Here is a 57,076-nt window from a genome sequence, read left to right on the forward strand (position 1 = left end):
GCTATCAAGATATGCAAGGTACGATAGCCAAGTGTAGTGTCAAAACAATTCTTCCGGATGACAACGGTTGGCAGGTGGTAACCGACGATGAAATTTTTTATAGTGATCATTTAGTTGTTGCTGCCGGTCCTTGGTCTAGCCAACTGATAAAGCCCTTGGGATATAATCTACCCTTATTTCCAATGCGTGGTTATCACCAGCATTTTGAAACGACTGAAAAAAATTCTATCAATCACAGTTTGATAGATATAGACAAAGGATTTGTTATGGGGCCGATGCAGCAAGGTATTCGTATTACCACCGGCGCAGAAGTTAGCGTAATGGATGCGAAAAAAGATTTCGGACAACTACAGGCTGTATTGGATATTGCTAAAAATATTCTGCCATTGAAGGATAAAGTAGAGAGTGACCCATGGTGCGGATCTAGACCTTGTATGCCTGACATGAAGCCGGTTATCGGAGCTTCCGGGAAACACAACAATTTGTGGTTTGCGTTTGGGCATGGTTATCAAGGATTTACGTTAGGACCGATTACAGGGCGTATCATCGAGGAGTTAATAAATAATAAAAAATTAACGGTTAATGTTGAACCTTTTAACCCCCAACGATTTTCTAAGTCGTAATTAAAATTTTGAAAAAACTGAGAGAAATGAATATGTTGAAATTAAATAGTAATGAACGTATGAGCCAGATTGTTATTCATAATCAGACAATTTACTTATCGGGTCAAGTTGGGGCTGTCGATGAGGATGTATCTGCCCAAACCTTAACGTGCTTGAATAAAGCCAAAAATTTGCTGGAAGAAGTGGGCAGTGATAAATCAAAAATGTTATCAGCAACGGTATGGCTGAAAAGCATGAATGATTTCGCGGCGATGAATAAGGTATGGGATCAATGGTTTGAAGACACATTGCCCCCAGCTCGAGCGTGCGGAGAGTCCACCTTGGCGCACCCCGATTTATTGGTGGAAATCACCATAATTGCCGCTGAGTAGTCGCTAAAAAATATCGGAAAAAAGTCATAACTCGCACTTGGAGAAGGTAACAACAATGGATAATGCAATTCATGGTGGTCAAGCGATTGTTGATAGCCTTCAATTACATGGAGTTAGTCGCGCGTATGTGGTTCCAGGCGAGAGCTATTTATCGGTATTAGATGGTCTATACAATGCCGAGATTAAAACAGTGGTGTGTCGTCATGAAGCGGCGTGTACGTACATGGCGGATACACACGGTAAATTTACAGGTACTCCGGGTATTGCCATGGTTACGCGTGGGCCGGGCGCTGCGCAGGCCTATACAGGTGTCCATACCGCGTGGCAAGACGGGGTGCCGCTGATTTTGTTTGTGTGACCTGCGACAAACGCTTCTTGCTGCTTCTGATGTTTTCAGGTTTTGCAGTCGAACTTTTTTACTATGAGCGAGGGCGAGATTTCTTTGAGGATGGGCAGAACTACGCGTCTGTAGTGGTCAACTAATTCAAGACAGTATTTTAAGTTTTTCTTCCGTAACCAACGGAGGCAAGCCATCATTGAACGGAAGAGGGCGCTGCCTGTAGTAATAGTCCATCAGGTAATAGCCAATATCCTTTCGTGCATCAGGAATTGAGCGATAACCAAGTTTGGGTCGGTTTTAAACCGGCGTTGACAATCGCGGTCGGAGTCTCTCCACTAAGGGCGTTTAAGGACCCCGCAGCTATTCTCTACCGCGGAGCCCTGAGTGCGGCCGAGGAGTTAGCGCATACCGCCAAGGCAGAGGTATTTAAGTTCCATATACTCGTCCAGACCGTAGTGAGAGCCTTCGCGGCCCAAACCACTCTCTTTGACACCGCCGAATGGGGCCACTTCGGTGGAGATAATGCCTTCATTAATTCCTACCATACCGGACTCAAGTGCTTCCGCGACATGCCAGACCCGGTGAATGTTATTGCTGTAAAAATAAGCAGAAAGACCAAACGCTGAATCGTTGGCCATGGCAATGGCTTCCTCTTCGGTCTCAAACCGGAACAAAGGGGCAACCGGACCAAAGGTTTCTTCGCTAGCGATCAGCATGTCCTGAGTGGCGTCGATAAGAATGGTAGGCTCAAAAAAAGTGCCTCCCAGTGCATGCGGCTGTCCACCGAGAATAATTTTGGCGCCCTTGGAAGTGGCATCAGCAATGTGCCGCTTCACCTTATCCAGCGCTGCTTTGTTGATCAGCGGCCCTTGTTGTGTATCACCGTCCAGGCCGGCGCCCACCACCATTTTGCTAACAGCAACTTTCAGTTTTTCGGCAAAGGCATCGTAAACACCAGATTGGACATACACCCGGTTTGCACACACACAGGTTTGCCCGGTGTTGCGGTATTTGGATGCCATCAGCCCGATGACAGCTGCATCAAGGTCTGCATCGTCAAAAACAATGAACGGTGCGTTGCCCCCCAGTTCCAAGCTGACTTTCTTGACGGTATCGCTGGCCTGGCGCATCAATAACTTGCCAACGGGTGTGGAGCCGGTGAAGGATATTTTGCGGACAACGGGGTTGCCCGTTAATTCCCCACCGACTGCCGCCGCATTGGGTTTTGAACAGGTAACAATATTGATCAGACCGGCCGGCACGCCTGCTTGTTCCGCAAGTGCTGTGATAGCTAGTGCGGATAGCGGCGTATCTTCTGCAGGCTTGACCACAACCGGACAGCCCGCAGCGAGCGCTGGTGCGACCTTTCTGGTAATCATGGCTATCGGAAAGTTCCAGGGTGTAATCGCGGCAACTACTCCAACCGGCTGTTTGATCACGAGGATGCGCTTGTCCTTGCCGTGGCTGGGAATGACGTCTCCATAAGCGCGCTTGGCCTCCTCTGCGAACCATTCGATAAAACTGGCTCCGTAGCCGACTTCACCGCGGGATTCAGCCAGGGGTTTGCCCTGCTCTGCGGTCATCAGGCGGGCTAGATCTTCCTGATTTTCCATCAAGAGCTCGAACCACTTCCGCAGGATCTTGGCTCGTTCTTTGGCCGGTGTGGAACGCCAGGCTGGCCATGCCGCCTCAGCAGACTCAATGGCTATACGGGTGTCTGTTTCGTCCATGTCCGGAACAGTCGCTAGGTGCTCGCCGTTGGCCGGATTGGTAACCTCGAAGGTCTTGCCGGAACGTGCCGCTGTCCACTGGCCATTAATATAGGCGCGATTGCGCAGAAGTTCTGGATTCTTAAGCTCGATAGACATAATTAACCTCAATTAAAATAGGCGCTGCCGCAGTTTAGCAACGGTTAGACGCCCGAATATCGGGCGCCTGTTTTAGAATGCGGCTTTGTAGATAGCCAGTGCGTCGGCTTCCGAGACTTCTCTTGGATTGTTTACCAGTAGGCGGGATTGTTTCATGGCATCGACTGCCATGGCTGACAGATCGGACTGACCGATACCGACTTCACGCAAGGTCTGCTCAAGCCCCAGATCAGCACTCAGTGCTTCAAGACGATTGATGAACTCCTCGACCCGCAGCTCTCTCTGAACGGAGGCCAAGTCCGGAAAAACATCTGGCGCCAGGGTGGCATAGGCATCGGCGCACACGCTGGCGTTAAAACGCATAACATGGGGTAATACTAAGGCGTTGGAAAGCCCGTGCGGTACGTGAAAAATGCCACCAATGGGGTATGCCAAAGCGTGCACTGCTGCCACCGGCGAGTTTGCAAAGGCTTGTCCGGCTAACATGGCACCCAAGAGCATGCCTGAACGCGCCTGAACGTTACTGCCTTTTTTTACCGCTGTTTCTATATTAGCGCCGAGCAATCGAAGGGCTTCACGAGCTAAAGCACGCGACACGGGGTTGTTGTTCGCGGATGCGGAGGTATAGCTTTCAATGGCGTGAACCATGGCGTCGATACCCGTTGCTGCCGTTACAGGAGCTGGCAGCCCAAGAGTAAGCTCGGCATCCAGTAGGGCAATATCTGGCAGCAGTTGAGGCGCCACCACACCTTTTTTCTCCGTTTCACCGACGGTGATGATTGAAATAGGCGTCACCTCAGAGCCCGTGCCCGCAGTGGTGGGGATCTGGATCAGCGGGAGTCTCTGGCCTTTGGCCTGTCCAACGCCGTAGACGTCTTCCAGTTTTTCGCCACCTCCAATTAAGAGCGCAACCAGTTTGGCGACGTCCATTGAGGAGCCTCCGCCGAAACCAATAACGCCGTCGATGTTTGCCGCTCGGGCTTCCGCAAGGGCGGCCTCCACCACGGAAACGGGGGGGTCGGCGACAACACCATCAAATACGCGATAGCTTACGCCAGCCTGAGTCAGAGAGTCTGTTGCGGCGCCCAGTAAGCCCGCTTTGATCAGGCCCGCATCGGTCACCAACAGAACGCTCTTACCAATCTGTGCTCGCACAAGGGTGCCAAGACGTTTGATGGATCCTGGTTCACAGATGATGCTTTTGGTCGTGTTAAAGGTAAATGCTGTCATGATTCTTCCCTAGGTCAATGGCTTAACGCTGCCCCGTTCGATCAAAAACGCTTTGTCGATCAGATCTGCCGAATGCGACTGGTCCGATTCTGACAACAACACGGTCAGGCCTTCGTCTTTCAGTGTGCTTAATACACTGGCTAGTCGTCGCGACAGGGCTGGAGCCACGCCTTCAAAAGGTTCGTCCAGCAACAATAGTTGCGTGCCTGTCATCATGGCTCTAGCCAGGGCTACCAGCTTTTGCTGGCCACCGGATAATTGCAACGCGCGGCGATCGGAAAAGACTTCAACTTCAGGCATCATTTCGTAAATCCAGGCCAGTCGGGCACCGGCATTGGTAATTTTACAAGCCCATGCCGGTGCCATAATGTTTTCCTCTACCGTCAGATCTGGCACCAGGCGACGATCTTCCGGCATATAGCCGATCGACATGCCGGCGCGCTCGAACGAGCTTTGTTTGGTCATGTTGATGCCATCAATGATGACCTGTCCAGATTTCAGTTTAAGCAGACCCATAATCGAGCGAAGTGAGGTCGTCTTGCCGGCACCGTTGCGGCCGATTAGCCCGACCATGGAGCCTTTGCTAACTGAGAAGCTGACATCACGGAGAATGGTGGTGCCCGCTATTTCAGTGGTTACGTTTTTGAGTTCAAGCATGGTCGGAGTCCTTCTTGGTGGCGTATTTTACGTCACTCAAATCCAGGTGGTGGCCCACAACAAGCTCTTGTACCTTGGGATCTGACAGAACTTTGTGGGTTGGACCATCGGCCAGAACGCGGCCGTCATAGAACGCCAATACTCGGTCGGCATAGCGCAGAACGACTTCCATATCATGTTCAACAAACAAGGTGGCCGCGTCACTCTTTCGTATTGCTGCCATGACGGTATCCATGAGGAGGAATTTGTCCTCAACGGCGACACCGGATGTGGGCTCGTCCAGCAGCATCAGGCCGGGTTTCGACAACATGGCCATGGCGATATCAAGGAGCTTGCGGACGCCCTGTGGCAGCGTCGATACGACGTCATCCGCATACTCCTCGATCTCATATTCACGCAGCATCGCGCGGACTTTTTCAACCTTTTCAGCGGATTGCAGGGGCTTCAGGAAGTTCAATTTGCGGTCTACGGAGAAACCATGAGCAATCAGGATGTTATCTAGAACGGTCAGTTCCTGAAATAACTGGGCAATCTGAAAAGAGCGACCAACACCCGCTAGAGACACCTCTCTGGGTGATTTTCCAATAATTGACTTCCCCCGGACGAGAATATCGCCGTCTGACGGCTGAATGTACCCGGTTACCATATTGATAAAGGTAGTCTTGCCGGCACCGTTGGAACCGATAACCCCGACGATTTCACCACTGTTAATTTCAATATTGATATCGGTCGCGGCGATGACAGCACCAAAGGTTCTTTCTAGATTGACCGTTTTCAACAAAGCACTCATGGGGTTTTCCTCGGTTTCTTGTTCTGGAAACGCTCAACCAGCGACCAGAGGCCGGAAGGCAGGAACAGGATGATTGCCAGCAGTGCGAAACCGAGAATCATTTGCCAAGTGTAAGGGGCAACGGCGGACGCGTAGGTGCGCATAGCCTCAAACAACACTGCAGCAATGATCGGAGCTGCGACGTGTCCAGTACCACCCATCAAGGCAATAAAGACAAACTCGCCGGAGGTGGTCCAGTAGGCCATTTCGGGGTCGACATGGCCGCTGACCAGTGCGGTAACGGTTCCACCGATAGCGGCGAGTCCAGCAGCAATGATGTATTTAACGTAGATGATCTTGAACACTGAGCCTCCGAGATACTCCAGACGAATCTCGTTTTCACGGACTGCTTCGCCGGCGTAACCGGAAAGTGATTTGAGATAACGCCAAGCCAGAATGCCGAGGGTGAACACTAGAAGTACGGCCACAGCCAGCACTAGGTTCGAGGCACCTTCTGGCCCAGGGGCCCAGCCCAGCAAACTTGGGTTGGCAACGTTGAAACCATCGGTTGAGCCCAGCACTTGATTGCGTACCAGCAGACCATAAAGAATCATTGAAAAAGCCATTGAAAACATGGCAAAGAAGATTTCCCGATATCGACACAGCAGCAGCCCGATGATGGCGGCTATGACAACGCTAAAACTGACTGAGGCCAAGAGTATCAGAAGGACATCAGTGACTTCGGCGAACTGAGTCAGCATGCCAGCAACGTAAGCGCCCAAACAGTAGTAAAGGCCCTGTCCAAAGGACACCAGCCCCGCTCGCATCAGCAGTACTAGGCCCAGAACCACGAGGCCTTTACCCATGGCTATAGTAAACAGATAGGACATCCAGTTTGGCAGCAGCAGGCCGCCCACGAGGGTGGCAACCCCGAGAATTAATAGCAGCGCCAGGGATCTTTTACTCATTAGATTTTCCTCGCGTTGGCAACGGCAAAAAGACCCTGTGGACGAAATGCCAGCACCAGACCCATAACAGCGTAGATAACGAACAGTTCAACTTCCGGATACAGGTGTACGGCAGTAGCGCGCGCCATGCCCACGATTAGAGCACCAACCAAGGCTCCGGAAATACTGCCCAGACCACCGATGACCACCACGGCAAAGGCAAGCACGATTACCTCGATTCCCATGCCTGGAACGACGGATAGACCTGGAGCGGTCAAAGCACCGGCCAGCGCACCAATTCCTGCACCGATCACGAAGGTAACGGTGAAAATTTTGGATACATTGATCCCCAGAGCCCCGGCGATCTCACGATCGTGGATGATCACCCGAAGCAGCTTTCCGTTACGGGTACGGTTAAGCCCATACCAGAGCGCAAGCCCGATGAGAATGCTTACACCAATTAGCATGAAGTCGTAATTGGAGAACGTCAGTCCCATGAACTTCGTTCGTCCCAGCATGGTGTAAGGCTGGTACGCAAAATAGGGCTCAACACCCCAAATCAGTTTGATGGCGTCTTCCATGATCAATAGGACGGCATAGGTCACCAAAATCATAACCACTTCGTCCCGACCGTACATGAAACGCAATAGGCCTCGTTCCACCAACAGACCAACGGTGACACCGGCTGCTAGAGCTGCGCCGATTAAAACAACAAAGCTTAACCAAGGCACGGAGCCGGTGGTGAAATACCAGCCCACCATGGACGCGCTGGAATAGGCGCCCAAGGCGTAGAAACTGCCGTGGGACATGTTAAGGATGCGCATGACCCCGTAAATCAGCGTGAGGCCAGCAGAAATGATGAACAGCCAGGACGCGTAAACTGAGCCATCCACGAGGATTGCTACAAGTTGTTTCATTTGAATACTCCCGATTCTTTGCACGGCCCTTATTGCCCAATCGGTTACTGAATAGGGGCGGAACAGGGGTGAAAGATCAGTGGGTAGATTCATCGCAGGCCCCGATTGGGGCCTGCGATGAATCTTGTGCTAGGTCGGGATGATTAGTTGCACTCAGCGCCTGGCATGCCTGCCTGAATCCACTTGAGGGCTTCAGTGCCCTCTGGTGGATTAACGCAGTCTGCTGGGTAGCGGATGATGTTGGTGAAGGTGATTTCGCCGTCAACTCGCTTGACGCGGCCATAAACCATTTCAGTGGCAGCTTGATGCCCTTTGCCACGGTTCATTTCAACCTTGCCACCCGGGCCGTAGAACTCAAGACCTTCGAACGAGGAGATGACTTTTTCGGTGGAAGCCCCAACGCCGGCTTTGTCATGGGCAAGCTTTAGACCAATCAGAGCTTGTGCCATGTGGTATGCGGGGAAGGTAGGTGGTGAGCCAAAGCGCTTAGTGAATTCGTTTTGGAACCAGGTATTCAGCTCACTCTCAGGTGCGAACGGGCCGAATGGGCCACGGGCGCCGATTATGGCTCCGTCGGGTAGGTGTTCGCCCAGGCTGTTCAGCGCTGTTTCACCGGCGGTGAAAATAATCTCGTTGTCTGTCAGCAGTCCGCGGGCCGCAGCCTGCAATACGAACGCATCGGTGTCGCCACCCCAGAATGAGGTGTGAATGACCTCAGCCGAATTCACCTGCAGCGCCGAGATTTCAGCACCGTACTGACCTGCGAACAATTTCGGAAATTGCTCGGTGGTAATCTCAATATCACCGCCCCGCAGAATTTTCAGGGTTTCGGTAAAGTCGCGCCAGCTGTCGTGGCCCCAGGAATAGTTCTGGTTGATGCCAGCAATGGTTTTCAACTCTGGCAGATTTTCATTCACGTATCGGGCGGCCGCAATATTATCCATGCTTGCCGTGGAGGCTGTGCGGAAAACGTATTTGTAATCGGCTTCTTCAAATACACGGGGTGTGCCGCAGTCGAACAGCACGGTCAGCGTTTTCAGTTCTTCAGCCACGGAAGGAATGGCAAGGCAGTCACCTGAAGAGATGTAACCGACAACAGCATCGACCCCATCTCGCTCTACTAAGTTGCGGAATTCTGAAGTTTGTTTGGTGGCGCCACCGGCTTCGTCGAGATAAACCGGGGTGATCATACGACCGTCAATACCGTTACCTTTGATCGGAGCGGGCAGAGTTCCGTTGTTAATGGCCTCAATGACTAAATCAGCGGCGTTTTTGGCAGGAATACCGAATGGGCCGGAAGCCGCACCAGAAAGAAATGTAACGAGGCCAAGTTTGAATTCGTCGGCGGCGTGCGCACTTAAGCTCAGTCCGCCTGTTGTGATGGCACAGGCAACCGTCGCTGCGGTTAGCAGAGAATGTTTCATTTTTGTTCCCCAAACTATTGTTTTTGTATCGTATGGTTGGACGACCAGTCGTATTATTTCTGGTGCCCTGCCCGACGCTTTAGCAAATCGGCACATTGGATAAGCAGGTCCTGTGCCAGAGTGGGATGCTTTTTATCTTATTGATTTATAAGACTTAAATTTCAGATTTTAAAAATGAAGAGAAAAATGAGCGGTTTTCGCTCGTTTGGCATGAGCGATCATGAGCGGAAACCGATCAGTCTGGTTCGGTAAAATCAGGTTCAAGTTCGGCAGGGTAGTAGATATGCCAGTTTCCCAGGATCACCGTTGCTGGGGGGTAGCGATCATCGGAAACCGTTTCACCAATGGCCATGACTTGTCGGATCTGATGCGAGCCTGGGTCCATATAAGACTTAAATCCGGCAGGGTCTTCGGGCGTGGCCAGTATTAGCGTTTCAAACGCTTGCTGAATAACTGTTGGGTCTTTGTAGTTGACGCCCGCTTTTTTCACGGCTTCTGCGATAGCAACAATGCCTGTAAACGCACCTTGCGCGCCGGATGAAGGGTAATATCCGGTCTTGCGTCGAAACTCTTCAACAAACCAATGATTGAATTCGGTTTCAGGCCAGTTGTTGTGATGCCGCGACGCTAGAAGGAGCCCCAAGGGCATTTTGTTTCCAAGTTGCGCAAAAATTTCATAATCCCCACCTTTCTCAAAGTTAGCGAAGCGTGAGCTCTGAAACAACGCGGTATTCGTGGCCTGGGTCACGAAAGCCACAAAATCGCCGCCCCAGAGGCTGTTTACTACTAGGTCGGGTTTCTCTTTGATCAGTTCATTGATGTAATGACTGTAATCTGGTTCGTTCAGCCTTGGCCACAGAATCCCAGTGATCTCATAGTCAACGTTGAAACGCTCAAGGGCCTCTCGGAAATCAGCCCATACCTGGTAGCCATATTCATAATCTGGCCCGAGGTAGGATATTCGCAGCGGCTTTTTCGATAAGTGGTTTGAAAAGTACTCTTTGATAAACAGGGCCCCGGCAGTCATTGATTGCTGGGTATCGTTGGTTACCCTGAAATAGCGATCATGAAGGAACTCACCCGTGAGCCGTGACGAAGCGTGGTCGGTACCGATAAAAAATGTACCGGTTTCTTCTGCGATTGATGTGACCTCAATGGCGACGGAAGAATTGACAACGCCACACAAAAAGCTGGCGCCTTCGTCCTCAATAAAACGCCGGGCTAGGATAGACGCTGTTGAAACCTTTGACTTGGTGTCGCCAAGTAGAATCCGCAGGCGAGGGCTATCCTCCGGTGCTTGCTGTTCGAGATACTCTAGCGCGAGGCGAATGCCGACGACCGAATCACGTCCTAGGATACCCGCGCGGCCAGACATGGGGTAAAGGCAGCCAACAGTAATGTCAGCCTGATTTTCTGAAGCGCCTAACGCCTCTGCGCAGACCGGAGTTGTTAAGAATAGCAGAAAAAAAATAGCGCTAAGAAACGGCCGATACCAACAATAGTCGCCAAATTTTTTTTTGGTCAAAACTCATCTCCTGTCAGCCCGAGCTTATGCATTCGCCGTTTTAAAGCGTGCCGGGAAATGCCCAGTGAGATTGCCGCGTCACCTTTTCGACCCCGTGACAGCATAAGCGCTTCGCAAATGCATTGGGCTTCACGTTTTGCCATTTCACTGGATAGCGAGTCTTCGCTTTGTGCGTTGCCCGTTCTAATGCTTACGTTTTTGGTACCCCGGAGTTTAGTAACGCCAGCAATTTCGGGAGGCAATCGGGCCGGTGCGATCGTCTCCCCCGCGTGGAGGATTGTCAGTCGCTCAATGGTATTCCGCAGTTCCCTGATATTGCCGGGCCAGTGGTAGTCGTATAGAAGCGCCATGGTATCCGGTTGAATGGTGATTGGACTGCATCCTTCCTGCAGCGCAAGATCTGCTGAAAAGTCCACTACCAGTTGCGGAATGTCTGCCCTGCGTTCTGCAAGAGATGGAATGCGCAACGGCATAACATTCAGACGATAAAAAAGATCTTCCCGGAACGAGCCGGACTGGGCTTCTGTCTGCAAATCGCGGTTGCTTGCCGCAATGACTCGAATATCTGCCTCAATTTCCGTATGGCCTCCTACCGCCCGGAACCGATGGGTTTCCAGGAAGGTCAGTAATTTCGCCTGGAGAGGTACCGGTAGCTCACCAATCTCGTCGAGGAAAAGAGTTCCTCCATTCGCTAGCTCAACCAGGCCAATACGTCTTTTATCCGCGCCTGTATAGGCCCCTTTTTCTGCGCCAAAGAGTTCCGCTTCTATCAGGTTTTCTGGCAAAGAGGCGCAGTTAACAGAGATAAAAGGCGCGCGTTTGTCTCTTTCTGAATGCAGTGCCTTGGCGATAATTGTTTTACCACTCCCGGAAGGGCCTTGAAGCAGAATAGTGCGGGCCGAGCTTTGCCCGATACGCTTTACCTGCTGAAGCAGCGTTTGCATCGCGTTACTCGCACCACTAAGGCCGTGGATATTGGCTTCTTTTTCCCTCCGGTAGACAACCTCCTCACTCAGTTGTCTTTGTCTGTGGTTGCGCACGATCAGAAGAATTAATTCGTCCAGATCAAAGGGTTTGGTGATGTAGTCTTGAGCGCCTTTTTTAACGGCTTCTACGGCTGCGCGAGTATCGCCGTGGGCAGAAATCATTATGGTTGTTGGCGGCGCCGGCATTGTATTAATGATGTCTAAAATGTCGAAACCCGACTGGTCCGGCAGTTTGAGGTCCAAGAGAACGATGTCGGGAGTTTCGGTTTCGATTAAAGCAAGGCCGTCTTTGCCCGTGTATGCCGCGAAAACGGTCATACCTTCCTCTTCCAGAGAAAAAATCAGGCTGTCGACGAGGTTCTTCTCATCGTCAATAATCAAAATGTTCGGCTTACGCATCAGTTATTTCCAAAATCTAGCTGTTCAGATACAACGGCAGCTGTAGGGTTACTTTTAGTCCCTCGCCGGAGATGCTTTGAAACCTCAAGTTTCCTTTATTTGCCTGTGCCAGTTGCTTGCAAATGGCTAGACCCAGCCCTGTACCGTTGATTTTGGTTGTAAAAAACGGTTCCGTCAGGTGGCTTAAGTGCTCAGAGGTGACTCCTGGACCGTTATCGCTGACTGAAATATAAACGGCCAGCCCATGTTGCTTGATTCGGATAGTAACCCGCCCACCCATGCCTTCGAGCGCCTGAATTGCATTCATCACCAGATTCATAACGATTTGGCGGATCTGAGACGAGTCTGCCCAGGCAAAAACGGGAGGATGCTCGACCTGAATCAGTTCTACGCGGTGACTGTGAGCAATCGCATCGGCGAGGATTTTGACAGTTTCTACTACGTCCAGAACGTTAACCTTTCCCGCCGTAGCCTCTCTAGGACGCGCATAGTCCAGTAACAGTTGTACGACATCGTTTACCCGGTCAATTTCGTGATCAACGGATTCCATCAATTTTTGGCGTTTGGGATCGGACTCCTTCCTGGATAAGGCTTGAATCGTTGTTTTTATGGTTGCGAGGGGGTTCCTTATCTCATGAGCGACCCCGGCGGAAAACTGTCCGAGAACCGCCCTTCGCTCAACGTCCACCATGCTCTTTACCAGGCGTTTGAGGCGAAGGCGCATACGCTCAAGTGCGAACGAGAGATGTCCTATTTCAGCTGTGCCTTCTATGCTGAGTGGCGTGTCGAAGTCACCACTGGCAACCCTGTCAGCGCCTTCGACTAGAGGGGTTATCTGTCTCTCAAGCCGCTTTGATAAATGGCGGGACAGGAATATAACGCCCAGCGCGGCCGCGATAGCCAGGAAAATCAGCCAGAATCTTGCGGACTCCAGGGGCCCTAGTAGGGGGTCACCCAACCACTGTAAACGAATATGCCATCCTTCAATAAAATCTCGGGAAATAATATCTTTTTTCGAGAGCGGGCTGGGCGGCTCAAGACTGCCCACAGATGCCAGCATCACTTTCTGAGGCGGCACTATCAGGGGAGCCTGCAAACCGGGCAGTGTAAGATCCTGAACTTGTTCTGTGAGGCTTGCGAGCCGGATCACCAAACCAATCCAGGCCTTCGGAGCCTTATTAAAACCGGTAGGACTAAGCCGGAGAATGATCCAGCCTGGCCTTTCAGACGTTGGAAGTGCCGGGCCCAGCAATTCTGCACCGGCAAAACGTGTAGTAGGCAGAGTGCGCCACGAAACATCCTTGAGCAATGTCTGTGTCAGGTGCCACTGTGGTTGATCAAACTGAGCAGGTTTTGTCACTACACCGTAGATGTGAGGACTGTCGAGTTGCTGCCTGAGCTGTGCGAGCATCATCTGGTTGGGCGTATCGCCCGCTTGTGCCGTGGTAAGCCACTCGAAAATTTCAGGAACGTCGGAAAGCCCTTCCAGCTCGTACACTCGCTCCTGGAGGAAGGTTCTCAGCAGGTTTTCGGCGCCCGATAATCGGGCATTGGTGCGGCTCTCCGTTATTTTTTCGAGGACTCGGACGTACTGGGTATCATAAACAATCGCCAGCAGCGCCAGCGGCACTAGCGCAATCAGGAGAGCGCTAAAAAGATACCGTCTCGCCAAACCATTGCGCTGCAGCGTGCGTAATCGCGGTGGAGTAGATAAATCATGTTTGATTATACTTTTCATTCTGTAGGCACACAGGCAGACACCGTTAGCGCTGCGGTTAAATGATGGGCGATTCGTCTAATGCACGAAGCCAGCATATCGTTTTCGTTACCGAAAAACGCAGGAACAAGTAGGCGAACATGGCGAGAGGGAGAGTGATAGTTCCGATCAACGTTCGTCGGATCTGAGAATTACCTTTCCGATCGTTGTCTATTACTTCTCTGAACGTTACAAGGCTGGCGCTAGTTTAGCTAGCAGTGACGGAGGCCGCCTTATTAATTTATGTCGGCCCAGTATGTAGTGGTCAACTAATCCCAGACTGAAGTGGCTCAATGTCAGACCAGCTGAAAGTCTCCATAGTTACCAGCGTGCTATGTCGCAATGACCGGTTTAATCTACCATTGGGTTTTTGCGCATTGCTGAGGTACTTCACCTCAGAGGGAAATTCTGCAATGGCCAAAGAGTGATTCAGGCTCGCTCACGTCCTGGAGGAACACATCATATTCGGCGCTCCAGCAGCACCTGGGCCGTGATACGGGCACTCTCCACCCGACTTTCAATGCTCGGCCAGAAAAGCGGCGTTAATGTCAAAGTAATCAGTAACGCAGGCATAGGCGTGGCCAGGGCCAGGCGTTTACTCAGTCTCTTCATAATGTCGCGGGATTCGCCGGCAAGAGGTCAGGCAGCTTCTTCAACTCGGCCAAAGGCATCGGCCAGGCAAACAGAAACCCCTGAAGGATATCGTAGTGCCGGCGGGCCAGGTCTTCCTGCTGCGCCCGGGTTTCTATCCCTTCCGCAACCACGGTCATATCCATGTGATGAGTCATGGTGATCACGGCCTCAACGATGGCGGCCATCTTGTGATTTGTTGTGATTTTCTCAACAAAGCTGCGATCAAGTTTCACTTTGTGAACGGGCAGGTCTTGAAGATAACTCAGGCTGGAATAGCCAGTCCCGAAATCATCCAGGACCATGCGCACGCCCAGGGTTTTCAGGGTTTCCATCATCTCGATCAGGGGCTTGTCTCCGTCCAGCAAGACGCTTTCAGTTACTTCCATTTCCAACAGTTGTGGCGGTAGGCCGTTTTCGTTGAGCACCTGGCGGACGTCGTCAAGGAATCCGTCACGAACAAACTGCAGTGATGATACGTTGACTGCAACCGGCAATGCCTGCCCTCTATGGGCATTGAAGTCTGCCATTTCTGCGCAGGCCTGCTCGAGAATCCAGAGACCTATGGGCACTATCTGGCCGGTTTGTTCGGCCAGTGGAATGAATTTACCGGGGGAGACCATCCCCCGGGTAGGATGATGCCACCGTAGCAATGCTTCCAAACTGCGCATACGCCCGGTAACGGCCTCTACCAGGGGCTGGTAATGGATTTCAAACTGGTTTTCCTTCAGCGCGGCGTGAAGGTCATGCCTCGTATTTACGCTGAGCCAGTGGTGCTCGGCTTTATGACCGCTGTACCATTGCCAAGTGTTTCTGCCCTGCCACGCCATTGAATTCCACAGTAAACACACATTTCTCAGTACGAGTTCAGCTGGAATAAGCGTCTGGCCAAAAATCGGTTGCTGATTCGGCTGTCCTTGGTGAGTTGTTGGATACTATGAGCCAGCTTCAGAGCCAGCCATGAATCGCCGTGGTGCGGAATCGTCGGTCCGACCCATCGGTGCCCGGTGGTGTGAAGACGGGGTAGGCAACTCCCTCTAATACTCGATGTGCACCAAGCAAGGGGTGAACGGTAAGGGTGTCCGCTGCGCCCTCAAAGCGGGCGGTTGAGCAGCACATTGCTGTCGCTTTGCATTTGAAGGACGTCCCAGGATATCGGACAGGATCAAACTAATCTGATTTTTTTTGCGTCTCAATTCTGGGACATCTTCTTGCTACGGCTCACCTGCAAGGCCGCAACAATGATCCCTATCGAAGCAACGCCGATAATGATCGCCGCTAGCGCGTTCACATCCGGGCTTACCCCCAGTCGGACTTTAGAAAAGATCACCATCGGCAGGGTTGAAGCACCTGGGCCAGAGACAAAGCTGGCAACCACCAGATCGTCCAGGCTAAGGGTAAAGGCCAGCAGCCAGCCAGACATCAATGCCGGGGCAATGACTGGCAGTGTTACGTCGAAGAACACCCGGACCGGGTGTGCTCCAAGGTCCAGCGCCGCCTCTTCTATCGACAGATCCATGTCCACCAACCGCGACTGTATAATCACCGCCGCATAGGCCGCTCCAAAGGTCGAGTGCGCGATAATAATCGTCATAATTCCACGTTGGCCGGGCCAACCAAGAATGCTCTCCATCGCAACAAACATCAGCAGCAACGCCAGCCCGATAATAACTTCGGGCATAACCAGCGGTGCGGTGATCATCATGCTCAGCAGCGTTTTAGTGCGAAAGCGCCTGAACCGGACCAACACGAAAGACGCCACCGTACCAATCACTACCGACAGAGTCGCGCTGGCCAGTGCGACACGCAGACTGACCCAGGCCGCATCCAGGATTTGTGGATCACGGAACAGCTCGCCATACCATTTGGTCGAAAACCCGCCCCAAACGGTCACCAGGCGGCTCTCGTTAAAGCTGAAAACCACCAGTGACAGGATGGGCGCGTAAAGGAACACGAAACCCAGAACGCCGAAGATCATGAGAGACCGGGATCTACGTTTCATCGGTTTTCTCCTTCGCCCGCTGACTGAGCCCAGCGCAGCAGCATGATGGGAATCACCAGCACAAATAGCATCACAATAGCGACCGACGAGGCGACGGGCCAATCCCGGTTCGAGAAGAACTCGTTCCAAAGTACCTGGCCTATCATCAGCGTATCCGGCCCGCCCAGAAGCGCCGGGATAACAAACTCGCCGACGGCGGGAATGAACACCAGCATGCAGCCCGCAATAATCCCACTCAGCGACAGCGGCACGGTGACGGTAAAAAACGTAGTGACCGGAAGCGCGCCCAAATCGGAAGATGCCTCAAGATACGCTTCGTCCAGTTTCACTAAATTGGCGTAAAGCGGCAGAATCATAAACGGCAGATAGGTATAAACAATGCCAATATAGACTGCAAAATCGGTCTGTAGCATCACCAGCGGCTCGTCGATGATGCCAATACTCATCAGCAGGTTGTTGATAACCCCATTGCCTTTGAGAAACCCGATCCACGCGTAAACGCGCAGCAGGAAAGATGTCCAGAAAGGGAGCACCACCAGCATCAGCAGCAGGTTACGCTGATCAGGAGGCGAGCGCGCAATCAGGTAGGCCATCGGATACCCGATCAACAGGGCAATGAGTGTCGCAACGCCGGCAATCTTGACCGATCCCAGATAGGCTGCAAGGTAGAGAGGGTCTTCTAACAGAAACAAATAGTTATTGAAGTTAAGATTTACCCTGAAAAACCCGTCAATCCACTCCACGACTGGCAGGTAGGGCGGGCGGGCAATGGCAGCCTCGGAAAACGAAATTTTCGCGACCACCAAGAACGGAATCAGGAAAAAAACCAGAAGCCAGACGGTCGGAATAGCGATAACCAAGAGGCGCCCCTTCAGGCCCATTCGGCCCAGCAGCGACCCGATGCGCGATCCCAACGGCAGGCTGCTCATGACGTCACCACAATCCCGGCGTTACCCGCCCAGCCCAGATTCACCCGGTCGCCGTAATTCAGAGAACTCTCTTCGGACCGAAAAAGGTTGGATTGGTTGACGCGCACGCGTTTTCCGCTGTCCAGGCGTATCTGGTAAATCGACGAATCGCCCATATAGGCAATCTCATCGATGGTGCCGCTGAGCTTGTTGCGCAAGTCGCCCAGGTCGTCTTTGCTGATCTGCATTTTTTCCGGTCGCACCGCAACGGCGACCTTTTGGCCAATAACACCGCTGATGCTGTGGGGTACGTAAATCCCCAAACCGGCTTCGGGGCAGGCCACAACAACGTGGCTCTCGCCGTCTTCGGCAATACGGCCCTCAAAGATATTCACCGAACCAATAAAGTCTGCAACGAACCGGTTCTGCGGATACTCGTATATCTCGCGGGGAGTTCCAACCTGGACGATCTTGCCCGCGGTCATAACGCCGATCCGGCTAGACAAGGTCATCGCCTCTTGCTGATCATGGGTAACAACCACGAAAGTGACACCCAGGCTTTCCTGAATCTTGATCAATTCGAACTGGGTCTCTTCGCGCAGCTTCTTGTCCAGCGCACCCAGCGGTTCGTCCAGCAGCAGCAGCTTGGGCTTTTTCACCAACGCGCGCGCGAGCGCGACCCGCTGGCGCTGGCCGCCAGACAGTTGATGTGGTTTGCGGGCGGCGAACGCCCCCATCTGCACCAGCGACAACATGTCTGTAACGCGCGTAGCAATCTCTGCCCTGGGCAAACCGTCGCGTTTCAGCCCGTACGCGATGTTTTTTTCCACCGTCATGTGCGGAAACAACGCGTAGGATTGAAACATCATGTTGGTGGGTCGTCTGTAAGGCGGAATGCCGGCCTGGTCCTGACCGTCGATAATGATCTGGCCGGAGGTAAGGTCTTCAAATCCCGACAACATCCGCAGTAACGTAGACTTACCGCAACCCGATCCGCCCAGAAGACAAAAAATCTCGCCCTTAAATATTTCCAGCGACACGTTGTTGACTGAGGTGAACTCGCCGAATTTCTTGGTCACATTATTGATTTTTAAAAAAGGTACAGCGTTTGGATCTGTCCAGGGTTTTAAACTTGTAACTGCAATAGCTTCGGACATGATAATTCCCCATTTCCCCAAAAGAAACGATCTTGGAAAAGGATTGCCGCGCGAGGCGAATCCGCGCGGCAGTGCATAGGCTTACATGCCAGTCTTGATGGTAGTCCAGGCGCGGGTCAGTGCTCGGTCATAGCGCGCTGCGTGAGGCTTGGAAACGAACATTTTCTTTTTAATGTCCTGAGAAGGGTAAATGCCGGGATCATTAGCCACGTCTTCGTCCACGAATTCCGTCGCAGCGGTATTCGGGTTACCGAAGTAGACGTAGTTGGTGATGTCTGCGGCAACTTTTGGCTCGAGGATGTAGTCAATAAACTTTAACGCGTTTTCAGGATTGGGTGCATCGTCCGGGATTGCCAGCATGTCGAAACCGATCACAGCGCCCTCTCTGGGGATCGTGTAAGCGATATTGATGCCTTGCCCTGCTTCGGCGGCACGATCACGCGCTTGCAATATGTCACCGGAATAACCAATGGTTATGCAGATATCACCATTGGCCAAATCGTTGATGTATTGCGACGAATGGAAATAGCGGATGTGCGGGCGCACGCCCATCATCAGCTCACTGCCCTTTTCCAGATCGGCACTATCTTCGGAGTGCGGATCCAGCCCCAGATAATTCAGAGCCGACGACATCACTTCGGTCGGGGAGTCCATTATCACAACGCCGCAATCGGCCAGCTTGGCCACGGTATCGGGGTCAAAAAACATGTCCCAGCTGCCAATCTTGTCGGCATCGATGCGCTCTTTGATCATATCAATGTTATAGCCGATCCCGACGGAGAACATCATGTAAGGCACTCCATAGGTGTTGCCGGGGTCATTCACCTCGATGATTTTGAGAATGTCGGGGTCAAGATTGCCGTAGTTCTTCAGTTTGCTCTTGTCGATCTTCGCATAAAGGCCGGCCTGCGACTGGCGGGCGAGAAACTCGATAGACGGAACCACCACATCGTAACCGCTGGAGCCCGTCAGCATCTTGGCTTCCAATACTTCGTTGCTGTCGAACACGTCGTAATTAACCGTGATGCCGGTTCTTGCCTCGAAATTTTCAATCGTGTCGGGAGCCACGTAATCAGACCAGTGATATACGTTCAGCTCACCCTCGGCACAAGCTACGCCAGTGGTCAGCGCCAGCGCGCTAAAGATCAGTGTTTTTTTTAGCATGGTGTTCTCCTAAAGAATTTTCATATTTTACTGTTACTTTATTAGATACCGATTTTGTCGCGCACCCCGTACCACCAGGAACCCATTACCGAATACGGTACACGGAGCATGCGTCCACCGGGGAACGGATACCACGGTACTTTGGCAAACACGTCGAACCGGGTCAGGTCGCCGTGGATGGCCTCGGCCAGAATGCGCCCGAAGGTGTGCGACCCGGTAACGCCATGGCCGCTGTAGCCATGGGCGAAATAGGTGTTCCCGCCGATGCGGCCCATCTGGGGTACACGGCTGAACGAGAGGGCAAAATTACCGCTCCACGCGTAGTCGATTTTGACCCCTTTAAGCTGTGGAAAGACCTTGTCCATGTTGCGCTGCAACTTGGCTTTGATGTCACTGGGATCGGCGCCACCGTAAACCGTGCCGCCGCCAAACAACATGCGGTTGTCGCCGGACAAGCGATAGTAATCGAGGATGTAGCGGATATCCTCGACGCAGGCATCCGTCGGTATCAATTCCCGCGCACGCGCCTCACCCAGAGGCTCGGTTGCCATCACCTGCGTTGACACAGGCATCACCCGCGACGTTAGCGTTGGCACCACGTGGCCCAAGTACGCATTACCGCACAGAACCAGCGTCTTGCAAGTCATGGTGCCTTTGGCCGTTCTGACAACTGGCTGAGCCGCCGCTTGATCAACGTCGATCACCGGCGACATCTCATAGATGATTCCCCCGTTCTGCTCAAACGCCGCTGCCTCGCCCAAGGCCAGGTTCAACGGGTGCATGTGGCCGCCGGAATGGTCGATTAATCCGCCCGCGTAGAGGTCTGAATTCACGTGTTCGCGCAATTGGTTCTTATCCAGCATCTCTTGATTCTTGAGGCCGTAACTGGCCCAAAGCTTCATCCGCTCTTCCAGTTCGCCCATATGGGCGCTGGTCAGACCGGTAAAGATGTTCTTTTCCTTCAGATCGCATTTGATGTCGTAGGTGCTGATCCGCTCGCGGATAATCTCGCCACCTTCCTGCACCAGACCGGCGACGAATGTGGCTGTGTCTTGTCCGTAACGTTTCTTGATTGTCTGCAGACTGGCGTTCAGCCCGTTGACGATCTGCCCCCCATTGCGTCCCGAGGCGCCCCATCCAACCCGCGCACCCTCAATAATGGCGACCTTGTAGCCTTTTTCCGCAAGGTAAAGCCCCGTCGAGAGCCCGGTATATCCGGCGCCGACGATGCAGACGTCTATTTGATGGTCACCGGTCAGTTCCGCCCGTTCCGGCGCGGCATTAGCCGAGGCGGCGTAATAACTTGCGGCGTGGCTGCCGTTGCCGGCATAGGAGTCATTCTGGGGGTTCATCACACGATCTCCAGGTAGCTGTCATATTCAAACTTGGTCACGTAGCGGGCAAATTTACGCAATTCCTGCATCTTGCATTCGACCAGCATGGTTTGCAGCCGTTTGGAGAAGATGGTCGGCACATCGGCACCCTTGCGAAAGGCGTCGATGGCGGTTGCCCAGTCCAGCGGCAAATTGTCGAGGTTCATTGAATACGCGTTCCCGGTGATGGGTGCCGCCGGCTGCATCTCGTTTTCGATGCCCAGCAGCGCTCCTCCCAGAATGCTGGCCAGCACCAGATAGGGGTTGGCATCGGCGCCCGCGACGCGATGCTCTATACGCCGCGCTATGGGGTCTCCGCCGGGAATACGGATGGCCGCGGTTCGGTTCTCATAGCCCCAAGAGACACTGGTCGGCGCGTGAGCGCCGGGCAGCAGGCGGCGATAAGAGTTTTCGTGCGGCGCAAATGTCAGCGTGTTTTGCTGCATCGTGGCTAACAGCCCGGCCACCGCGTTCAACAACATTGGCGTACCTTCGTCGCCGCCGTTGTCGAACACGTTTATCCCGTTTTCATCGATCAATGAGAAATGCGTGTGAAACCCGCTGCCAGACAGGTCGCCATAAGGTTTCGCCATGAAGGTAGCGGCAAGCCCGTGCTTGCGGGCAATGCCGCGCACGAGTCGTTTGAACAGCACGGCATCGTCGGCGGCGCGCAGAGGGTCCGCAACGTGGCGCATGTTGATCTCGAACTGGCCCGCCCCGTTTTCCGAGATCGCAGCATCGGCAGGAATACCCTGCAATTCGCAGGCATCGTAAACATCGTTCAGAAATTCATCGAAGTGTTGCAGTTCGTCCAGCGACATCGCGCCGTCGGACTCCAGCCGCTTGCCGGTAACCGGGGATCGTGGCGCTTGCGGGTAATCTTCCGAGGGGTCGACCAGATAGAATTCCAGCTCGGTCGCCACCACCGGCGTCAGTCCGAGTTCTTTGTATTGCTCGGCAATGCGCGCAAGGGCCCTGCGCGGGTCGCCCGGAAACGGTCCGCCTTCTTCTTGGCGCATCCACAGCATCGCCAGCGCCGTCGGGCGACTGGTCCAGGTGACCGGCATCAAAGGGCGGCCGGTAAAATCGCACAAGCCATCAGAATCGCCCGTCTCGAAAACCAGCTCACTGTTTTCGACATCCTCGCCCCAGATATCCATGCCGACAATCGACAACGGCATCCGTAGCCCGCCGTCTATTACCTTGGACAACTGATCAACTGGCACACGCTTGCCACGCATCGTGCCGTTTAAATCGCAAACGCAGGCAAAAATGGAATCAATCTCTGGATGCTGTGCCAGCCAGATTTCGGCCTTATTGTCAGACATGCGTCACCTTTACAATACTGTTTTAAAAATTGTGATATCATTTGTTAAATATGTATATCATTGCTTTCATTGTGTCAATCTTTTTAGGTAATATAGTTCCGATCAACACACTTTAGGGCGGCCTGATGACCAGCAACGGCGAACTCAATATTCCGGATATTCCAGCAATATCCGGGACGACACAAGAATATGTATACAAGCGCCTTCGCAACGCAATCATGCTGGGCGCGATCGAGCCTGGCACCTCACTGACAATGCGTGGGTTAGCTGAACGTCTAGGCCTAAGTCCGACTCCGGTTCGCGAAGCGGTACGGCAGCTCAGCTCGGAACATGCGATACAGATCAAAGACAACCGGCGCATTATGGTGCCTTTAATGACACTTGACCGCTTTGAAGAATTGGTTTCACTCCGCGTTGTGGTCGAAGTCCACACAGCCAAACGCGCGCTACACTACATGTCGGATTTCATTATCGAAAAGCTGACGGAAATGGATAACAGGATGGACGAGCTGATCTTTGAGAGAGATCTCGATCAACTGACTCTGCTAAACCAGGCCTTTCATCGCACTCTGTACATGGCTAACCCGGCCCGGGCCTCAATGCCCATCATTGAAAGTATCTGGTTGCAACTTGGCCCGTTCCAGCGCCAAGTCCTCACTCGGCTCACGGAATATTATGAGATTGATCGTCACAAGGAGATTCTGGCTGCCCTGACGACCCGCGACGAAACCGCCCTGCAAGACGCCATTACCAACGACATCAGAGACGGCGTCTTGAACTCAGGCAGAAACCTGCTGGTCTCGACAGGCGCGGCATGAGGGCTTGGACGTTGCAATGTCTGGGCTTGAATGGTGCTTAAGGTCAGAAACCGCCCTTGCCTAGAACGGGTTCAATTACGATGGCTGCCGTGGTAGCCGCCGTCAAAGCAGATGACGTTATTTTTACCCGTTGCCGCTCGCGCAATCTTGACCGCATTCTCCAAAGCTTCAGCGCCGGAGTTCACTAACATGACTTTGGCATGCCCTCGCACCGGGGTGATCTGACTCAGCTTCTCAGCGACTTGGACGCACCCCGCGTAGGGCATAGCGGTTTGGCACGTGTGCATCACCCGCTCTAGCAGCGCCGTTGGCAACATATTTTTCTTCAATTCATTCAACTGCGCGTTATTCATCAATTCCCTCCTTATCCGGTAAGAGCAACACTCAAAGGCCGCCCATACACAAGTATTTGATTTCAAAAAAGTCATCAATGCCATAGCGGGAGCCTTCGCGGCCGATGCCCGACTCCTTGATACCGCCAAACGGCGCAACTTCGGTAGAAATCAGTCCTTCATTGATGCCAACCATGCCGTACTCCAGAGCCTCCGCTACGCGCCATACCCGGCCGATATCGCGGCTGTAAAAATAAGCGGCAAGGCCAAATGGCGTGTCGTTTGCCAGCTCCACAGCTTCTGATTCTTCGGTAAAACGAAAAACCGTTGCCACCGGGCCGAAAATTTCTTCCTGTGCAATGCGCATGCCTGCGGTTACGCCGGTCAAAACAGTGGGCGGATAGAAGTTCGGGTTATCCAGAGTCCCAGAATTTTGCTGAGTGATCAGGGCGCCACTGGCCAGCGCGTCGTTAACAAGCCCGCGTACTTTATTGACCGCCTTGTCGTTAATCAGTGGGCCTATGGTTACCGCCTCACCGAATCCATCACCAGTTTTTAGCTTTCGTACGGCCGCGTTCAGTTTTTCAACGAACAGGTCGTGAACGCCGTCCTGAACAAGAATGCGGTTGGTGCATACGCAGGTCTGGCCGGCATTGCGGAACTTGGAAGCCATCAAGCCGAAGATGGCCGCATCCACGTCGGCATCGTCAAAAACAATAAACGGCGCATTACCACCCAGTTCCAGAGACACTTTTTTTACCGTATCCGCACATTGACGCATCAGTAGCTTGCCCACTAGCGTTGAGCCGGTGAACGACAGCTTGCGTACCCGGGAATCTTCACACAGCGTGCGGCCCACTTCCGGTGCCTGCAGTGTGGTAACCACATTCAAAACGCCTGCGGGAATACCGGCCTGCTGGCTAAGTTCTGCCAGCGCCAGCGCGCACAACGGGGTGTCTTCACCCGGTTTGATCACAACCGTGCAGCCCGCCGCCAGCGCCGGAGCGACTTTCCGAGTGATCATGGCAATCGGGAAGTTCCAGGGCGTGATCGCCGCAACCACACCAATCGGCTGTTTGATGGTTAGCAACCGCTTATCGGCACCGTGAGCGGGAATAACGTCGCCATAAATGCGTTTGGCTTCTTCCGCAAACCATTCAACAAAGGACGCGCCGTAGGCGACTTCGCCCTTGGCTTCTGCAAAGGGTTTGCCCTGTTCGCTGGTCATGATGGTGGCTAGGTCATCCTGATTCTTAAGGATCAGGTTGAACCAGTTGCGCAGGAGAGCAGCGCGGTCTTTTGCGGTAAGGGCCTGCCAGGGTTTTAGCGCTTTTTCTGCAGCATCGATGGCGGCGCGGGTTTCGTCTGCGCCCAGATCAGGAACAGAGGCCAGCGTAGAGCCGGTGCTTGGATTGAAGACCGGAAACGTTCGCGCTTCGGCAGCCTGGACCCACTGCCCGTCAATAAAGGCACGATCCCGAAACAAGTCTGGCTGATTGAGATTTAACGTCATAAAGGGCTCCAAAACGTGCTGGCCAAAGTGGCTTATGCAGTTGAGGAGATGGTATAGCGAGGTGTTTGTGTGATAAATAAGAATGTTTGGATGTATACGTTGAGAGTCATCAAACAATGAAAAAAGATCTGAAGATCAGGTTGGGGCAGATCGGTGATTACGAAGTCCGTCTTCTTAAAGTGTTCGAGGCTGTTGTCGAGAGCGGCGGGTTTTCAGCGGCTGAAAGAGAGCTTAGCATTGGACGTTCAACCATCAGCACTCATATTGCAAACTTGGAAGGCCGCCTGAACCTCAAGCTCTGCTTACGCGGCAGGGGCGGTTTTTCATTGACGGAGGAGGGTGCTGAGGTTTATGAGCTGATGAAAACACTGCTTTCAGCTCTAGAAGGCTTCCGTACCGGTGTCAACGCGTTGCACGTCAGCCTTACCGGTGAGCTTCGAATTATTGCCAGCGATGCCATTTGCATGGATCCGCAATCCGGGCTTTCACCGGCGATTGCGCGATTCACGGAAGCTGCGCCCAGCGTGAATGTGTTGCTGGACGTGAGGCCGCTCAGCGATATCGAACGGATGGTGCTGAACGACGAAGCGGATATAGGTCTGATTCCTTATCATCGCCAGCTCACCGGGCTGGATTATCGCCGTCTGTACGCTGACGCCTGTCACCTTTACTGCAGTCGCACACATCCACTTTTCAATGCAAAGCCATCGCCACAGCTACGGGATCAGATTCTCTCCAGCAAGGTTGTTCACGCAGGGATTCACACCAGCCCCGAGGTTGGCGCTCAATTGGCGGATATGAACAAGGCGGCCATTTCCTATTTCTACGAAGCACGGCTGGCGATGATTTTGTCCGGTGCCTACATCGGGTTCATGCCAGACGCCTTCGTTCAGCGGCACGTTGAGGCCGGGGATTTGTGCGCTCTGGTGCCGGAAACCAAGCAATATTCGTTGGAGGTCTGCGCCATCACGCGCACATACGGCAGGGCTAAGAGAGCGCGGGAACTTTTTTTTGAGCATTGGATGATTGCGTGAAAGCATGATCAAACTCGATGCCCCAATCCTAAACACGATGTGTTGACCTGCCTGTTTCAGTCGTGTGGATTACGCTGAAATACGCACATGCCAGCATAGAGCCATAATGGAGAGGGCAGGATTTCTGAAATTCAGGAGCGAGCGGCAGACAGCGCTTTGTTGTAGCTCTTGCCAATCTCGCTGTCGAAATAAGACAGAGATTCCTCTTCCAGTCCGTAAAGCTTCGATGGCTGGCCCTTCGCCGCCATCGAACGCTTCTCTCCGGTTTCTGCCAGTAGCCCCGTATTTACCCACCGACTGAACACCGTTTGTTTCTTCACGCAGATACCAAAGATATCGTACGCTTCAACTATCTGACGCACGGCAACCTTCTCGGGGAGCAGGTAGAGCAGCAACGACGAGTATTTGATTTTGTTCAGAAACGCTTCGTAAGCGATGTTCACGAGCTTGCGATGATCAAAAGGTAGAGGGTATTCCCCGGCCAGAATCGACTCGATGGGTTCCCACTTAATTCCGTCCTGCTGATCCAGCTCGGCCATATCCGGGCGATTGAACAGACATAGAAATGGAATCGTCACGGACCACCCCAGTGATGCGTCCCGGGTCACGCTTCCTTCCGGAGGGAGCTTCTCCAGATGACTTGGCAAGAAGCCAACCTTGCCTTTTAGAATGCGGGTTACGGCATCGCCCAGGGTTTCATCTGAATCACCCCCGTCAGACGCAGGTTCTTCCCATACCCAACCTCCCACAAGGGCGTATCGACCGCTCTCTGGCCCCTTCTGGCGCTCTTGCAGCATGACTTCCGGAAGCCCGGATTCCGGGTTCAAGCGCAGGCAAATAAAATCGAGCGTGACAACCATTAAGGCGTCTCCGGTCAGTAAGTGTTGAACTAAGAATACCATCCGAACTTTTTCTGTCAAATCAATTGACACAAGAATAATTAGACGCTACGTTTATCGTCAAATGAATTGACTGAAGAGTAGAGCGATGAACGCAACCGTCGATAAATCACTGTTCCGCCAGCAGACCATCACCAGTGCGATGGATACCGACGCTTACAAGTTGCACATGCAGCAAGTCGTTTTCGAAAAGTACGCACCGGTGATCGTGAAGTACAAATTCCGGTGCCGGACCGATGAGAACCTGGCGCAATATGTCGGTGAAATTCGCAAAGCCTTGCACGATCTCGAGGGGCTGGGTTTCACCGAAAACGAATTGACGTACCTGAGCAAGATTCGGTTCCTCAATCCAGCCTTTATAGACTTCCTGCGGCAGTACCGCTTCGATCCCAAGCGCTACCTGTCAATCCGGGTGGAGCAGGGCAAGCTGGTCATTGAGTGCAACGGCCCGTGGCTCTACGCCATCCTGTTCGAGATTCCGGTACTGGCCATCGTTAGTGAAGTTCGTAACCGTCGCCGGTACGGCAATGTTGATGAGGGTCTGTTTCAGGATGTGCTCTATGAAAAGGTCGAGCAGCTGAAATTGGAGCTGGATCGTCGCGGCATTGAATCGTTCAAGTTCGCCGACTTCGGTACCCGCCGCCGCTTCTCCTACACCGTGCATAACCGCGTGGTGGGCTATTTGGCCAAAGCACTGCCCGACAACTTCATCGGCACCAGCAATTACCACTTGGCCCAGGAATACAATCTCACAGCCATCGGCACCATGGCGCACGAGTACCTGCAGGCGCATCAGGCGCTTGTAAATGTCGCACAGTCACAGAAAGAAGCTCTGGAAGTGTGGAATCAGGTCTACCGCGGTCGCCTGGGTGTTGCCCTGACCGATTGCATCACCGCTGATGCCTTCCTGGCGGACTTTGATTATTTGTTCTCGGTGCTGTTCTCTGGTGTGCGCCACGACAGCGGTGACCCCATCATTTGGGGCGAAAAGTTCATCGCCCACTATGAAGCCTTGGGCATTGATTCGATGACGAAAACGCTGGTGTTCAGTGACGGCCTGAATTTCAATCGAGCTTTGGATATCGCGGAACATTTTCAGGGTCGGATTCAGACGAGCTTTGGCATTGGAACGTTTCTGAGCAACGACTTGGGCGACTACGTGACGCCCGGCGGTGACGTTTACACGCCTCTGAACATCGTTATGAAGATGGTTGAGTGCAATGGCATGCCCGTGGCGAAGATCAGCGATGAGCCCGGCAAGAGCATGTGTGATGACCCTGTGTACTTGGCCAACCTGAAGGCCCGGTTCAACGTTCAATAAGGAGCAGACTGATGAGTAAAGAACTCTACATGACCGCCGGCCGCATTCTGGAAGAGTTGGGCGTTCAGCCCACAGAAGATCGCGATTGGGGCATGGAAATCACCAAACGTGTCACGTTCCTGTGCGAGACACTTCAAAGTGCCGGGCGCAGCACGCTGGTTCTCGGTATCAGCGGAGGCGTTGATTCACTGGTCGCGGGCAAGCTCTGTCAACTGGCGGCTGACCGAATGAAAACCAATAAACCGGAAGCCAGATTTATCGCTGTTCGCTTGCCTTACGGTGAGCAGGTTGATGAAGACGCTGCGCAGGCGGCGCTGCAATTTATTGACCCGGACCGCATCATGACTGTCGATATCAAGCCGAGCGTAGACGCGCTTCATGCCGCGGTTGTGGTGAATGACTCTGAGATCAGCCTGGAACGCGCTGACTTTGAACGGGGCAACGTTAAGGCACGCGTGCGGATGACCGCCCAGTATGAGATTGCCGCCCTGAACAACGGGCTTGTCGTGGGCACCGACCACAATGCGGAAGCGGTAACCGGCTTCTTTACCAAGTGGGGTGATGGCGCCTGTGACCTGCTGCCGCTGCGTGGTCTGAGCAAGCGTCAGGTTCGTCGTCTGGCTTCAGAGCTGGGCGCCAGCGATGAGATGGCCGGCAAACCGGCAACGGCCGATCTGGAATGCCTGCGGCCACAACTGGCGGACGAAGACGTGCTGGGTTTTTCTTACGACGTCATTGATGATTTCCTGGAGTTCAAGGGCGGTTCCGACGATCAAATTCGCAAGCTGGTCGCTCAGTATGAAAAAACTCAGCACAAACGGTGTGACCCGCTGGCGGTTATGGGTGCCTTCAAGCCCGCTGACACACAGTAAGCACGGAGTTCTGATATGACCTGCATTGCCGCGTTTGATGTAGACGCACAGAAGACGTTCACGCCTCTGTGCCCGAATGAACTGCCGGTACCGGAAGGTGACCAAATCGTCGATGAGCTGAACGCTCAGGCCGAGCTGGCCGCTTTTCGGGTTGGTTCCCGGGATGCTCACCCCTCAAATGCTCAGTGGATCGCGGACACGCCCGAAGACGTTTTCAGTAAGGTTGAGGGCGAAAATATTGACATTAAGTGGCCTCGGCACGCCGAACTGGGAACTGTAGGTTTCGAGTTACTGGACGGCCTGCCGCACCCCGTCACCGGCTATGACTTTATGGTGAACAAAGGTCTGGACCCGGACTGCCACCCATACGGTGCCTGCTATCACGATTTGGCTGATACCGTGACCACGGGTGTTATCGAGTTCCTCAAAAGCAAGGGCGTGACCGTTGTCATTGTTGGTGGTCTTGCGCTTGATTACTGCGTCGCCAAAACCGTTCTGCAGTTAAGAAACGCCGACTTTCAGGTCATCGTCAATCTGGCCGCCGTCCGGGGTATCGCTGAGGACAGCGTTGAGCGAGCGATGACCGACATGAAGCAGGCCGGTGCTGAGTTCGCCAACAATGCGGACGACGTCAAGCGATTGCTGCCACGGTAGGGATCTTCGGCAGTGCCGCACAAAACTAGGTACGCCTCATTCAAATCGCACGGAACTTTATACCCGTAGCTGTACCTGGCTGAACCATCCCCGGGTTGCCCCCTAAAACTCACTGGTAATTAACGGCGAGAAGCTTTGACGGCAACACCTGGGTTTTCTGTTCGGCGTACCCCTTCGCTGCACCCGTATAGCTCAGACTTGCTTTTACTGCACCAATTTGAAGCATATCTGCCGGCAGACGCATTACCATTCGCAATCATAGTTTGACCCGTCACACACTAATTACCTTAATTATTTCAGCATTCTATAATTTTATTACAATCGAATTACGCTTCTGGCACTGATTTTGTATGCCAATTTATAGAATATCCGAAGCAGGTCAGAGACCGTAAGTCTTCGCACAATAAGCGTTAATTTTAGCGCCCAGGTACCGATGCCTGAATGTCCGTTTTTACCGGTCGTTTCGGGTTTTTTTTGTTTCAGGGATACACTTTTTATGCAGCAAACGGTCGAAGTCGGGATTCTGGTGTCCACCGAAGGGACATACCGGCGCATGGGCGCAAGCACCCTTGCGGGGCTTCGTCATGCCATCGCGGAGATCAATGATGACACCGGCCGTCGGTTTCGAATTGAACACCAGCATTATGACCCTGCGGGTCGGCTTGAAGGCTACGCTCAGGGCATTATCCAACTGATTGACGGTGGCGCCCGCCATATCTTTGGCACCACCACCTCCGCCAGCCGTAAGGAAATAATTCCCGATCTCGAACGAACCAAAAGCTTGCTCTGGTACGCCTGCCCCTATGAGGGCTTTGAATGCAGCGAGAACGTTATCTACCTCGGCGGTTGTCCCAACCAGAATCTGATCCCGCTGCTTGGCTACGCCCTCGGCGAGTTCGGCGCCAATGCGTACCTGGTGGGTTCGAACTATGTCTGGGGCTGGGAAAGCAATCGCATCGCCCGGGAATTGATCGAGCTCAGCGAGGGCCAGGTGCTTGGGGAAAAGTACTTTCGTTTCGGCTGCACCGATTTCGGACCCTTGATCGCCAACATCCTGAAGGACGAGGCGGCTTTTGTGCTCAATAATCTGGTTGGGGAATCGTCCTATCATTTTCTCCGCCAACTCAGCGATGCTTGCGCCTTTAAAGGGGTTCGCATGCCGGTTCTGAGCTGTAATTTCACCGAAGCCGAATTGCCCTGTATCCGCGGTGCGGACCAGATCCAACTGCTCTCCTGCGGCGCCTTTTTTGAGGCGGTGAATCCGGCCTTTGCAGTGACCCAGCGACAACGCCACGAAGACCTGCCGTTGTCCCACTACTACGCTTGCGCCTACACCGCGATGCACCTCTACGCAAAAGCCTGTGAACTCGCAGGCAGTGACGACCCTGATCGCATCTGTGATCTGCTCTCCCAGGGCCAGCATGAGACCGTGTTGGGAAGGCTCTCCTTGTCTGCCCACAACAATCACTTTTCCCTGCCCAGTTATATAGCAGCGGTCGAGGGGGATGGATTCGAAATTATCCAACAGGTAGGGGACTGCCTGTCGGCAGACCCCTACCTTGTGAAGACGGACCTGCGTGACTATCGCCAGCCGGCGCTACAAAAGATGACCGCTAGCAACCTGAGGATCGTGAAATGAGAGGTGCTATGGCAACCCCGACCCGCACCCTGCTGCTGGTGGACTGTGACCCTCGCACCGAGGCCACACTGTGTAAGAGTCTGCACCGCCTCGGCATTGCTACCGCAACCCTGCAGCGGGACCAGGGCGACACATCTCTGGATGTCATTGCCCTGATCGTGGAGCTGGACCAGTTTGAAAGTCCCGATCTGCTGGCGCGAGCACGCGTGGCGGGGCTTCCCATTATCGCCCTGAGCCATCACGAAACCCTCTCCCAAATTCAATGTGCGATGCGCATGGGCGCAACTGCCATGCTCAACAAGCCCATCACGCAGAGCTCGGTGTACACCACTCTTATGATGGCGCAAGGCCTGCGAAACCAATTGACGGCGCTAGAGAATACTAACGAAGACCTGAGCACCAAACTGCAGGCACGACACCTGACCGCCAAGGCCGTTGCCCGCCTGATGATCGACTGCGCAATCGATGAGCATGAGGCGTTCGAGCGTATTCGTACCCTGTCCATGAAGCTCAACCAAAGTATCGAGTCTATCTGTCAAGACATCGAGTGCCACACCCAACCCATGCGGCGGCGGAGCTAAGCGATGGCATTCCCAACGCTGATACGTAACCTGTGCCGGCACAAGTCAGTCGCTGTGTCACTGGTAGTCATCGTCACCGTGGTTTGCCTCGCAGTACTGGCACCTTGGGTCGCTCCTCATGACCCCAATATGCAGTATTTTGAGGGCCTAACCATGGAGGGCGCCCCGCTACCACCGAACGAAAAGTTTCTTCTGGGTACCGACCTGTTGGGTCGTGATCTGCTATCCAGGCTAATCTACGGCGCCCAAACGTCGTTGATCATCGGCGTCGTAGCCAACGGCATTGCCATATTCATCGGTACATTAGTCGGTGTGTGTGCAGGCTTCATTCGGGGCTGGACAGGGGCGGTACTGATGCGGCTGACCGATCTCATGATGGCATTTCCAGCGCTGCTACTGGCTATCGCTCTGGCGGCAATTCTTCAGCCGAGTATCTGGATCGTGGCACTGGTGATTGCCATGGTGAATTGGGTGCAGGTAGCCCGTGTTATATATTCCGAGACCATCGCTATCGCTTCGCGGGAGTTTATCGCGGTAGAGCGCACTCTGGGGGCGAGCAGCCTCCGTATCCTTTTTTCTCATCTGTTACCCCATCTTTTGCCCACCATTTTGGTCTGGGCAACCTTGGGCATTTCCACAACCGTGCTGCTTGAAGCAACTCTGTCGTTTCTGGGAGTGGGGGTACAACCTCCTACTCCCAGCTGGGGCAATATTATTTTTGAAAGCCAGACTTACTTTACCTCTGCGGTCTGGCTTGTGCTGTTCCCGGGACTGGCGATCGTTCTTCTGGCGCTGAGCTTCAACCTGGTTGGTGACGCCCTGCGGGATGAGCTGGACCCCTCACTGAAAGGACGCGGATAATGCCGATGTATATTCTACGTCGCTTGGGTTATGCCATCCTGATTCTGCTTGGCGTGTCCTTCATTACTTACTTGTTGCTGTACATGATACCGGCAGACCCGGCGCGACAATTGGCGGGTCGCAGTGCGACGGCAGAAACCGTGGCCAACATTCGGGCCCAGCTTGGGCTGGATCTCCCGTTCTACCAGCAGTATTTCAACTATCTGACAAACCTTTTGCAGGGCGACCTGGGCCGTTCCTATATCCAGCGCACTGAAGTCTCGACTCTGATCATGTCACGCATTCGTCCCACCATGGAGCTGATGGCCTGGGGCATCAGTTTTGAGCTAATAATTGGCGTAAGTCTGGGCATGCTTGCTGCGCTCAAGCGCAACACCGCGATCGATCGGTTCCTGATGGCCTTGTCTTTTGTCGGTGTATCTTCACCCCATTTCATTGCCTCGATGCTGTTCCTGTACCTGTTCGCCGTCAATCTTGACTGGTTCCCCCTTGGGGGTTATGGCGAGTTTCAACATGTGTTGCTGCCCGCTCTGACCTTGGGGCTGTTGGGCAGCGGCTGGTATTCGCGCATGGTGCGCTCGTCGATGATCGAGGTGTTGCAGCAGGACTACATCCGCACCGCTCGTGCAAAAGGCCTGACCCGTGCCCGGGTGCTTTTCCGCCACGTTCTTCCCAACGCCATCATTCCAGTGATTCCAATGATTGGTATCGACATCGGTATCTTTATTGGCGGCCTGGTGGTGGTTGAATCCGTTTTTGGATGGCCCGGCCTTGGGCAGCTTGCCTGGCAGGCGATCCAGCGGGTCGATATTCCCGTCATCGTCGGCGTCACCATGGTGTCCGCCGTCGCCATTGTTATTGCCAACCTGATTGCGGACCTGCTGGTACCTCTTGCAGACCCGCGTATAGCGCTCGATAAGTCCTAACCCTGAGTTAAAGGAAAACAACCGATGAAAACGATGTTAATCCGAAGCCTGCTGGCAACTGCCATCGCCTCATTGCTCACCCCAGCCAATGCGCTGGCAGCTGAGCCCAAACCGGGGGGTGACATTATCGTCACCTATCAAAACGACGTCGCTACTCTGGACCCAGCCATTGGCTACGACTGGCAGAACTGGTCGATGATCAAAAGCCTGTTCGACGGTTTGATGGACTACAACCCCGGCACCACTGAACTGGTGCTTGACCTAGCACAAAGTTACGAGCTGTCCGATGACGGCAAGACCTACACGTTCAAACTTCGAGAGGGCGTCGAGTTTCATAACGGACGGGAGATGAAGGCAAGCGACGTCAAATATTCCCTAGAACGCACTGCCAATCCTGAAACTCAGAGCCCTGGAGCAGGCTTTTTCTCACCCATTCTTGGCTACGACGCTGTTTCGGCCGGCGACACCGATGAATTGGAAGGTGTCACCGTGATTGACGATTACACCGTTGCCATCGAATTGACGGCGCCCAACGCCACTTTTCTACACGTGATGGGGCTTAATTTTGCCTCCATCGTGCCCCGTGAAGCAGTGGAGGAATATGGTAAAGACTTTGGTAAGAATCCCGTAGGTACCGGTGCATACGAACTCACCGACTGGACCCTTGGTCGGCACCTGGTATTTTCAAAGAATCCGGACTATTTCAAACCTGGCGTTCCTTACATCGACTCCATCACGTTTGAAGTGGGCCAGGAGCCTATGGTGGCTTTGCAGCGTCTGGAGCGGGGTGACGTTGACATCGCTGGAGACGGGATTCCGCCGGCGAAATTTCTGCAGTTCAAGAATGAGCCCCAGTTTGAAAGCCTGATGGTCGTCGGGGATCAACTTCACACCGGCTACCTGACCCTCAATGTCACCATACCCCCGCTGGACAACCTGAAAGTTCGTCAGGCCATTAATATGGCCATAAACAAAGACCGTATTGTACGCATCATCAACGGTCGGGCTACCCCTGCAAACCAGCCCTTGCCACCGGCGATGCCTGGCTACGATAAGAACTATGAGGGCTATCCCTTCGATCCGGAGCAGGCCAAGGCCCTGCTGACAGAAGCCGGCTACGGAGATGGTTTTGAAACTGAGCTGTTCGTGATGAACACAGACCCTCAGCCGCGTATTGCTCAAGCCATGCAACAGGACCTACTCAACATTGGTATTAAGGCCGAGATTCGCTCCCTGGCTCAGGCCAATGTGATTGCGGCGGGCGGCGCCCAAGACCAGGCGCCTATGGTCTGGTCTGGTGGCATGGCATGGATTGCTGACTTCCCTGACCCGGCTAATTTCTGGGGTCCGATCCTTGGCTGTGAGGGCGCTGTGCCTGGTGGCTGGAACTGGGCCTGGTACTGCAACGAAGAACTGGATGCGATGGGTGACAAGGCTGACGCCATGGTTGCTGAAGATCAGCAAGAAGAGCGCGCGGCACTTTGGGGCAAGATTTTCACCGACGCCATGGCTGACGCACCCTGGGTACCGATCTTCAACGAGCAGCGTTTCACTGTGCGCTCTGAGCGTATGGCGGGTGACGAGTCATTGTATGTGGACCCGGTCCATGTTCCTGTCAACTACGACTACATCTGGGTGAAGTAATGTGCCAACAGACGCTCGTTAAGACTATCCATGGTGGCCATCACCACCATGGCTGGGATAACAGCTTCGCCCCTGTGGCCCGGGTAGCACCGGGCAGCATGGTGGAGTTGGAGTGCAAAGACTCCGGCAATGGCCATTTCACAACGGATTCAACCGTAGCGGCCGTGTCGTCAATGCCCTTTGACAAGATCAATCCGGTTACCGGACCGATCTATGTGGAGGGCGCCGAGCCTGGTGACATACTCAAGGTGACGATCGACAGCTTTCGCCCGAGCGGCTTTGGCTGGACCGCAAACATTCCCGGTTTCGGATTGCTGACGGATCAGTTTCAGAACCCGGCGTTGATGCTCTGGCACTACGATCGTAACAACATGACGCCAGCCGCCTTCGGTAAATTCGCCAAGGTTCCGCTGAAACCCTTTGCTGGCACCATCGGCTTGGCTCTGGCTGAGCCCGGCCTGCACTCGGTGGTACCCCCGCGGCGGGTGGGCGGCAATCTGGACATCCGCGACCTTAATGCGGGTTCTAGCCTATACCTGCCAGTCGAGGTGGCAGGGGCCCTGCTGTCCATTGGCGACACCCATGCCGCCCAGGGGGACGGTGAAGTCTGTGGCACCGCGATTGAAAGCGCGATGGATGTAACCGTGAAGCTTGACCTGATCAAGGACACGCCATTGGCCATGCCCCGCTTTACGACGGCAGGACCGGTGACACGCCATCTGGATGGTTCCGGCTACGAGGCCTTCACCGGGATCGGTCCGGACCTCATGCAGGCTGCGCGGGACGCGGTCAGTGGCGCTATCGACTGGATTACCCGGGAGCATCACATGCCCCCTGAACAGGCTTATATGCTGTGTTCGGTCTGCGGCGATCTGCGCATCAGCGAAATTGTCGACATGCCCAACTGGGTGGTGGCGTTTTACGTTCCTCGACTCGTGTTTGAGTGATAGAGACCCCCATGAGTGCAACAAAAGAAGTGACAGGAACAGCGCGCCCGCTAATCTCGGTTGAGAAACTCTCCATTGAGTTTGGTCAGGGTCCGGACTGTAAACGCGTAGTGGACAATCTCAGTTTCACACTGAGCCGATCGGAGACCCTCTGCATTGCCGGTGAATCCGGCAGTGGCAAATCTCTGTCGGCACTGGCGATTATGGGGCTGCTGCCGAAAATGGCGCGAGTGCCAGAAGGCGTCATCCTGTTCAATGATAAAGATCTCCTCAGTCAGTCTGAGCGGCATCTGCAGAACCTGCGCGGCAAAGAGATTGGCATGATCTTTCAGGAGCCCATGACCTCCCTCAATCCAACCATGCGGATTGGCGATCAGATGCTGGAAACAGTACGCCGCCACCGGCTCGCCGCTGGCGGTGGGGCTCAGCAGCATATCCGGAACATGCTTGATGCGGTAAAGATCCCCCGGGCCAACGATCGGGTAAAACAGTATCCGCACGAACTCTCAGGCGGGTTGCGCCAACGAGTCATGATCGCCATGGCGATGCTGTGTAAACCTCAGGTGCTGATCGCCGACGAGCCTACCACCGCTCTGGATGTAACCATTCAGGCCCAGATTCTGGACCTGGTACGCGAACTTCAGAGTGAGTTTGGGACCGCTGTTCTGTTGATCACCCATGACATGGGTGTCGTCGCAGAAATGGCGGACAAAGTGGTGGTAATGAATCAGGGCGTGGTGGAGGAAACAGCGGATATCCGCAAAATCTTTACCAATCCGGACGCTGCCTACACGCGCAAGCTGCTGGCGGCAGTGCCGCGCCTAGGGACAGCGCCGGCACGACCGCACCCGGTTTTTGGCGAGCCAGTGTTGGAAGTGCGCAATCTGCGGGTACGCTACCCCATGCGCCGTCAGGGGCTATTTGCCCCTGCTCGAGAGCTGATAGCCGTTGAAGATATCAGTTTCACCCTGCACCAGGGAGAAACCCTGGGCATCGTCGGTGAAAGCGGTTGCGGTAAATCCACCACCGGACGTGCGTTGATGAATATGGTGGATTTCGAAGGTGAAATACGCATTCTGGGCACTGACATTCAAGGCCTCAAGGGCGCCGCACTGAAAAAGCAGCGTCAGGACATCCAGATGGTCTTTCAGGACCCTTACGCCGCGCTCAACCCCCGCAAAAACATTGCCGAACTGGTTGCAGAGCCTCTGCTTATCCATGGCCGCGGCACGCCCGCGGAACGTCATGCCAAAGTCAAAGAACTTCTCGCTCAGGTAGGGCTTCCCGAGGCCGATACCATGACCCGCTACCCTCACCAGTTTTCCGGTGGTCAGCGCCAGCGCATCTGCATCGCCCGAGCTTTGGCGCTGAACCCCCGCATCATCGTTGCGGACGAGCCGGTATCGGCCCTCGATGTATCGGTGCAGGCTCAAGTGTTGGATTTATTGGAACAGCTACAGCAAGAATACGAACTCAGTTACCTATTTATTTCTCACGATATGGCGGTCGTGGAGCGATTATGCCATCGCGTTGCCGTCATGTTCGCCGGGCGCATACTGGAAATCGGCAGCCGTGAGCAAGTGTTGAACAACCCATGCCATGCCTATACCAAACGCCTGCTCGCAGCGGTCCCCATACCGGCACTGGATAGCAAACTCGTCCCCGCCGTCATGTCCAAAGACACCGAAACAGTGGATCTCATCAAACCCCGGGGCGCGGTACTGCAACCGATACGTTACGACCAGCCCGAGGAAGGGCATTTCGTGGCGGTTGCGGTTTAATTCTGATTAAAGATCGAGCAAGAAAATATGAATCAGGAAAACCCGCGAAGAATCTGAACAGGAATGCTCAAGTCCTGGATTCATAGAACAAGTGCAGCAACGCTTGCAGAACGGCAGTCTAGATTTACGATGCTAGTTCACGTTGCGGGTAAAGATATATCAAGTGTTGTTTCGGCACTTTTTCGCGGGGTTGGCCAGCCACCCAACGAGTTGAAGAAAAGTTTGACTTGGGACCGAAGGAGTGAAGTGGGTAACTAAAGAATGTTTACGCTGGCGACCGCCCAGCTCTATTCAACGTTGAATTCGTTTGAACAGATCCCGTGCCGCTTTTGCTACATCTATAAGCGGTTTAGTCCAACCAACTCAGACGCAGGCTGGTGGCGGTTAAATGTGTTGAGCACTCGTTCAAAGAAATGACAGAAGATGAGTTGGTTCTGGCTCTTGGTGCTCTTTGGGGTGAAGGTAAAAATACACTCATAAAATGTGGTAAGAGCTTCTCAAAGACAAAGAGGTTTTGCCTGTTTATTTCGATGCATTTGTAAATGGCTATCGAACGTTTGATCAGGTCGCCTCATCGCCTTTGAAGACATCACTGCCGTAGTCACCTCCAGAATGTTGGCCTTATTTTTGCAAATACCAAGTGTAAGCATCGAGCTTTTTAATTATCCAGTTTCGGCTCAAGTCTGCGCGTACTCCGGCAAGACGCCTTGTATGGAAGGCTCAAAGGTAAACTTTCTACCTGAAACCCTAATGAGTGATGCTTGCACCAAAACGAACCATGAGGAGATGAAACAGTGCACAAGATGACTCGAATTGCGATGTCTATGGGTCTTGCTACCAGTTTGATGGTAGGTTCGGTGGCGGCTGAAGCCGCCGAAAGCTGGCGTATGGCCACTCCTTGGAGTGGTGGCCCGTGGTTGGAGCGTGATGCCAAGACCTTCGCTGATTACGTCAATCAGTTGACTGGCGGGGATATCGAGATTGAGGTGTTTCCGGGCGGAACACTTGGTGGGGCGCTGCGTGTTACCAACACTGTGAAGTCCGGCGTGGCTGAAGTTAGCCACAACTATATAAATTATGACTACGGCACTGATCCCACCGCAGCACTTCTGGCTGGCCACTCTAGCGGCCTGACTCCGGAGGAGTTTATGCTGTGGATGTACGAGGGCGGCGGCGCGAAGCTCTATGAGGAGTTTCGTCTAGAGGTGTTCGACGTAGTGGCTTTCCCTTGCTCCACCTTGGGCACCGAGATATTTTTGCACTCCAACAAGAAGGTCGAGACCCTGGAGGACTTTCAAGGTTTGCGCCTGCGCACTTCCGGAGCTTGGGCTGAGATCGCCTCTAGCCTTGGCGCCTCTACCGTGGTGATGGCTGGTGGAGAAATCTACAGCGCTTTGGAGCGAGGCGTGATCGATGCCGCCGAGTGGGGCAGCCCTGAGATGAATCGACCCACCGGTTTTCAGGAAGTGGCTCAGTACGTGATCCTCCCCGGCGTGCACCAGTCTGGAGGATTTCTGGAGTGTCAGGTCAATCAAAAAGCCTGGGACGGTCTGAGCAAAGAGCAGCAGGAACTGCTTCGTCTGGCCGGCAAGCTGAGCGTCTTTGACTCCTGGCTGGCAAGCTCTTTCGCCGACCTAGATGCCTATCAGGAGTTGATCGACGGGCCCAACGAAATGGTACAGCTGGACCAGTCCTTTATTGATGCTATTTATGAAGAAACGGAAAAGTGGGAGAACAAATATGCCGCGGAGAACGAGTGGTTCGCCCGTGTGCTCAAGTCTCAGCGTAGCTTTGAGGAAACAATGAGCCGTTGGCCCGAATATCGCCTGCCCATCGGTAGTGCGAATAACTGATTCATGCCCTTTCAGGGATCATTGAAAAGAGGCCACTCGGCCTCTTTTCTTCTGTTAGAGGCGGCTCTGGGGAATTCGTGACATGAGAGTTATCAACCTGATTGAATCTGTGACCCGCCGGGCCGGCTGGTGCGGCGCAGTGCTGATCTTTCCGCTGATCGGTGCCTTGGTCTATGAGGTATTCAGTCGCTATGTGCTTGGGCGCCCGACCATGTGGGCCTTCGAGATCAGCTACATGGTAATGGGGGCCATTTTTATGCTGGGCATGGCCGATGCGCTGCGTGTTGGCCAGCACGTCACCGTGGACATTCTCAGCCTGCAACTGGGTGATCGCAGTAACGCGTTTATTCGGCTGGCGGGTTACGCGCTCCTCCTGCCGGTGTTGGGGTGGCTGGTTTGGGAACTGTCTAAGTATGCTTTGGCTGCCTTCGAGTCCAACGAACGATCCGGCCGGTCGGCCTGGAACCCTGTCATATGGCCTGTTTTCACTGTCTGGTTTGTAGGCTTCCTGCTGTTGATCCTGCAGGTGGTGGCGGAGGTTCTTAAATCTTTGGCTATCATTCTGGGCCGATCGTCGGGCGGAGAAGGAGGGGGAAAGGGATGAGCGATTTTCTGTCTCTGCTGATGTTTCCAGCACTGATGGTTTTCATCATCGCCGGTTTCCCCATCGCTTTCTCGATGATCGTGGTGGCGACGATTTTCGGTATCACGCAATTTGGCGATGCCGCTGCCTACCAGTTGCTGACCAAGATCGAAGATACCGCCTCGAACTCGATCTTGGCGGCGGTGCCGCTGTTCATCTTTATGGGGGCCGTGCTGGAGCGCTCCGGAATTGCCGAGCGTCTGTTCGGAGCCATTCACCTATGGACCACCAGACTGCCCGGCGGGCTGGGCGTCGGGGCCATTATCATGGGTACCCTTTTTGCAGCCTCGAGCGGTGTGGTTGGGGCGACCGAAGCGGTGATTGGCATGCTGGCGGTGCCGGTGATGTTGAAGCATCGTTACGACAAGCGACTGATTTCCGGCACCATCTGTGCCAGTGGCTCGCTGGGCACTGCCATCCCACCCTCCATCACCGTGGTTGTCCTCGGCCCGGTGGCCGGAGTCTCGGTCGGCTCGCTGTTCAGTGGTTTGCTGATCCCGGGCTTCTTGATGGCAACACTGTTCCTGCTCTATATAATTGGAGTGTCTTACCTGAAGCCGGAGATGGCGCCGCGCATTGAAGAAACTGATCAGGTGTCGCTGGGCGAGAGGTTACGCATCAGCCTGTTTGCACTGCTGCCTACTTTGGCACTGATCTTCGTTGTGCTCGGTACCATCCTGATGGGCGTGGCTACTCCTACCGAGGCAGCCGCTTGTGGTGCACTCGGAGCGGTGGTGTTGGCACTGGCATATCGTAACCTGACGTTCAAAGTGCTTTGGCATGCGGCTGTCAGGACCATGAACATTTCGGCCATGATCCTGCTCATCGTGATGGGCGGCAGCATGTTTGCCGGGGTGTTCTTCGCGGCTGGAGGTATGGCTACGATGCAGTCGCTGTTGATCGGTACAGGCCTCGATCCATGGATGATTTTGGCGTTGATCCTCTTAATTACTTTTATTGCCGGCTTCGTCCTCGATCTGATATCGGTGGTGCTGATCGTCATCCCGATCGCCATGCCCATTGTGCGTATACTGGGATTTGATGAAATCTGGTTCTGTGTGGCCTTTCTGGTGGTGCTGCAGACCAGCTATCTGACGCCTCCCCTGGCGCCTGCGATCTTCTACTTGCGAGCCATCACTCCACCCGAGGTAACGCTGAAGCACATGTATGCAGGGGTGGTGCCCTTCATCGTTGCCCAGTTATTCGTTCTGGGGCTGGTGCTGGCCTTTCCATCACTGGCCATGTGGCTTCCGGACGCCATGAGTGGCCCATCCTGGAAATAAGCCAGGCATATAAGTCGTCAGCCAGGTGTCTAGTCCTGGGATAGGTGTAAACCTATTTCAGGACTAGACACAGAAATCTGACCGCTTCGTGATTATGAAGCGCCATCAGACGTTTATTAATCGGTTGTTGCACTTGGCCGTGGATACCGCCTATTCAAAAAAAGTCGATCGGTTAGGGTATAGAACGAAGTTGATGTCGGCCAAGGCCAGACATGATCAGGATCTTGCCCATAACCCGTCGCCTTAAATCTTAGAGCCGACACTGAAAGGAGCTCCTTACACATGCGAAATATTCGCAGCATTGCCGTTTTCTGTGGCTCCAACATGGGGGCCAGTTCTGTCTATGCCGAACAGGCTGAGGCGCTTGGCGCGACTTTGGTGGAAAACGGCGTCACACTGGTTTACGGGGGCACGCAAAAGGGCCTCATGGGGGTTCTGGCTGATGCAGTGCTTAGCCGGGGCGGCCGCGCCCATGGGGTCATAACGGAACGCTTGCAGGCCAAGGGGCATATACATCCTAACCTGACGAACAGCGAGATTGTACCGACCATGCGAACGCGCAAGGAGCGCATGGCAGAGCTTTCGGATGCCTTCATCGCACTGCCCGGTGGTATTGGAACCATGGAGGAATTCATGGAAGCCTGGACGCTTAACCAGTTAGGCGAACTGAACAAACCTGTGGGCCTGCTTAATATTAACTGTTTCTTCGAGCCTTTCATGGCCTTTATCGACCAGATGATCAAAGAGGCCTTCCTTCCACCGTCTCATCGTCAGTCCATGGTGCTGGAGTCCGATCCCCAGCAGTTGCTGAATGGCCTGCGTAATTTCCAGCCAGTTACCGTTCCCAAGTGGCTTTAATGGAGCGGGCTTGACGGGCTTTGTCGCGCCAGTGTCATTTCACTAGCCGATGAGTGCGGTGGCGTTAAACGCGACGCTTACCTAATCCGCAAATTTAGCCGCTGCCACGGATAAGGTTCTGCCTCGCAACTGAGAACAGAGCAGCGAAGGGTAGGTCAGGCCGACTAATTGGCGTGGACACTAAGTTATTATGATCTTCGTCCGAGGCAGCACCGATTTTTACCTGAAAACCGATACTCTGAGCGTCCGCAAGCAGTCCACGCATCAGCTCGAAGGAGTCGGTTTCTGCCATGACCTGCACGTTATTACAGCATCGCAATAGCACCGTATCCAGCAACTCTCGCACGCCTAGCTCTGGGCCGGGCAGCACCAGTGGGTAATCCAGATATTCACTAAATCTGAGTCCGGGTTTGCCAGCCAGGGGATGCTGCCGTCCGATGGCCGGGTGCGGGTATCAGCACTTGAAAAGATGACCGATACGACAATTTGCATGGCGGTTATCAGCCGTATTCCCTGGGTTTAAAAGCAGCAAAGCGATTTTGCCAAGCAACCCAGACAGTCTGACTGCGAGATGTTGAACGGCGAAAGCCATTATCCGTGGGGCCGGCGCCACGGATTAAACGCAGTGGAACGGGCAGGGCGCCACGAGGTTAAAGTAGCGCCGGGTAAAATGTATTTCTATGTAAATGCTTGCACTTCTACCGAAAACAGAGACTTGCTGCTGTCGCCGTTCTATCGTGCCGCTCTGAAATCACGCATCGACGAGCTTTTGCAGCCCTGGTAGGAAGAAATTGGCGTTACAGCCAATAGCTGGGGCGTGAAAAAAATGAAAACCAAGTGGGGCAGCTGCAGCACAGACGTAAAGCGTATCTGGCTGAACCTAGAGCTTGCCAAAAAGCCCCTGTGTGCCTTGAATGCAAACTGGTGCATGAACTGGTTCATCTGCGTGAGCGCAGGCACAACGAGCGTTTTAAGGCGTTCATAGATACGCACCAGCCTGATTAGCGAGAGCGCAGAAATCTTTTGAATAAGATGCCGTTGGCTCACAATAGCTGGATTTATTGATTTTAAATAATGGGCACTGCCAATAAAAAGGCCCTACGCTTTCACGTAAGACTTGGGAAACATGGTGCGCCCGACAGGATTCGAACCTGTGACCACTGCCTTCGGAGGGCGGTAACTTTACACGGTGAGATGAGATGTTAGTCGGCATAAAAATTTGTTTTTCAATAGCTTGTGACCTCTGTGCTAAAAATATTAAAACCCCTTTAAAACTGATATTTACATGTTTTACGCCACTTGTGGGCACACGATTGTCCGGTTTCTGGTGTCGAACTTTGCCCAATTTGAGTTCTGCCTAAATCGCTACTTCTCGATGAATTTGCCGAAATGCAGGGCTAAGCGACTCTAAAAATTGTCTGGTCTCAAGTGTCGCATTTCCGCCGAGGGTCCTGGCCACTGATTCCAGGCGAAGCCTGCCACCCGTTCCACGCGAAAGCTGCCACCCCGGCAGGTTGCCTGACTCACCCCATTGAAACCGTCCGGCGCGGGATAACTTAACGGTACTCTGAGTCTTTTCATCCGGAGAAGACCAAATGCCTGCGGAGAGTTTATCCATGCGCAAGATCAAAGAAGTTCTTCGCCTGAAATGGGAGCGAGGGCTGAGTAACTGCCGGATTGCAGCGGCCTGTGGCGTCAGTCGTCCCACCACTCGGTATGATGCCCAACAGGCTTAGCCACGCGCCAGAACATCAGGCTAATGCCATGTCTGCTGCAAGCAACATGGCAAACTATGAAGAGCTGCTGTAATCCCGCCGGTTCAGGTGGGCGCTGATTCGCGCATGACGTTTTTGGGATTCTTTCGGTCGCAATCAGTCAATTTGGCAGATAGGGAGGACGCTATGCTGCGGCTGTAACGTCTAATGTCTGGAGCCGACAATGTCCCTCATCAACCTGCACTCCACTGCCGATTTGCACAGCAATGCCATCATTATCGATGGTTTGATCATCGCGAAATGGAGCCGTGCGCTCTTTGAGGATATGCGTAAGGGTGGGCTGACCGCCGCCAACTGCACGGTATCAGTGTGGGAGGATTTTCAGGGGACGATTGACAACATCGTCATGGTGAATCAGCTCATGCGCGACAGCGCTGACCTGGTACGCCAGGTTCATACCACCGAGGATATTCGGCAGGCCAAGCGCGAAGGCAGGACCGGCATCATCCTCGGCTTCCAGAACGCACACGCCTTCGAGGACCAGCTCGGCTACGTCGAGATATTCAAGCGCCTCGGGGTGGGTATCGTGCAGATGTGCTACAACACCCAGAACCTGATCGGTACCGGTTGTTACGAGCGCGATGGTGGCTTGTCCGGATTTGGCTGCGAGGTGATTGCCGAGATGAACCGGGTGGGCATAATGTGCGATCTGTCTCACGTCGGGGCGGTCACGTCTGAAGAAGTCATCCTCGAGTCGAAAAAACCTGTTTGTTATTCCCATTGTCTGCCGGCCGGCCTGAAACAGCATCCGCGCAACAAGACCGACGAGCAGCTCAAGTTCATTGCCGACCGTGGCGGTTTCGTCGGCGTGACCATGTTCGCGCCCTTCCTGAAGAAGGGCATCGATTCCACCGTTGACGATTACTGCGAAGCGATTGGCTACATCATGAACATCGTCGGCGAAGACGCCATTGGTATCGGCACCGATTTCACCCAGGGCCATGGCCCCGAATTCTTCGACATGCTCACCCACGATAAAGGCTATGCCCGGTCCCTGACCGAATTCGGCAAGATCGTGAACCCGCTGGGCATACGCACCGTGGGGGAGTTTCCCAACCTCACTGAGGCGCTGCTCAAAAACGGATTTTCCGAACCTCAGGTTCGCAAGATCATGGGCGAAAACTGGCTGCGGGTTCTTGGCGACGTCTGGGGCACGGAACACAGTCAAACGCAGGAGTCTGGCGCTGGATTAGTGTCCGAACAGGTCGTCGCGGCGAGTGATGCCGAGTTAGCTTTTCAGGGCTAACGTCCTGTTATGGCGTCGGTAACGATCCTGAAAATTACCGGTGGTGGAAAATGATGCGAGGGAAGTGACCATGACGACAATGGCACCAAAACTGCCTATCGAGGTTGATAAGGAAACCGGCGTCTGGACAACCGACGCGTTGCCTATGCTTTACGTTCCGCGCCATTTCTTTGTCAATAATCACATGGCAATCGAGCAGGAAATAGGCGCTGTGCGTTATGCCGAAATTCTCTACCACGCTGGATACACATCGGCATGGCACTGGTGTGAAAAGGAGGCTGAATTGCACGGCCTGCAAGGCGCAGCCGTGTTTGAGCATTACATGCTGCGCCTTTCGCAGCGTGGCTGGGGCCTGTTCACCATAGAGATGTTTGATCTTGAGCAGGGGGTCGCACGCGTCCGCCTGGACCACAGTGCCTTTGTGTACGTCTACGGAAAAGTCGACCGCAAGGTCGACTATATGTTCACCGGCTGGTTTGCCGGCGCCATGGACCAGATTCAGCAAGCGCGAGGGCATTCGCTGCGGACCTGCGCTGAACAGGTCCAGAGCGCGGCGGAGCCTGCCTGCGATCACGGCATATTCATCGTTCAGCCCCTGAGTTAAGGATTTCCCCATGGCTTTTGAGGCGTTGTTCAAACCCATCCAGATTGGCACCCAGACTATCCGCAACCGTGTGGTGAGTACCGCCCACGCCGAGGTTTATGCAACCGATGGCGGCATGACCACCGAGCGCTACGTGCGCTATTACGAAGAGAAAGCCAAAGGCGGCTGCGGTCTGTGCATTTGCGGGGGCTCGTCGGTCGTGTCCATCGACAGTCCCCATAACTGGTGGAGTTCGGTAAATTTGGCCACCGATCGCATCATTCCCCACTTCCAGAACCTGGCGGACGCCGTGCACAAGCATGGCGGCAAGATCCTGATCCAAATCACCCATATGGGCCGCAGGTCCCGCTGGGATGGTTTCGACTGGCCCTCGCTCGTGTCGCCATCGGGTATACGTGAACCGGTCCATCGCGCGACCTGCAAGACCATCGAAGAAGAAGAGATCTGGCGCATTATTGGTGATTTCGTTCAGGCGGCGCAACGGGCCAAGGCTGGCGGCCTGGACGGCGTTGAACTATCGGCCGTGCACCAGCACCTGATTGATCAGTTCTGGAGCCCGCGTGTTAACAAGCGCACCGACAAGTGGGGCAAGACCTTCGAAGATCGCATGCGTTTTGGTCTGGAGGTTCTAAAGGCGGTTCGCGCCGAAGTCGGTGATGATTTCATAGTCGGCCTGCGCATCAGTGGCGACGAGTTCCATCCCGATGGGCTTAGTCATGACGATATGAAGCAGATCGCGGCCTATTACGACGCGACCGGCATGGTCGACTATTTCGGCGTGGTCGGCTCCGGTTGCGACACCCATAACTCGCTGGCGAACGTGATTCCAAATATGTCCTACCCGCCCGAGCCGTTTCTGCATTTGGCGGCGGGCATTAAAGCCGTGGTCAATGTGCCGGTGATCCATGCCCAGAACATCAAAGATCCGAACCAGGCGCAGCGCATACTGGAAGCCGGCTATGTTGATCTGGTGGGGATGACGCGGGCGCAGATTGCCGACCCGCATATCGTCAATAAAATCAAACTGGGGCAGATAGACCAGATCAAGCAGTGCGTGGGCGCCAACTATTGTATCGATCGGCAGTACCAGGGACTGGATGTGCTGTGCATCCAGAATGCGGCAACCTCGCGTGAATACAAGGGCCTGCCACATATCATCGCAAAGAGTGCGGGTTCCCGGCGCAAGGTGGTGGTCGTGGGTGGCGGTCCTGCCGGTATGGAGGCGGCGCGGGTGGCTGCCGAGCGGGGTCATGCTGTGACGTTGTACGAGGCGAGCCCTGCACTCGGCGGACAGATCACCATAGCGTCCAAGGCGCCGCAGCGCGATCAAATTGCCGGTATCACCCGCTGGTTTCAGCTTGAACTGGCCCGCCTCAACGTCGAAGTATGTCTCGGCGTACGAGCGGACGAAAGCGTGCTCGACATGCGTCCAGACATTGTGATCGTCGCAACCGGCGGTACGCCTTTCCTGTCGCAGGTGCCCGAATGGGGTGCCGAAGAAGGCCTCGTCGTCAGTACCTGGGACATCCTCAATGGCGTTGTCGCGCCCGGCAAGAACGTGCTGGTGTACGACACAATCTGCGAATTCCCCGGCGTATCGGCGGCCGATTTCCTCTCTGAAAAAGGTGCCCAGGTCGAGATCGTGACCGACGACATCAAGCCCGGCGCGGCCGTTGGTGGCACCAGCTTCCCAACCTACTACCGTAGCCTGTACGCCAAGGAGGTGATCATGACCTCCGACTTGATGCTGCAGAAGGTCTATCGCGAAGGCGACAAGCTGGTGGCGGTACTCGAAAACGAATACACCGGCGTTCAGGAAGAGCGGGTAGTCGATCAGGTGGTGGTTGAAAACGGCGTACGACCCGATGAATCGCTGTACTACGCGCTCAAGCCGCGCTCGCTGAACAAGGGTCAGATCGATCTTGAGGCGTTGTTTGAAATCAGGCCGCAGCCATGCCTGAACACGCTGAGTGGCAACGGCAGCGATTTCCTGCTGTTTCGCCTGGGTGACTGCAACGCGCCACGCAACACCCACGCCGCCATTTACGATGCGCTCAGGCTGTGCAAGGACTTCTGACGCGGTTGTCGGGCAGCCGCTCACGTAGGTCACAGGAGAACCACCATGCTTGAAATTATCCTACCCATCCTGATCTTCACGGCGCTGGTGTTGGCGTTCATAGGGGCGGCCCGCCGGGTTCACTTGTGGCGACAGGGGCGCCCTTCGGACGTTGATTTTTTCAGTGGGCTGGCGGCGGTGCCCCGGCGCTACCTTGTCGACCTCCACAGCGTGGTGGAGCGTGACAAGTACATTTCCCGCACCCACGTGGCAACGGCAGGTGGGTTTGCCCTTGCGGCGCCGGTCGCGATTGCGGTGCACGGCCTGGGCCTGGGCAGCGCCTGGCTGACTTGGCCTTTGCTGGCGGCCACGCTATGCATGTTTGTTGGCAGCGTGTTCGTGGCCTTGCGCCGACGCAATCCGCCCGCTCGGCTCTCGAAAGGGCCCTGGATGCGTCTGCCCAAAAGCCTGGTTGCGTTCTCGCTGGGGGTTTTCGTTGTTACTCTGCCGGCAGCGGGTGTGGTACCTGCTGCCATTGGCGGCTGGGTACTGGCCGTGCTTCTCGCGGCTGTGGTGGCCTGGGGCCTGGCCGAAATGTTTTTGGGAATGACTTGGGGTGGGCCGATGAAACACGCCTTCGCCGGTGTGCTGCATCTGGCGTTCCATCGCCGGCCGGAACGCTTCGGAGGCGGTCGTTCCACCGGTCTGAAGGCGCTCGATCTCGCCGACCCGCAGGCGCCGCTGGGCGCAGGAAAACCAGCAGATTTCACCTGGAACCAGCTACTGGGGTTCGATGCCTGCGTGCAATGCGGGCGTTGCGAAGCGGTCTGCCCGGCGTTTGCCGCGGGCCAGCCCCTCAACCCGAAAAAACTGATACAGGACATGGTGGTCGGGCTGGCCGGGGGCAGCGATGCCGGTTACCACGGGTCTCCGCACCCCGGCAAGCCGGTGGGCGAGCACCATGGTGCACTCGATGAGCCGATCGTCGGAAGAGAAGGCAAGGCCTTGGTCAGCGCCGAGACCCTGTGGTCCTGCACCACCTGTAGAGCGTGTGTCGAGGAATGTCCGATGATGATCGAGCATGTCGACGCCATCGTCGACATGCGCCGCCACATCACTCTGGAGTTGGGCGTTACACCCAGACGGGGCGTCGAGGTTATCGAAAACCTGATTGCGACCGACAATCCCAACGGCTTCGCCCCCGATTCGCGCATGCACTGGGCCGCGGACCTCAACCTGCCGTTAATGGCCGACGTGCGCGACGCGAAGGTCTTGCTGTGGATTGGCGATGGCGCCTTCGATCAGCGTAACCAGAGAACACTGCGTGCGCTGGTCAGCATACTGCGCGCCGCCGACGTCGATTTCGCAGTGCTCGGTAATGACGAGCGCGATAGCGGTGATCTCGCTCGCCGCCTTGGCGACGAAGCAACCTTCCAGAGCCTTGCGAGGCGCAACATTGCAACACTGTCCCAGTATGGCTTTGGCTGCATCCTCACCTGCGATCCCCACAGCCTCCATGTACTCAAAAACGAGTATCCCGAATTGGGCGGCAGCTATCAGGTTGTTCATCACAGCACCTATATTGCTGAATTGCTCGCCGAAGGCCGCATGGAGATTTCCCCGTGGAAAGGCGACAAGGTCACCTATCACGATCCCTGTTACCTGGGGCGTTACAACGGTGAGTACGAGGCACCGCGCAACGTGCTCAAGGCCCTCGGCATGGAACTGGTGGAAATGCAGCGCAGCGGCTCTCGTTCACGCTGCTGCGGTGGTGGTGGGGGCGCGGCGATCATCGACATTCCCGGTAAACGCCGGATCCCCGACATGCGCATGGGTGACATCCGTGAAACCGGCGTGAGTGTGGTAGCCGTCGGTTGCCCGCAATGTACCGCCATGCTGGAGGGCGTGGTAGAACCGAGGCCGGAGGTTCGTGACATTGCCGAACTCGTGGCTGACTGCCTGGTGCCCTCTGCGCAGAAAGGTCAATCCGGCCGAAAAGACAAGGCGGGTCAGTCAGTGCCAGCCGGGGAGCTACTCGCTGATGCATAACGGCACAGATTCTTTTCCACGTCGCGACTCACGCAAGGAGCGGATCGCGCGCAACCGCCTGCACCCGGACCACAATGCAGTGCTTGCGGAGATGCATGGCACAAGCCGGGTCGGGCCATCGCTCTGGGCCGGCCCCAATGGACTGGCGCGGCGTAACCCGCATCGAGTGGGATTTAGTGGCCCCAACGGCATCAAGCGGATTGACCGCAGCGGCGCCCAGACAGATGCCAGTCTGAACTTGCGAACTGAACGCCAGCCAGTGGCGGCCGATCGGCGTACCACCGTTGAGATCGAGACCCCGGCTTTTCTGATTGCAGTGGTGCCTGATCTTCCCGGTGGGCGGCTGTCTGCCCATGACCGGGACCTGCTCGGTTTGGCCCGGCAATTGGCCGATGCGGACCCGGCCGTGCCCGGCGCTGTGTTGGCCATAGTCTTTGGCGCCATTCGGGAGGATGGCTTCGGGACTGCCGGTGTCGACCGGCTACTGCACACTCTACAACACCCTGCCGATCGATCCTTCGGCTTAGGCGCCTCGTCTCACACCGAGTATAGCCCCGAGGCACGTCTGGCCGTGTTGGTTGACGTCGAGCGGGAGCTCTTGCCGTGCCATTGGCTGTTGCCGGATTCGCCAATGGGTGGCGCCGATCTGGGCCGCCGGTTGGCGGCGAGATTGTCAGAACGCCCGGCGACACAGGTTTGGCAGATTAACCAGGATGCAGACGGAAAGCGCTGCAACGGGCTTGGTGCTGCGGGCAGCACGGACATAAACCGGCCGCTACCAGGGTTGGTGTTGGCGCTGGCCGAGTGCGCTGAGCCCGTGGCCATGACTCGCCACGCGGCTCGACCGATGACTCTGCCGGAGCCATTGTCACGGATGCCCGGGCGTATTCAGGACCTCGGCGCCGTGGCCGTCGACCCCGCGACGGTCGCGTTAGACGAAGCGGAGTTTATTCTGGCCGCCGGTCGTGGCGTAAGCGACTGGGCCGGATTTCACAACGCCGCGGCAGCTCTGGGGGCGACCGAAGGTGCCTCGCGCGTTGCGGTGGATGACGGTTTCATGGCGCGCGACCGCCAGGTTGGCGCTAGCGGTACATGGGTCACTGCGCGGGTGTACCTCGCGGTTGGTATTTCCGGCGCCATCCAGCATCTGCAGGGTATAAAGAGCTGCGACAAGGTCGTTTCGATCAACCTCGACCCGGACTGCGATATGAACAAACGCGCCGACCTCACCGTGATCGGCGACGCTGACGAAATTCTGGCGGCTCTGGTGGCGCTGCAGCAACGGATCGAGGAGAAAGCGGATGCCGCCTGACGTTCTTGTGGAATCGGCGTCTGCCGACCGGCTCGGTATTGCCGTGTTGGTCTCGGTCGGGCGCCATCCGCTGACCGGGCGCACGCGCCGCGCCGACCAGGATGCTCGTGCGTACGAGCTGGCACTTTCTATTGCCGGCGTCCGCACAGCGCTGCTGCACGCTGGACAAAACGATGCCGAAAACGAGCTGGCGTTGCGTGGCTATCTGGGTATGGTCGGCGCATCCGAAACTGGCGAAAACACCGCGGATCGATTGGCGGTGATAGAACAGGCCACTGGCGCCGATGTGTTGCCGGCGCTGGTTAACGCGTTGCGTGAGCTGTCGCCAGAGCTGGTACTGTGCGGCATGCGCGCCGAAACCGGTGAAGGTTCGGGAATGCTTCCCTATCTGCTGGCCGAGTGGCTGGGCTGGCCCATTGTTAGTGGTGTGGCACAGGTAGAAAGCGTAAGCGACGGCGTCGCGACGTTGTTGCAGGCTCTCCCGCGCGGCCAGCGACGTCGGCTCTCGGTGCGGCTTCCTGCAATCGTAACGGTCGATAGCGCAGCACCCGCCGCGCGTGCCTCGGCTTTTGGTCCGGCACGCAGGGGCGGGCTTGCGGTGTCCGACGCCGCGTCTATGCCTGACGAAGCGCGGGCCGGATGGCTTACCACACCGGCGCGCAAGCGACCCAGACGATTGAAGATCATCACCGCGTCGTCGGCGCGGGACCGTTTCAAGGCGGCAGCGGTAAAAACGCAGGGCGGCGGCGGTAAAGTGTTGACCGGCTTCAGTCCCGAGATCGGGGCTGAAGCCATTCAGGCGCTGCTGAAAGAGGAAGGGGTACTGACAAGCTGACGCTTTTATTTCCCGACGATACGCAAATGATCCTGGCCGTAACCCAGGTTGCTGAGCATCTGTTCGCTATACCATTGCAGGAAGTCGATGACGCCGTATTCGTAAGTCTCTGAATAGGGGCCTGGCTGGTAGGCTTTGGAGTTGATACCAAGCTGGTTTTCCTCCACCAGGCGCCGATCTTGGTCGTTGGTTGCGTCCCAGACCCGACGCATGTGAGCCAGATCGTAGTCGACGCCTTCGACGGCGTCCTTATGTACCAGCCATTTGGTGGTGACCACGGTGTGCTGGGGCCCAAGCGGCAACACGCGAAACACCACCGCGTGATCTCCCATGAAGTGGTTCCAGGAATTGGGCAGGTGAAATATACGCAGCGAGCCCATGTCAGGATTCTGGATTCGGCCCATCAGTTTGGTGCAAGCAGGTTTGCCGTCCATTGTCATGGCGACCGTACCCTCCAATAGGGGGGTTCTGGTAAGGCGGCTGCGCTGACCGAAACGCCGCAGTTGCCAGGGTATATTCTGGGCACTCCATTCGGCCTGCTTGCGCGCGACCAGTGCCTTGTACTCGGGTGTGGCGCGGGGATCCTCGGTGTCATCGAATTCCTGCAAGCTGTTCAGTAATTCGGGGTGCGCCCCGTTGCAGTGATAGCACTCGCGGTTATTTTCGACCACCAGCTTCCAGTTAGCCTGCTCAACCAGCGTCGATTCGGCGGCGACTTTGACGTTTTCCATATCGTAGGGCTCGAGGTATTCACCGAGCGTGAAGAGAAGGTCATCAACGGCGGGTGGATCTTCGGCCAGACAGATCAGGATAAAACCGCCGCCAGTTTTGACCTGCACGGGTTTCAGGCTGTAGTCGGACGGGTCGAAAGCGTGGCCCATATTGTTGCCTGCGTACAACAGGCGCCCATCGAGCTCATAGGTCCATTGGTGGTAGGGGCACACCAGCTTGGCAACTTTGCCCTTAGCCTTACTGCACAGGCGTGAACCACGATGGCGACAGACGTTGTGAAACCCTTGCACAGCGCCTGTATTGTCGCGCATCACGATCACGGAGTTACTGCCCACCTCGACCGTTATGTAGCTGCCTCTGGTTGGAATTTCGCACGTCATTCCGGCGAAAATCCACTCCTTCTCGAATATTTCTTCGATGTCGAGTTTGAACATGCTGGCGTCGTTGTAGAGAGCCTGTGGTAAGGAGAAATTCTGGCGCCTGCTCTGCAGCAACTCAGCCATTACTCTGCGCGGATCATTCATTGGGTGGTCAAAACCTGCGGTAAAATCACGGTCCATCGCTTTCTCTCCTCATGGCGTGAATGATCGTATCAGATGCCATCTAACGTTCGACTGAGTGTGGACCAGGTTCGGGAAACAGAGTTGTCTATTCACGACATGCACAGCGCTGACGACGACATCCCGTGCCGGGGTCGTAATGGCAGTTCCAGATACGCCAGTGTCGTATATAGACAAGTCGTGCCAAGGGCAGACGGCGAGAATCATTTCGTTGACCATGCGTCGGTGGAACATGCATCAGTGCATAGAGTGATGGCGATACCTGGCTTGGGTTGTCGTCGCCTGCAGGCCGTTCAGACGAGAGAGAGTCTATGACTACGCAGTTTCTCAATCCCGTTAACACGCAGACCTGGAGCAATGGCCGCCACGTGGTGCGCTGCACCCAGGCGGTCCAGGAAACCCGGGATGTGCGCACGTTCTGTTTTGTTGCGGAACAGCCGATTCTGTTCTACTTCAAGCCCGGTCAGTTCGTCACGTTGGAGCTGGAAATCGACGGGGAGCAAATCATGCGCTCCTACAGCATTTCCAGCTCCCCATCGGTGCCTTACAGTTTCTCGATTACGGTAAAGCGCATACCCGGCGGCAAGGTGTCCAACTGGCTCCACGATAACCTCGTTGAAGGTTTTGAGCTCGCGGTGCACGGACCGATTGGCGACTTCAATGCTATCGATTACCCCACCGAGAATATCCTGATGCTCTCCGGTGGTGTTGGTATAACGCCGGTGATGTCGATGGCGCGCTGGTTTTTCGATACCAATGCCAATGTTAATGCCTGCTTTATCCACAGCGCCCGCACTCCCCAGGATGTTATCTACAGTCGCGAGCTCGACCACATGTGCTCGCGCATCGACAGCTTCAATGTGCATATCATCTGTGAGCGGCAGGAACCCGGCCAACCCTGGGTTGGCTATAGGGGCTATTTGAACCAGCAGATGCTGGAGTTGATCGCGCCGGACTTCATGAATTTCGAAGTGTTTTGCTGCGGCCCAACCCCCTACATGCGTGCGATCAGACAGATCCTGGGCAACGCGGGTTTCGACATGGCTCACTACCACGAGGAGTCGTTCGGCTCGACACCGGCGGCGGTTGCGGAAGACGTTATCGAGCATGCCGAAGCTGCGGCTGAGGCACTCGACCAGGCTGACATGGTCGGCGTCACCTTCGCTGACAGCGACAAGTACGTGCGCGTGCCACGGGGCGAGACTGTCCACGCCGCCGCGGCCAAGGTGGGCCTGCACATTCCGAAGGCTTGTGGCATGGGTTTGTGCGGCACCTGCCGGGTTGAGCTGAAGGCCGGCACGGTCGATATGCAGCATAACGGAGGCATCACTGAGGAAGACGAGGAGGTGGGCTTCATCCTTGCCTGTTGCAGTCGGCCCTTGGGTGACGTTGTGGTTGGGTACTGAGAATGTCGCAAAAACTGCGTGACGCCACGCCACTTAATTTAACAACAGGGTTGCTCGCTATGGAACGGTATTCGGTTTTTGGACTCATCAAACACGCCCTGAGTTACCACGAGAACTGGCAAAAAACCTGGCGTAGCCCCACGCCGAAGAAAGAATACGACGTGATCATCATCGGCGGCGGCGGTCACGGCCTCGCCACCGCCTACTATCTCGCCAAAAACTACGGCGTCACCAATGTGGCGGTGATCGAGAAGGGCTGGCTCGGCGGCGGCAATACGGCACGCAACACCACAATCGTGCGTTCAAACTACCTCTGGGACGAGTCGGCAGCGCTGTACGAGCACTCGATGAAGCTTTGGGAGGGGTTGTCGCAGGACCTGAACTATAACGTCATGTTCTCACAGCGCGGCGTGCTCAACCTTGGGCACACCCTGCAGGACATGCGCGACATTCAGCGCAGAGTCAATGCCAACCGTCTTAACGGCATCGATGGTGAGGTGCTCGATGCCCGCCAGGTCGCGGAGCGGGTTCCCATAATGGACTGCTCCAGCAACACCCGTTACCCGGTGCTGGGCGCCTCGTGGCAGCCGCGCGCAGGCGTGGCCCGCCATGACGCCGTGGCTTGGGGCTATGCCCGTGGCGCGGACCGGCTCGGGGTCGACCTGATCCAGCAGACGGAAGTCACCGGGCTCAATATTCGCAACGGCAAGATCCTCGGTGTGCATACCAGTCGCGGTGATATCAATGCCAGAACAGTGGGCTGTGTGGTTGCCGGTAACTCCGGCGTTGTCGCTGGCATGGCAGGCATCAAGCTGCCCATCGAGTCGCATCCTCTGCAAGCCTTCGTGTCGGAGCCGCTCAAGCCGATTCTCGACACGGTGGTCATGTCCAACCACGTGCACGGCTACATCAGCCAGACGGACAAGGGCGATCTGGTCGTTGGCGCCGGCATTGACGGATACAACGGTTACGGTCAACGCGGCAGTTATCCGACGATTGAACACACCATGCAGGCGATTATTGAACTGTTTCCGATCTTCTCGCGAGTGCGCATGAACCGGCAGTGGGGCGGCATTGTCGACACCACGCCGGATGCCTGTCCGATCCTTTCTGCCACACCGGTTGAAGGGCTATTTTTCAACTGCGGCTGGGGCACTGGTGGCTTCAAGGCCACCCCGGGTTCGGGCGATGTCTTCGCCTGGACTCTGGCGAACGGTCGGCCCCATGCCTTGGCGGCGCCGTTTTCAATCGATCGCTTCTACACCGGTTCGCTGATTGACGAGCACGGCGCCGCAGGCGTAGCTCACTAGTCTTTCACTACAGGAGTCTGAACCATGTTTTACATTCATTGCCCCTATTGCGCCGAGCGACGGTCTGAGGAAGAGTTTCACTGCATGGGCCAGGCCCATATCCAGCGCCCGAAAAACCCGGAGGCAGCGTCAGATAGAGAATGGGGCGACTACCTGTTCTTCCGTGACAACCCCAGAGGGCTGCATCAGGAAATGTGGGTACATGCGGCGGGCTGTCGCAAGTTCTTCAACGTTGCTCGCAACACTGTCAGCTACGAGATCCTCGAGACGTATCGAATAGGTGAACAAACCAGCGTCACGGTCGGCACGGCAGCGCACGGTCGTGAAGGGCAGGTTGATCAAGCACACAAAGTACAGG

General features: G+C 55.0%; 53 protein-coding genes and 2 pseudogenes (2 of these 55 only partly in view). 31 read left to right on the forward strand and 24 right to left on the reverse strand.

Annotated features, from left to right (window positions below; translation table 11 throughout):
- The 3 genes in view from MRBBS_RS01720 to MRBBS_RS01730 are tightly spaced (at most 55 nt apart) and all read left to right on the forward strand, a layout consistent with a single transcriptional unit that may run on beyond the window.
- Positions 1-623, forward strand: the 3' end of a protein-coding gene (locus tag MRBBS_RS01720; protein WP_014869695.1) for an NAD(P)/FAD-dependent oxidoreductase. The gene continues 628 nt to the left of window position 1, outside the view; 623 of the gene's 1,251 nt are visible here — the last part of the coding sequence; its start codon lies beyond the left edge, outside the window; its stop codon occupies positions 621-623.
- A 32-nt stretch (positions 624-655) separates the two neighbouring features.
- Positions 656-994, forward strand: coding sequence for a RidA family protein (locus MRBBS_RS01725; protein WP_041635024.1), 339 nt, complete (start codon positions 656-658; stop codon positions 992-994).
- Between the two features lie 55 nt (positions 995-1,049).
- A complete protein-coding gene (locus MRBBS_RS01730; protein ID WP_041635025.1) occupies positions 1,050-1,352 on the forward strand; it encodes a thiamine pyrophosphate-binding protein in 303 nt (100 codons plus the stop codon).
- A gap of 380 nt (positions 1,353-1,732) precedes the next feature.
- Here MRBBS_RS01730 and MRBBS_RS01735 read toward each other — a convergent pair whose 3' ends face one another.
- From MRBBS_RS01735 to MRBBS_RS01815, 18 genes are all read right to left on the reverse strand, one after another.
- Positions 1,733-3,196, reverse strand: coding sequence for an NAD-dependent succinate-semialdehyde dehydrogenase (locus tag MRBBS_RS01735; protein ID WP_041635435.1), 1,464 nt, complete (start codon positions 3,194-3,196; stop codon positions 1,733-1,735).
- Positions 3,197-3,274: 78 nt separating this feature from the next.
- Positions 3,275-4,432 (reverse strand): iron-containing alcohol dehydrogenase, encoded by a 1,158-nt coding sequence (locus tag MRBBS_RS01740; RefSeq protein ID WP_014869700.1) that lies wholly within the window; start codon positions 4,430-4,432, stop codon positions 3,275-3,277.
- A gap of 9 nt (positions 4,433-4,441) precedes the next feature.
- Entirely contained in the window at positions 4,442-5,089 is a 648-nt protein-coding gene (locus tag MRBBS_RS01745) for an ABC transporter ATP-binding protein (protein ID WP_014869701.1), read from the reverse strand.
- Positions 5,082-5,879, reverse strand: a complete 798-nt coding sequence (locus MRBBS_RS01750) for an ABC transporter ATP-binding protein (RefSeq protein WP_014869702.1) — start codon at positions 5,877-5,879, stop codon at positions 5,082-5,084. The genes MRBBS_RS01745 and MRBBS_RS01750 overlap by 8 nt, the downstream gene beginning before the upstream one ends.
- Entirely contained in the window at positions 5,876-6,826 is a 951-nt protein-coding gene (locus MRBBS_RS01755) for a branched-chain amino acid ABC transporter permease (RefSeq protein ID WP_014869703.1), read from the reverse strand. Before MRBBS_RS01755 ends, MRBBS_RS01750 begins: the two co-directional genes overlap by 4 nt.
- Positions 6,826-7,722, reverse strand: coding sequence for a branched-chain amino acid ABC transporter permease (locus tag MRBBS_RS01760; RefSeq protein WP_014869704.1), 897 nt, complete (start codon positions 7,720-7,722; stop codon positions 6,826-6,828). The genes MRBBS_RS01755 and MRBBS_RS01760 overlap by 1 nt, the downstream gene beginning before the upstream one ends.
- Before the next feature lie 143 nt (positions 7,723-7,865).
- Positions 7,866-9,146 (reverse strand): ABC transporter substrate-binding protein, encoded by a 1,281-nt coding sequence (locus MRBBS_RS01765; RefSeq protein ID WP_014869705.1) that lies wholly within the window; start codon positions 9,144-9,146, stop codon positions 7,866-7,868.
- Positions 9,147-9,381: 235 nt separating this feature from the next.
- Positions 9,382-10,671, reverse strand: coding sequence for an ABC transporter substrate-binding protein (locus MRBBS_RS01770; protein WP_014869706.1), 1,290 nt, complete (start codon positions 10,669-10,671; stop codon positions 9,382-9,384).
- On the reverse strand, positions 10,668-12,056 hold the full coding sequence (locus MRBBS_RS01775) for a sigma-54-dependent transcriptional regulator (RefSeq protein ID WP_014869707.1): 1,389 nt from the start codon (positions 12,054-12,056) through the stop codon (positions 10,668-10,670). Before MRBBS_RS01775 ends, MRBBS_RS01770 begins: the two co-directional genes overlap by 4 nt.
- A gap of 16 nt (positions 12,057-12,072) precedes the next feature.
- Positions 12,073-13,794 carry a sensor histidine kinase gene (locus MRBBS_RS01780; protein ID WP_014869708.1) on the reverse strand — a complete coding sequence of 574 codons (1,722 nt, stop codon included), beginning with the start codon at positions 13,792-13,794 and terminating at the stop codon, positions 12,073-12,075.
- 477 nt (positions 13,795-14,271) lie between these two features.
- The gene (locus tag MRBBS_RS19595; protein ID WP_014869709.1) at positions 14,272-14,424 is read right to left on the reverse strand and encodes a hypothetical protein; all 153 of its coding nucleotides are present in this window, start codon (positions 14,422-14,424) and stop codon (positions 14,272-14,274) included.
- The gene (locus MRBBS_RS01785; RefSeq protein ID WP_014869710.1) at positions 14,421-15,272 is read right to left on the reverse strand and encodes a putative bifunctional diguanylate cyclase/phosphodiesterase; all 852 of its coding nucleotides are present in this window, start codon (positions 15,270-15,272) and stop codon (positions 14,421-14,423) included. Before MRBBS_RS01785 ends, MRBBS_RS19595 begins: the two co-directional genes overlap by 4 nt.
- A 362-nt stretch (positions 15,273-15,634) precedes the next feature.
- Positions 15,635-16,444 (reverse strand): ABC transporter permease subunit, encoded by an 810-nt coding sequence (locus MRBBS_RS01790; RefSeq protein ID WP_041635026.1) that lies wholly within the window; start codon positions 16,442-16,444, stop codon positions 15,635-15,637.
- Positions 16,441-17,373, reverse strand: a complete 933-nt coding sequence (locus MRBBS_RS01795; protein ID WP_014869712.1) for an ABC transporter permease subunit — start codon at positions 17,371-17,373, stop codon at positions 16,441-16,443. The genes MRBBS_RS01790 and MRBBS_RS01795 overlap by 4 nt, the downstream gene beginning before the upstream one ends.
- The gene (locus MRBBS_RS01800; RefSeq protein ID WP_014869713.1) at positions 17,370-18,509 is read right to left on the reverse strand and encodes an ABC transporter ATP-binding protein; all 1,140 of its coding nucleotides are present in this window, start codon (positions 18,507-18,509) and stop codon (positions 17,370-17,372) included. Before MRBBS_RS01800 ends, MRBBS_RS01795 begins: the two co-directional genes overlap by 4 nt.
- An 81-nt stretch (positions 18,510-18,590) precedes the next feature.
- Positions 18,591-19,673: a polyamine ABC transporter substrate-binding protein gene (locus tag MRBBS_RS01805; RefSeq protein WP_014869714.1), complete on the reverse strand. Its 1,083-nt coding sequence runs from the start codon at positions 19,671-19,673 to the stop codon at positions 18,591-18,593.
- A gap of 41 nt (positions 19,674-19,714) precedes the next feature.
- Positions 19,715-21,025: an NAD(P)/FAD-dependent oxidoreductase gene (locus MRBBS_RS01810; protein ID WP_014869715.1), complete on the reverse strand. Its 1,311-nt coding sequence runs from the start codon at positions 21,023-21,025 to the stop codon at positions 19,715-19,717.
- Positions 21,025-22,374, reverse strand: coding sequence for a glutamine synthetase family protein (locus MRBBS_RS01815; RefSeq protein ID WP_014869716.1), 1,350 nt, complete (start codon positions 22,372-22,374; stop codon positions 21,025-21,027). The genes MRBBS_RS01810 and MRBBS_RS01815 overlap by 1 nt, the downstream gene beginning before the upstream one ends.
- Positions 22,375-22,499: 125 nt before the next feature.
- On the opposite strand from MRBBS_RS01815, the gene MRBBS_RS01820 reads away from it, so the two are divergent.
- Positions 22,500-23,192 (forward strand): GntR family transcriptional regulator, encoded by a 693-nt coding sequence (locus MRBBS_RS01820; protein WP_014869717.1) that lies wholly within the window; start codon positions 22,500-22,502, stop codon positions 23,190-23,192.
- Positions 23,193-23,278: 86 nt separating this feature from the next.
- Here MRBBS_RS01820 and MRBBS_RS01825 read toward each other — a convergent pair.
- A pseudogene (locus tag MRBBS_RS01825) lies at positions 23,279-23,497 on the reverse strand (aminotransferase class III-fold pyridoxal phosphate-dependent enzyme); the annotation flags it as partial.
- Positions 23,498-23,576: 79 nt separating this feature from the next.
- Positions 23,577-25,037, reverse strand: a complete 1,461-nt coding sequence (locus MRBBS_RS01830; RefSeq protein WP_014869719.1) for an NAD-dependent succinate-semialdehyde dehydrogenase — start codon at positions 25,035-25,037, stop codon at positions 23,577-23,579.
- A 116-nt stretch (positions 25,038-25,153) separates the two neighbouring features.
- On the opposite strand from MRBBS_RS01830, the gene MRBBS_RS01835 reads away from it, so the two are divergent.
- A complete protein-coding gene (locus MRBBS_RS01835) occupies positions 25,154-26,071 on the forward strand; it encodes a LysR family transcriptional regulator (RefSeq protein WP_014869720.1) in 918 nt (305 codons plus the stop codon).
- Positions 26,072-26,202: 131 nt separating this feature from the next.
- On the opposite strand, the gene MRBBS_RS01840 is transcribed toward MRBBS_RS01835, so the two are convergent.
- Positions 26,203-26,931: an NUDIX hydrolase gene (locus MRBBS_RS01840; protein ID WP_014869721.1), complete on the reverse strand. Its 729-nt coding sequence runs from the start codon at positions 26,929-26,931 to the stop codon at positions 26,203-26,205.
- A gap of 127 nt (positions 26,932-27,058) precedes the next feature.
- On the opposite strand from MRBBS_RS01840, the gene pncB reads away from it, so the two are divergent.
- The 14 genes from pncB (at position 27,059) to MRBBS_RS01910 (ending at position 42,833) form a co-directional block, all read left to right on the forward strand.
- Entirely contained in the window at positions 27,059-28,291 is a 1,233-nt protein-coding gene (pncB, locus tag MRBBS_RS01845; protein ID WP_014869722.1) for a nicotinate phosphoribosyltransferase, read from the forward strand.
- 11 nt (positions 28,292-28,302) lie between these two features.
- A complete protein-coding gene (nadE, locus tag MRBBS_RS01850) occupies positions 28,303-29,163 on the forward strand; it encodes an ammonia-dependent NAD(+) synthetase (RefSeq protein WP_014869723.1) in 861 nt (286 codons plus the stop codon).
- Positions 29,164-29,178: 15 nt separating this feature from the next.
- A complete protein-coding gene (locus tag MRBBS_RS01855) occupies positions 29,179-29,817 on the forward strand; it encodes an isochorismatase family protein (protein ID WP_014869724.1) in 639 nt (212 codons plus the stop codon).
- Positions 29,818-30,313: 496 nt separating this feature from the next.
- Entirely contained in the window at positions 30,314-31,456 is a 1,143-nt protein-coding gene (locus tag MRBBS_RS01860) for a transporter substrate-binding protein (RefSeq protein ID WP_041635027.1), read from the forward strand.
- Between the two features lie 8 nt (positions 31,457-31,464).
- On the forward strand, positions 31,465-32,037 hold the full coding sequence (locus MRBBS_RS01865) for an ANTAR domain-containing response regulator (RefSeq protein ID WP_144012679.1): 573 nt from the start codon (positions 31,465-31,467) through the stop codon (positions 32,035-32,037).
- 3 nt (positions 32,038-32,040) lie between these two features.
- Positions 32,041-32,898: an ABC transporter permease gene (locus MRBBS_RS01870; protein WP_014869729.1), complete on the forward strand. Its 858-nt coding sequence runs from the start codon at positions 32,041-32,043 to the stop codon at positions 32,896-32,898.
- A complete protein-coding gene (locus MRBBS_RS01875) occupies positions 32,898-33,824 on the forward strand; it encodes an ABC transporter permease (RefSeq protein WP_014869730.1) in 927 nt (308 codons plus the stop codon). Before MRBBS_RS01870 ends, MRBBS_RS01875 begins: the two co-directional genes overlap by 1 nt.
- A 33-nt stretch (positions 33,825-33,857) precedes the next feature.
- Positions 33,858-35,468 (forward strand): ABC transporter substrate-binding protein, encoded by a 1,611-nt coding sequence (locus tag MRBBS_RS01880; protein ID WP_041635438.1) that lies wholly within the window; start codon positions 33,858-33,860, stop codon positions 35,466-35,468.
- Positions 35,468-36,415 (forward strand): acetamidase/formamidase family protein, encoded by a 948-nt coding sequence (locus MRBBS_RS01885; RefSeq protein WP_014869732.1) that lies wholly within the window; start codon positions 35,468-35,470, stop codon positions 36,413-36,415. Before MRBBS_RS01880 ends, MRBBS_RS01885 begins: the two co-directional genes overlap by 1 nt.
- Before the next feature lie 11 nt (positions 36,416-36,426).
- Complete coding sequence (locus MRBBS_RS01890) at positions 36,427-38,196, forward strand: ABC transporter ATP-binding protein (RefSeq protein WP_014869733.1); 1,770 nt, start codon at positions 36,427-36,429, stop codon at positions 38,194-38,196.
- 803 nt (positions 38,197-38,999) lie between these two features.
- Positions 39,000-40,049 (forward strand): C4-dicarboxylate ABC transporter substrate-binding protein, encoded by a 1,050-nt coding sequence (locus tag MRBBS_RS01895; RefSeq protein ID WP_041635439.1) that lies wholly within the window; start codon positions 39,000-39,002, stop codon positions 40,047-40,049.
- Positions 40,050-40,131: 82 nt separating this feature from the next.
- Positions 40,132-40,653: a TRAP transporter small permease subunit gene (locus MRBBS_RS01900; RefSeq protein ID WP_014869735.1), complete on the forward strand. Its 522-nt coding sequence runs from the start codon at positions 40,132-40,134 to the stop codon at positions 40,651-40,653.
- Positions 40,650-41,975, forward strand: coding sequence for a TRAP transporter large permease (locus MRBBS_RS01905; protein ID WP_014869736.1), 1,326 nt, complete (start codon positions 40,650-40,652; stop codon positions 41,973-41,975). The genes MRBBS_RS01900 and MRBBS_RS01905 overlap by 4 nt, the downstream gene beginning before the upstream one ends.
- A gap of 282 nt (positions 41,976-42,257) precedes the next feature.
- Positions 42,258-42,833 (forward strand): TIGR00730 family Rossman fold protein, encoded by a 576-nt coding sequence (locus MRBBS_RS01910; protein ID WP_014869738.1) that lies wholly within the window; start codon positions 42,258-42,260, stop codon positions 42,831-42,833.
- Between the two features lie 94 nt (positions 42,834-42,927).
- On the opposite strand, the gene MRBBS_RS20380 is transcribed toward MRBBS_RS01910, so the two are convergent.
- Both MRBBS_RS20380 and MRBBS_RS19840 read right to left on the reverse strand, forming a co-directional pair.
- Positions 42,928-43,218, reverse strand: a complete 291-nt coding sequence (locus tag MRBBS_RS20380) for a hypothetical protein (protein WP_227497616.1) — start codon at positions 43,216-43,218, stop codon at positions 42,928-42,930.
- Positions 43,182-43,325: a hypothetical protein gene (locus MRBBS_RS19840; RefSeq protein WP_227497565.1), complete on the reverse strand. Its 144-nt coding sequence runs from the start codon at positions 43,323-43,325 to the stop codon at positions 43,182-43,184. Before MRBBS_RS19840 ends, MRBBS_RS20380 begins: the two co-directional genes overlap by 37 nt.
- A gap of 79 nt (positions 43,326-43,404) precedes the next feature.
- Between MRBBS_RS19840 and MRBBS_RS20325 the strand changes: the two genes are divergently transcribed.
- From MRBBS_RS20325 to MRBBS_RS01950, 8 genes and pseudogenes are all read left to right on the forward strand, one after another.
- Positions 43,405-43,617 carry a hypothetical protein gene (locus MRBBS_RS20325; protein ID WP_201764339.1) on the forward strand — a complete coding sequence of 71 codons (213 nt, stop codon included), beginning with the start codon at positions 43,405-43,407 and terminating at the stop codon, positions 43,615-43,617.
- A 6-nt stretch (positions 43,618-43,623) separates the two neighbouring features.
- Positions 43,624-43,838: pseudogene (locus MRBBS_RS20385) on the forward strand (YgjP-like metallopeptidase domain-containing protein).
- A 933-nt stretch (positions 43,839-44,771) separates the two neighbouring features.
- The gene (locus tag MRBBS_RS01925) at positions 44,772-45,854 is read left to right on the forward strand and encodes a dipeptidase (protein ID WP_014869744.1); all 1,083 of its coding nucleotides are present in this window, start codon (positions 44,772-44,774) and stop codon (positions 45,852-45,854) included.
- 70 nt (positions 45,855-45,924) lie between these two features.
- Complete coding sequence (locus MRBBS_RS01930; protein WP_014869745.1) at positions 45,925-46,458, forward strand: DUF5943 domain-containing protein; 534 nt, start codon at positions 45,925-45,927, stop codon at positions 46,456-46,458.
- Positions 46,459-46,468: 10 nt separating this feature from the next.
- Positions 46,469-48,535 (forward strand): dimethylglycine demethylation protein DgcA, encoded by a 2,067-nt coding sequence (gene dgcA, locus MRBBS_RS01935; RefSeq protein ID WP_014869746.1) that lies wholly within the window; start codon positions 46,469-46,471, stop codon positions 48,533-48,535.
- A 45-nt stretch (positions 48,536-48,580) separates the two neighbouring features.
- A complete protein-coding gene (locus MRBBS_RS01940) occupies positions 48,581-50,563 on the forward strand; it encodes a (Fe-S)-binding protein (RefSeq protein WP_014869747.1) in 1,983 nt (660 codons plus the stop codon).
- Positions 50,556-51,875 (forward strand): electron transfer flavoprotein subunit alpha/FixB family protein, encoded by a 1,320-nt coding sequence (locus MRBBS_RS01945; protein WP_014869748.1) that lies wholly within the window; start codon positions 50,556-50,558, stop codon positions 51,873-51,875. The genes MRBBS_RS01940 and MRBBS_RS01945 overlap by 8 nt, the downstream gene beginning before the upstream one ends.
- Positions 51,865-52,710, forward strand: coding sequence for an electron transfer flavoprotein subunit beta (locus tag MRBBS_RS01950; protein WP_014869749.1), 846 nt, complete (start codon positions 51,865-51,867; stop codon positions 52,708-52,710). Before MRBBS_RS01945 ends, MRBBS_RS01950 begins: the two co-directional genes overlap by 11 nt.
- A 5-nt stretch (positions 52,711-52,715) precedes the next feature.
- Here MRBBS_RS01950 and MRBBS_RS01955 read toward each other — a convergent pair whose 3' ends face one another.
- The gene (locus MRBBS_RS01955; RefSeq protein WP_014869750.1) at positions 52,716-54,002 is read right to left on the reverse strand and encodes an aromatic ring-hydroxylating oxygenase subunit alpha; all 1,287 of its coding nucleotides are present in this window, start codon (positions 54,000-54,002) and stop codon (positions 52,716-52,718) included.
- Between the two features lie 36 nt (positions 54,003-54,038).
- On the opposite strand from MRBBS_RS01955, the gene MRBBS_RS19310 reads away from it, so the two are divergent.
- The 4 genes in view from MRBBS_RS19310 to MRBBS_RS01970 are tightly spaced (at most 59 nt apart) and all read left to right on the forward strand, a layout consistent with a single transcriptional unit that may run on beyond the window.
- On the forward strand, positions 54,039-54,317 hold the full coding sequence (locus MRBBS_RS19310; protein WP_144012680.1) for a hypothetical protein: 279 nt from the start codon (positions 54,039-54,041) through the stop codon (positions 54,315-54,317).
- Entirely contained in the window at positions 54,314-55,408 is a 1,095-nt protein-coding gene (locus MRBBS_RS01960; RefSeq protein ID WP_014869751.1) for a hybrid-cluster NAD(P)-dependent oxidoreductase, read from the forward strand. The genes MRBBS_RS19310 and MRBBS_RS01960 overlap by 4 nt, the downstream gene beginning before the upstream one ends.
- A gap of 59 nt (positions 55,409-55,467) precedes the next feature.
- Positions 55,468-56,718 (forward strand): sarcosine oxidase subunit beta family protein, encoded by a 1,251-nt coding sequence (locus MRBBS_RS01965; protein WP_041635028.1) that lies wholly within the window; start codon positions 55,468-55,470, stop codon positions 56,716-56,718.
- Positions 56,719-56,742: 24 nt separating this feature from the next.
- A protein-coding gene (locus MRBBS_RS01970) for a sarcosine oxidase subunit delta (protein ID WP_014869753.1) crosses the window boundary here: on the forward strand, positions 56,743-57,076 show its 5' portion. The gene runs 14 nt beyond the window's last position; the window shows 334 of its 348 coding nt (coding positions 1-334); its start codon is at positions 56,743-56,745; its stop codon lies beyond the right edge, outside the window.

The organism is Marinobacter sp. BSs20148, assembly GCF_000283275.1.
Classification (GTDB): Bacteria; Pseudomonadota; Gammaproteobacteria; order Pseudomonadales; family Oleiphilaceae; genus Marinobacter; species Marinobacter psychrophilus.

What these genes read in the sequence shown, in the direction of transcription:
- MRBBS_RS01725 (WP_041635024.1), top strand. Translation starts at nt 656, where the DNA reads ATGTTGAAATTAAATAGTAATGAACGTATGAGCCAGATTGTTATTCAT.
- MRBBS_RS01730 (WP_041635025.1), top strand. Translation starts at nt 1,050, where the DNA reads ATGGATAATGCAATTCATGGTGGTCAAGCGATTGTTGATAGCCTTCAA.
- MRBBS_RS01740 (WP_014869700.1), bottom strand. Translation starts at nt 4,432, where the DNA reads ATGACAGCATTTACCTTTAACACGACCAAAAGCATCATCTGTGAACCA.
- MRBBS_RS01745 (WP_014869701.1), bottom strand. Translation starts at nt 5,089, where the DNA reads ATGCTTGAACTCAAAAACGTAACCACTGAAATAGCGGGCACCACCATT.
- MRBBS_RS01750 (WP_014869702.1), bottom strand. Translation starts at nt 5,879, where the DNA reads ATGAGTGCTTTGTTGAAAACGGTCAATCTAGAAAGAACCTTTGGTGCT.
- MRBBS_RS01755 (WP_014869703.1), bottom strand. Translation starts at nt 6,826, where the DNA reads ATGAGTAAAAGATCCCTGGCGCTGCTATTAATTCTCGGGGTTGCCACC.
- MRBBS_RS01760 (WP_014869704.1), bottom strand. Translation starts at nt 7,722, where the DNA reads ATGAAACAACTTGTAGCAATCCTCGTGGATGGCTCAGTTTACGCGTCC.
- MRBBS_RS01765 (WP_014869705.1), bottom strand. Translation starts at nt 9,146, where the DNA reads ATGAAACATTCTCTGCTAACCGCAGCGACGGTTGCCTGTGCCATCACA.
- MRBBS_RS01775 (WP_014869707.1), bottom strand. Translation starts at nt 12,056, where the DNA reads ATGCGTAAGCCGAACATTTTGATTATTGACGATGAGAAGAACCTCGTC.
- MRBBS_RS01780 (WP_014869708.1), bottom strand. Translation starts at nt 13,794, where the DNA reads ATGAAAAGTATAATCAAACATGATTTATCTACTCCACCGCGATTACGC.
- MRBBS_RS19595 (WP_014869709.1), bottom strand. Translation starts at nt 14,424, where the DNA reads ATGAAGAGACTGAGTAAACGCCTGGCCCTGGCCACGCCTATGCCTGCG.
- MRBBS_RS01785 (WP_014869710.1), bottom strand. Translation starts at nt 15,272, where the DNA reads ATGGCGTGGCAGGGCAGAAACACTTGGCAATGGTACAGCGGTCATAAA.
- MRBBS_RS01790 (WP_041635026.1), bottom strand. Translation starts at nt 16,444, where the DNA reads ATGAAACGTAGATCCCGGTCTCTCATGATCTTCGGCGTTCTGGGTTTC.
- MRBBS_RS01795 (WP_014869712.1), bottom strand. Translation starts at nt 17,373, where the DNA reads ATGAGCAGCCTGCCGTTGGGATCGCGCATCGGGTCGCTGCTGGGCCGA.
- MRBBS_RS01800 (WP_014869713.1), bottom strand. Translation starts at nt 18,509, where the DNA reads ATGTCCGAAGCTATTGCAGTTACAAGTTTAAAACCCTGGACAGATCCA.
- MRBBS_RS01805 (WP_014869714.1), bottom strand. Translation starts at nt 19,673, where the DNA reads ATGCTAAAAAAAACACTGATCTTTAGCGCGCTGGCGCTGACCACTGGC.
- MRBBS_RS01810 (WP_014869715.1), bottom strand. Translation starts at nt 21,025, where the DNA reads ATGAACCCCCAGAATGACTCCTATGCCGGCAACGGCAGCCACGCCGCA.
- MRBBS_RS01815 (WP_014869716.1), bottom strand. Translation starts at nt 22,374, where the DNA reads ATGTCTGACAATAAGGCCGAAATCTGGCTGGCACAGCATCCAGAGATT.
- MRBBS_RS01820 (WP_014869717.1), top strand. Translation starts at nt 22,500, where the DNA reads ATGACCAGCAACGGCGAACTCAATATTCCGGATATTCCAGCAATATCC.
- MRBBS_RS01830 (WP_014869719.1), bottom strand. Translation starts at nt 25,037, where the DNA reads ATGACGTTAAATCTCAATCAGCCAGACTTGTTTCGGGATCGTGCCTTT.
- MRBBS_RS01835 (WP_014869720.1), top strand. Translation starts at nt 25,154, where the DNA reads ATGAAAAAAGATCTGAAGATCAGGTTGGGGCAGATCGGTGATTACGAA.
- MRBBS_RS01840 (WP_014869721.1), bottom strand. Translation starts at nt 26,931, where the DNA reads ATGGTTGTCACGCTCGATTTTATTTGCCTGCGCTTGAACCCGGAATCC.
- pncB (WP_014869722.1), top strand. Translation starts at nt 27,059, where the DNA reads ATGAACGCAACCGTCGATAAATCACTGTTCCGCCAGCAGACCATCACC.
- nadE (WP_014869723.1), top strand. Translation starts at nt 28,303, where the DNA reads ATGAGTAAAGAACTCTACATGACCGCCGGCCGCATTCTGGAAGAGTTG.
- MRBBS_RS01855 (WP_014869724.1), top strand. Translation starts at nt 29,179, where the DNA reads ATGACCTGCATTGCCGCGTTTGATGTAGACGCACAGAAGACGTTCACG.
- MRBBS_RS01860 (WP_041635027.1), top strand. Translation starts at nt 30,314, where the DNA reads ATGCAGCAAACGGTCGAAGTCGGGATTCTGGTGTCCACCGAAGGGACA.
- MRBBS_RS01865 (WP_144012679.1), top strand. Translation starts at nt 31,465, where the DNA reads ATGGCAACCCCGACCCGCACCCTGCTGCTGGTGGACTGTGACCCTCGC.
- MRBBS_RS01870 (WP_014869729.1), top strand. Translation starts at nt 32,041, where the DNA reads ATGGCATTCCCAACGCTGATACGTAACCTGTGCCGGCACAAGTCAGTC.
- MRBBS_RS01875 (WP_014869730.1), top strand. Translation starts at nt 32,898, where the DNA reads ATGCCGATGTATATTCTACGTCGCTTGGGTTATGCCATCCTGATTCTG.
- MRBBS_RS01880 (WP_041635438.1), top strand. Translation starts at nt 33,858, where the DNA reads ATGTTAATCCGAAGCCTGCTGGCAACTGCCATCGCCTCATTGCTCACC.
- MRBBS_RS01885 (WP_014869732.1), top strand. Translation starts at nt 35,468, where the DNA reads ATGTGCCAACAGACGCTCGTTAAGACTATCCATGGTGGCCATCACCAC.
- MRBBS_RS01890 (WP_014869733.1), top strand. Translation starts at nt 36,427, where the DNA reads ATGAGTGCAACAAAAGAAGTGACAGGAACAGCGCGCCCGCTAATCTCG.
- MRBBS_RS01895 (WP_041635439.1), top strand. Translation starts at nt 39,000, where the DNA reads ATGACTCGAATTGCGATGTCTATGGGTCTTGCTACCAGTTTGATGGTA.
- MRBBS_RS01900 (WP_014869735.1), top strand. Translation starts at nt 40,132, where the DNA reads ATGAGAGTTATCAACCTGATTGAATCTGTGACCCGCCGGGCCGGCTGG.
- MRBBS_RS01905 (WP_014869736.1), top strand. Translation starts at nt 40,650, where the DNA reads ATGAGCGATTTTCTGTCTCTGCTGATGTTTCCAGCACTGATGGTTTTC.
- MRBBS_RS01910 (WP_014869738.1), top strand. Translation starts at nt 42,258, where the DNA reads ATGCGAAATATTCGCAGCATTGCCGTTTTCTGTGGCTCCAACATGGGG.
- MRBBS_RS19840 (WP_227497565.1), bottom strand. Translation starts at nt 43,325, where the DNA reads ATGCAAATTGTCGTATCGGTCATCTTTTCAAGTGCTGATACCCGCACC.
- MRBBS_RS20325 (WP_201764339.1), top strand. Translation starts at nt 43,405, where the DNA reads ATGTTGAACGGCGAAAGCCATTATCCGTGGGGCCGGCGCCACGGATTA.
- MRBBS_RS01925 (WP_014869744.1), top strand. Translation starts at nt 44,772, where the DNA reads ATGTCCCTCATCAACCTGCACTCCACTGCCGATTTGCACAGCAATGCC.
- MRBBS_RS01930 (WP_014869745.1), top strand. Translation starts at nt 45,925, where the DNA reads ATGACGACAATGGCACCAAAACTGCCTATCGAGGTTGATAAGGAAACC.
- dgcA (WP_014869746.1), top strand. Translation starts at nt 46,469, where the DNA reads ATGGCTTTTGAGGCGTTGTTCAAACCCATCCAGATTGGCACCCAGACT.
- MRBBS_RS01940 (WP_014869747.1), top strand. Translation starts at nt 48,581, where the DNA reads ATGCTTGAAATTATCCTACCCATCCTGATCTTCACGGCGCTGGTGTTG.
- MRBBS_RS01945 (WP_014869748.1), top strand. Translation starts at nt 50,556, where the DNA reads ATGCATAACGGCACAGATTCTTTTCCACGTCGCGACTCACGCAAGGAG.
- MRBBS_RS01950 (WP_014869749.1), top strand. Translation starts at nt 51,865, where the DNA reads ATGCCGCCTGACGTTCTTGTGGAATCGGCGTCTGCCGACCGGCTCGGT.
- MRBBS_RS01955 (WP_014869750.1), bottom strand. Translation starts at nt 54,002, where the DNA reads ATGGACCGTGATTTTACCGCAGGTTTTGACCACCCAATGAATGATCCG.
- MRBBS_RS19310 (WP_144012680.1), top strand. Translation starts at nt 54,039, where the DNA reads ATGCCATCTAACGTTCGACTGAGTGTGGACCAGGTTCGGGAAACAGAG.
- MRBBS_RS01960 (WP_014869751.1), top strand. Translation starts at nt 54,314, where the DNA reads ATGACTACGCAGTTTCTCAATCCCGTTAACACGCAGACCTGGAGCAAT.
- MRBBS_RS01965 (WP_041635028.1), top strand. Translation starts at nt 55,468, where the DNA reads ATGGAACGGTATTCGGTTTTTGGACTCATCAAACACGCCCTGAGTTAC.